Annotated in this window: 47 protein-coding genes and 3 pseudogenes (1 of these 50 running past the window's edge); 34 read left to right on the top strand and 16 right to left on the bottom strand. The window is 56.3% G+C overall.

Annotation, left to right across the window (positions count from 1 at the left end; genetic code table 11):
• The 3 genes from ACI77H_RS21740 to ACI77H_RS21730 all read right to left on the bottom strand — a co-directional run.
• Positions 1–1,994, bottom strand: partial view of a PepSY domain-containing protein gene (locus ACI77H_RS21740; RefSeq protein ID WP_407013770.1) — the 5' portion only. The gene continues 187 nt to the left of window position 1, outside the view; only the first 1,994 of its 2,181 coding nucleotides appear in the window; it begins with the start codon at positions 1,992–1,994; its stop codon lies beyond the left edge, outside the window.
• Positions 1,995–2,019: 25 nt separating this feature from the next.
• Positions 2,020–2,490, bottom strand: a complete 471-nt coding sequence (locus ACI77H_RS21735) for a DUF2271 domain-containing protein (RefSeq protein ID WP_341523514.1) — start codon at positions 2,488–2,490, stop codon at positions 2,020–2,022.
• Between the two features lie 85 nt (positions 2,491–2,575).
• Complete coding sequence (locus tag ACI77H_RS21730) at positions 2,576–2,899, bottom strand: PepSY domain-containing protein (RefSeq protein ID WP_407013769.1); 324 nt, start codon at positions 2,897–2,899, stop codon at positions 2,576–2,578.
• Between the two features lie 131 nt (positions 2,900–3,030).
• On the opposite strand from ACI77H_RS21730, the gene ACI77H_RS21725 reads away from it, so the two are divergent.
• The gene (locus ACI77H_RS21725; protein ID WP_407013768.1) at positions 3,031–3,690 is read left to right on the top strand and encodes a response regulator transcription factor; all 660 of its coding nucleotides are present in this window, start codon (positions 3,031–3,033) and stop codon (positions 3,688–3,690) included.
• Positions 3,687–5,030, top strand: a complete 1,344-nt coding sequence (locus ACI77H_RS21720) for a sensor histidine kinase (protein ID WP_407013767.1) — start codon at positions 3,687–3,689, stop codon at positions 5,028–5,030. The genes ACI77H_RS21725 and ACI77H_RS21720 overlap by 4 nt, the downstream gene beginning before the upstream one ends.
• Positions 5,031–5,136: 106 nt before the next feature.
• On the opposite strand, the gene ACI77H_RS21715 is transcribed toward ACI77H_RS21720, so the two are convergent.
• The 3 genes from ACI77H_RS21715 to ACI77H_RS21705 form a co-directional block, all read right to left on the bottom strand.
• Positions 5,137–5,571: a DUF6691 family protein gene (locus ACI77H_RS21715; RefSeq protein WP_407013766.1), complete on the bottom strand. Its 435-nt coding sequence runs from the start codon at positions 5,569–5,571 to the stop codon at positions 5,137–5,139.
• The gene (locus tag ACI77H_RS21710) at positions 5,568–6,008 is read right to left on the bottom strand and encodes a YeeE/YedE family protein (protein ID WP_407013765.1); all 441 of its coding nucleotides are present in this window, start codon (positions 6,006–6,008) and stop codon (positions 5,568–5,570) included. Before ACI77H_RS21710 ends, ACI77H_RS21715 begins: the two co-directional genes overlap by 4 nt.
• Positions 6,009–6,804: 796 nt before the next feature.
• Positions 6,805–9,156 carry a response regulator gene (locus ACI77H_RS21705; protein ID WP_407013764.1) on the bottom strand — a complete coding sequence of 784 codons (2,352 nt, stop codon included), beginning with the start codon at positions 9,154–9,156 and terminating at the stop codon, positions 6,805–6,807.
• Between the two features lie 357 nt (positions 9,157–9,513).
• On the opposite strand from ACI77H_RS21705, the gene ACI77H_RS21700 reads away from it, so the two are divergent.
• The 3 genes from ACI77H_RS21700 (at position 9,514) to ACI77H_RS21690 (ending at position 11,951) form a co-directional block, all read left to right on the top strand.
• Complete coding sequence (locus ACI77H_RS21700; protein WP_407013763.1) at positions 9,514–11,130, top strand: oleate hydratase; 1,617 nt, start codon at positions 9,514–9,516, stop codon at positions 11,128–11,130.
• A gap of 133 nt (positions 11,131–11,263) precedes the next feature.
• Positions 11,264–11,518 carry an Lpp/OprI family alanine-zipper lipoprotein gene (locus ACI77H_RS21695; protein ID WP_407013762.1) on the top strand — a complete coding sequence of 85 codons (255 nt, stop codon included), beginning with the start codon at positions 11,264–11,266 and terminating at the stop codon, positions 11,516–11,518.
• 37 nt (positions 11,519–11,555) lie between these two features.
• Positions 11,556–11,951, top strand: coding sequence for a hypothetical protein (locus tag ACI77H_RS21690; protein WP_407013761.1), 396 nt, complete (start codon positions 11,556–11,558; stop codon positions 11,949–11,951).
• A 25-nt stretch (positions 11,952–11,976) separates the two neighbouring features.
• Here the strand turns inward: ACI77H_RS21690 and ACI77H_RS21685 are convergent, their stop codons facing one another.
• The gene (locus tag ACI77H_RS21685) at positions 11,977–12,681 is read right to left on the bottom strand and encodes a VIT family protein (protein ID WP_407013760.1); all 705 of its coding nucleotides are present in this window, start codon (positions 12,679–12,681) and stop codon (positions 11,977–11,979) included.
• Between the two features lie 223 nt (positions 12,682–12,904).
• On the opposite strand from ACI77H_RS21685, the gene ACI77H_RS21680 reads away from it, so the two are divergent.
• From ACI77H_RS21680 to ACI77H_RS21620, 13 genes and pseudogenes are all read left to right on the top strand, one after another.
• A complete protein-coding gene (locus ACI77H_RS21680; protein WP_407013759.1) occupies positions 12,905–13,558 on the top strand; it encodes a BON domain-containing protein in 654 nt (217 codons plus the stop codon).
• A gap of 79 nt (positions 13,559–13,637) precedes the next feature.
• On the top strand, positions 13,638–14,120 hold the full coding sequence (locus tag ACI77H_RS21675) for a general stress protein (protein WP_407013758.1): 483 nt from the start codon (positions 13,638–13,640) through the stop codon (positions 14,118–14,120).
• Between the two features lie 130 nt (positions 14,121–14,250).
• Positions 14,251–15,633 (top strand): NAD-dependent succinate-semialdehyde dehydrogenase, encoded by a 1,383-nt coding sequence (locus ACI77H_RS21670; RefSeq protein WP_407013757.1) that lies wholly within the window; start codon positions 14,251–14,253, stop codon positions 15,631–15,633.
• Positions 15,634–15,849: 216 nt separating this feature from the next.
• Positions 15,850–16,884, top strand: coding sequence for an alcohol dehydrogenase AdhP (gene adhP, locus ACI77H_RS21665; RefSeq protein WP_407013756.1), 1,035 nt, complete (start codon positions 15,850–15,852; stop codon positions 16,882–16,884).
• Between the two features lie 14 nt (positions 16,885–16,898).
• Entirely contained in the window at positions 16,899–18,386 is a 1,488-nt protein-coding gene (locus ACI77H_RS21660) for an NAD(P)H-hydrate dehydratase (RefSeq protein ID WP_407013755.1), read from the top strand.
• Positions 18,387–18,410: 24 nt separating this feature from the next.
• Complete coding sequence (locus ACI77H_RS21655) at positions 18,411–20,777, top strand: phosphoketolase (protein ID WP_407013754.1); 2,367 nt, start codon at positions 18,411–18,413, stop codon at positions 20,775–20,777.
• Positions 20,765–21,982: an acetate/propionate family kinase gene (locus ACI77H_RS21650; protein ID WP_407013753.1), complete on the top strand. Its 1,218-nt coding sequence runs from the start codon at positions 20,765–20,767 to the stop codon at positions 21,980–21,982. Before ACI77H_RS21655 ends, ACI77H_RS21650 begins: the two co-directional genes overlap by 13 nt.
• A gap of 35 nt (positions 21,983–22,017) precedes the next feature.
• Positions 22,018–22,599, top strand: a complete 582-nt coding sequence (locus tag ACI77H_RS21645) for an N-acetyltransferase family protein (RefSeq protein ID WP_407013752.1) — start codon at positions 22,018–22,020, stop codon at positions 22,597–22,599.
• Positions 22,600–22,651: 52 nt separating this feature from the next.
• Entirely contained in the window at positions 22,652–23,410 is a 759-nt protein-coding gene (locus ACI77H_RS21640; RefSeq protein ID WP_407013751.1) for a helix-turn-helix domain-containing protein, read from the top strand.
• 648 nt (positions 23,411–24,058) lie between these two features.
• The gene (locus ACI77H_RS21635) at positions 24,059–26,413 is read left to right on the top strand and encodes an Orn/Lys/Arg decarboxylase N-terminal domain-containing protein (protein WP_407013750.1); all 2,355 of its coding nucleotides are present in this window, start codon (positions 24,059–24,061) and stop codon (positions 26,411–26,413) included.
• Positions 26,406–28,589 (top strand): ornithine decarboxylase, encoded by a 2,184-nt coding sequence (locus ACI77H_RS21630; RefSeq protein ID WP_407013749.1) that lies wholly within the window; start codon positions 26,406–26,408, stop codon positions 28,587–28,589. Before ACI77H_RS21635 ends, ACI77H_RS21630 begins: the two co-directional genes overlap by 8 nt.
• Before the next feature lie 90 nt (positions 28,590–28,679).
• Positions 28,680–30,023 (top strand): putrescine-ornithine antiporter, encoded by a 1,344-nt coding sequence (potE, locus tag ACI77H_RS21625; RefSeq protein ID WP_407013748.1) that lies wholly within the window; start codon positions 28,680–28,682, stop codon positions 30,021–30,023.
• A 78-nt stretch (positions 30,024–30,101) separates the two neighbouring features.
• Positions 30,102–30,566 (top strand): annotated as a pseudogene (locus ACI77H_RS21620) (universal stress protein); the annotation flags it as partial.
• Between the two features lie 46 nt (positions 30,567–30,612).
• Here ACI77H_RS21620 and ACI77H_RS21615 read toward each other — a convergent pair.
• The gene (locus ACI77H_RS21615) at positions 30,613–31,176 is read right to left on the bottom strand and encodes an N-acetyltransferase family protein (protein WP_407013747.1); all 564 of its coding nucleotides are present in this window, start codon (positions 31,174–31,176) and stop codon (positions 30,613–30,615) included.
• A 425-nt stretch (positions 31,177–31,601) separates the two neighbouring features.
• On the opposite strand from ACI77H_RS21615, the pseudogene istA reads away from it, so the two are divergent.
• The 3 genes and pseudogenes from istA to ACI77H_RS21600 all read left to right on the top strand — a co-directional run.
• Positions 31,602–32,698, top strand: a pseudogene (gene istA, locus ACI77H_RS21610) (IS21 family transposase); the annotation flags it as partial.
• Positions 32,699–32,807: 109 nt separating this feature from the next.
• A pseudogene (locus ACI77H_RS21605) lies at positions 32,808–33,281 on the top strand (hypothetical protein); the annotation flags it as partial.
• 227 nt (positions 33,282–33,508) lie between these two features.
• Positions 33,509–34,699, top strand: a complete 1,191-nt coding sequence (locus tag ACI77H_RS21600) for an MFS transporter (RefSeq protein ID WP_407013746.1) — start codon at positions 33,509–33,511, stop codon at positions 34,697–34,699.
• Positions 34,700–34,764: 65 nt separating this feature from the next.
• On the opposite strand, the gene ACI77H_RS21595 is transcribed toward ACI77H_RS21600, so the two are convergent.
• The 6 genes from ACI77H_RS21595 to ACI77H_RS21570 all read right to left on the bottom strand — a co-directional run bounded on the left by ACI77H_RS21595 (position 34,765) and on the right by ACI77H_RS21570 (position 40,934).
• A complete protein-coding gene (locus ACI77H_RS21595) occupies positions 34,765–36,804 on the bottom strand; it encodes a VTT domain-containing protein (RefSeq protein ID WP_407013745.1) in 2,040 nt (679 codons plus the stop codon).
• 90 nt (positions 36,805–36,894) lie between these two features.
• Positions 36,895–37,167 carry a heavy-metal-associated domain-containing protein gene (locus ACI77H_RS21590; RefSeq protein WP_407013744.1) on the bottom strand — a complete coding sequence of 91 codons (273 nt, stop codon included), beginning with the start codon at positions 37,165–37,167 and terminating at the stop codon, positions 36,895–36,897.
• Between the two features lie 114 nt (positions 37,168–37,281).
• Positions 37,282–39,552, bottom strand: a complete 2,271-nt coding sequence (locus ACI77H_RS21585; RefSeq protein ID WP_407013743.1) for a heavy metal translocating P-type ATPase — start codon at positions 39,550–39,552, stop codon at positions 37,282–37,284.
• 90 nt (positions 39,553–39,642) lie between these two features.
• Positions 39,643–39,894 (bottom strand): DUF2933 domain-containing protein, encoded by a 252-nt coding sequence (locus ACI77H_RS21580; RefSeq protein ID WP_172791742.1) that lies wholly within the window; start codon positions 39,892–39,894, stop codon positions 39,643–39,645.
• A gap of 125 nt (positions 39,895–40,019) precedes the next feature.
• The gene (locus tag ACI77H_RS21575) at positions 40,020–40,439 is read right to left on the bottom strand and encodes a hypothetical protein (protein WP_407013742.1); all 420 of its coding nucleotides are present in this window, start codon (positions 40,437–40,439) and stop codon (positions 40,020–40,022) included.
• A 99-nt stretch (positions 40,440–40,538) separates the two neighbouring features.
• Positions 40,539–40,934: a hypothetical protein gene (locus ACI77H_RS21570; RefSeq protein ID WP_407013741.1), complete on the bottom strand. Its 396-nt coding sequence runs from the start codon at positions 40,932–40,934 to the stop codon at positions 40,539–40,541.
• Between the two features lie 363 nt (positions 40,935–41,297).
• On the opposite strand from ACI77H_RS21570, the gene ACI77H_RS21565 reads away from it, so the two are divergent.
• The 4 genes from ACI77H_RS21565 to copD all read left to right on the top strand — a co-directional run bounded on the left by ACI77H_RS21565 (position 41,298) and on the right by copD (position 45,512).
• Entirely contained in the window at positions 41,298–43,121 is a 1,824-nt protein-coding gene (locus tag ACI77H_RS21565; protein ID WP_407013740.1) for a copper resistance system multicopper oxidase, read from the top strand.
• A 10-nt stretch (positions 43,122–43,131) separates the two neighbouring features.
• On the top strand, positions 43,132–44,121 hold the full coding sequence (locus ACI77H_RS21560) for a copper resistance protein B (RefSeq protein ID WP_407013739.1): 990 nt from the start codon (positions 43,132–43,134) through the stop codon (positions 44,119–44,121).
• Positions 44,122–44,190: 69 nt separating this feature from the next.
• The gene (gene copC / locus ACI77H_RS21555; protein ID WP_046482334.1) at positions 44,191–44,574 is read left to right on the top strand and encodes a copper homeostasis periplasmic binding protein CopC; all 384 of its coding nucleotides are present in this window, start codon (positions 44,191–44,193) and stop codon (positions 44,572–44,574) included.
• Positions 44,575–44,576: 2 nt separating this feature from the next.
• Positions 44,577–45,512, top strand: coding sequence for a copper homeostasis membrane protein CopD (copD, locus tag ACI77H_RS21550; RefSeq protein WP_407013738.1), 936 nt, complete (start codon positions 44,577–44,579; stop codon positions 45,510–45,512).
• A 51-nt stretch (positions 45,513–45,563) separates the two neighbouring features.
• Here the strand turns inward: copD and ACI77H_RS21545 are convergent, their stop codons facing one another.
• Positions 45,564–46,010 (bottom strand): DUF411 domain-containing protein, encoded by a 447-nt coding sequence (locus ACI77H_RS21545; protein WP_407013737.1) that lies wholly within the window; start codon positions 46,008–46,010, stop codon positions 45,564–45,566.
• Positions 46,011–46,298: 288 nt separating this feature from the next.
• Here ACI77H_RS21545 and ACI77H_RS21540 point away from each other — a divergent pair, with 288 nt between their 5' ends.
• The 9 genes from ACI77H_RS21540 (at position 46,299) to ACI77H_RS21500 (ending at position 56,855) form a co-directional block, all read left to right on the top strand.
• On the top strand, positions 46,299–46,982 hold the full coding sequence (locus ACI77H_RS21540; protein ID WP_407013736.1) for a heavy metal response regulator transcription factor: 684 nt from the start codon (positions 46,299–46,301) through the stop codon (positions 46,980–46,982).
• On the top strand, positions 46,979–48,367 hold the full coding sequence (locus tag ACI77H_RS21535) for a heavy metal sensor histidine kinase (RefSeq protein WP_407013735.1): 1,389 nt from the start codon (positions 46,979–46,981) through the stop codon (positions 48,365–48,367). The genes ACI77H_RS21540 and ACI77H_RS21535 overlap by 4 nt, the downstream gene beginning before the upstream one ends.
• A 191-nt stretch (positions 48,368–48,558) precedes the next feature.
• On the top strand, positions 48,559–48,858 hold the full coding sequence (locus ACI77H_RS21530) for a metal-sensing transcriptional repressor (RefSeq protein ID WP_407013734.1): 300 nt from the start codon (positions 48,559–48,561) through the stop codon (positions 48,856–48,858).
• A gap of 7 nt (positions 48,859–48,865) precedes the next feature.
• Positions 48,866–50,002, top strand: coding sequence for a nickel/cobalt efflux transporter (locus tag ACI77H_RS21525; RefSeq protein WP_407014052.1), 1,137 nt, complete (start codon positions 48,866–48,868; stop codon positions 50,000–50,002).
• Between the two features lie 172 nt (positions 50,003–50,174).
• Complete coding sequence (locus tag ACI77H_RS21520; protein ID WP_094468402.1) at positions 50,175–50,516, top strand: hypothetical protein; 342 nt, start codon at positions 50,175–50,177, stop codon at positions 50,514–50,516.
• Between the two features lie 99 nt (positions 50,517–50,615).
• Entirely contained in the window at positions 50,616–51,872 is a 1,257-nt protein-coding gene (locus ACI77H_RS21515) for a TolC family protein (RefSeq protein WP_247289063.1), read from the top strand.
• Complete coding sequence (locus ACI77H_RS21510) at positions 51,869–53,353, top strand: efflux RND transporter periplasmic adaptor subunit (RefSeq protein WP_407013733.1); 1,485 nt, start codon at positions 51,869–51,871, stop codon at positions 53,351–53,353. The genes ACI77H_RS21515 and ACI77H_RS21510 overlap by 4 nt, the downstream gene beginning before the upstream one ends.
• On the top strand, positions 53,350–56,508 hold the full coding sequence (locus ACI77H_RS21505; RefSeq protein WP_407013732.1) for an efflux RND transporter permease subunit: 3,159 nt from the start codon (positions 53,350–53,352) through the stop codon (positions 56,506–56,508). The genes ACI77H_RS21510 and ACI77H_RS21505 overlap by 4 nt, the downstream gene beginning before the upstream one ends.
• On the top strand, positions 56,505–56,855 hold the full coding sequence (locus tag ACI77H_RS21500) for a copper-binding protein (RefSeq protein WP_149660834.1): 351 nt from the start codon (positions 56,505–56,507) through the stop codon (positions 56,853–56,855). The genes ACI77H_RS21505 and ACI77H_RS21500 overlap by 4 nt, the downstream gene beginning before the upstream one ends.
• Before the next feature lie 271 nt (positions 56,856–57,126).
• Here ACI77H_RS21500 and ACI77H_RS21495 read toward each other — a convergent pair whose 3' ends face one another.
• A complete protein-coding gene (locus tag ACI77H_RS21495) occupies positions 57,127–57,465 on the bottom strand; it encodes a DUF5329 domain-containing protein (RefSeq protein WP_407013731.1) in 339 nt (112 codons plus the stop codon).
• Positions 57,466–57,671: the final 206 nt, after the last annotated feature.

The following is a 57,671-nucleotide window of genomic DNA, read 5'->3' as shown; positions in this document are numbered from 1 at the left end:
TGCACGTAACTGCGGTCCTGAACCTGAGAGAACGCAGCGCGCAATGCGGTCAGGCGCCGGTCGGCCAGGTAACGGTTGAGCTCCGGTTCGTAGAGGAAATCCGACGCCGGGTTGCGTCCGCCCCAATACAAATGCATCGGGTGTCGGGCCTTGTTGTTGCGGATAAAACCGGCCAAGGGACCTATCCCCGTGCCGGCGCCGATCAGGATCACCGGGTGCGCGCCCGACGCTGGCCGAAATTGCGGGTTGGGCTGGATAAAGGCTTCGATCGATGCGCCAAGGCTCAGGCCATGCAGGAACTGCGAGCACAGACCGCCTTCGTGTTTACGCACGCAGATTTCCAGCACGCCGTCGTCGGAACTGCTGGCGAGTGAGTAGAAGCGCGGGACCGGGCTGCCCGGCGGCAGAATGCCCACCAGGTCCCCGGCTTGAAAGGCCGGGAACTCGTCCGGAGTTTTGAAGCGCAGGACGTGGGTCGGCGCCTTCACGTGTTCGCCGTAGACAATGCATTCCTGCAGTTGCAGTGGGTGGGTAAGCGGTTGCGACGGACTGTGGACCAGCGTCAAGTCGTGCCCCAGTACTTCGCCGAGGGCATGACCCCAACGAGCAAACTCTTGAGAGGACTGGCGGTTGACGGTTTCCAGCCCCAGTAATGCCGAGCCGCCGGCCTGCACCAGCGCTTCCTGCACTTGATGGGCGTACTGACAGAATTGCGCAAACTGCCGATCCCCCAGACCCAGCACCGCAAACGGCAGGCCGGGTTTGAGGCCGGAGGTTGCCAGCCGAGCGAGGAATTGTGAGGCCGAGGCTGGGGCATCACCGTCGCCATGGGTCGCGGTGAGGATGAACAGCCGTTGAGCGCTGCGGTAATCGCCGCTCCATTCATTCATCGCCGCGCTGTGCACTCGGTGCCCGGCTTCGTGCAGCGCTTCATGCAAGGTGTTGGCAAAGCCCCAGGTGCTGTTGTTTTCACTGCCCACCAGAATCACGCTGTCGGCGGAGTGGGCGGGGCTGTTGTGGCGGATGTTCGGGCCGGCCTGGCGGCGGCGCCACCAGAGCAGGATGCCGGTCACGCTCATCAACGGCACGCAGAGGGCGCAGAGACCAAGCGGCAGGCCCAGCCACCAGAGGCCTTCACCGGTGTGCAATTGGTAGATCAATTCGTAAACGTTGTGCATCGAATCGTGGGCTTGCCAGGACAACAAGGTGCCGCTGACCGGGTCCACGTAGCCGTCGCCCTGGGCGGTGCGCAGGGAGAACACGTCTTGCGGGTTGCCGGGGCTCGGGTAGACCAGTTCGCGCAGGTCGTTCAGGTCGGTGGCCTGCAACGCTTGCAGGTTCGTCACCGGCAACGCCGGGCCGGCGCTGATGTGAGTGGGGAAGGCCGGCTCGTTCTGACTGCCGTCGGCGATCAAACCGAAGGTGGTGCCGGACATGTACAGCCCGCTCAGGGCCGACAGCAGCAGCCCGAGCAAGGCCAGACGCCCGACTTCGGAGTGCCAGCGCTGGCTGAACGTGCCGCGCAATGGACGCAACAGGTTGCGCCAGCCGCCCAGGCGCCGGGCCAGCAGCAATGCGCCGGAAACCGACAGGATCAACATGAACAGCGCACCAACGCCCGAAACGCCGTGGCCGGGTGTGCCCATGAACAACGAGCGGTGCAGGTCTTTCACCCAACGTGAGAAGGCGGACGGCTCGTAAGGCGTGAGGCCCTGGCCGGTCAGCGGGTCGACCTTTTCGGCTCCGCTCTGACCGTCCTGGTTGTAGTAGACGATGACCGTGCCGGATGCGGTGCGCTGGATTTGCTCCACGCCCGGAAAGTGGCTGGCAACGCGCCCGGCCAGCTGACCGACATTAAGTTGGCCGGCAGCGATGGACGTGTTGTGCAGGCGTTCCAGCGCTGGATCGACGGACAATACCGCGCCGCTGATGGCCAATAACATGACCAACAGGGCGGCGATCAGACCGGGCAGGGAATGGAACTGGCGAAGCATATTCAGCCTCCAGAAGTCGCTGTTACTACAGGTCGTAGGTAAAGGAGTCGACGTACGTGCTGCCGGTCGCCGACGTGCCCGAGCCTTTGGAGGTCAGGGGGACGCTGATGTCGGCTCGGGCTTCGCGTTTGTTTTCCACGGCGCTGTCGATGCGGATCTGATACCCGGCATCAATCAAGGTGTCTGCCAGCTCGACGCTGACTTTGAGGGTCTGCCCACTGCCAACACTGGCGCCGCTGACCCCGTCAAATTCACTCGGGTTCATGCCGCTGCCACGGGCCCAGTCGGTCAAGTGTCGGTAGTACTTGGCCTTCTTGCCGGCCACCCAGAGGGTTTTCTGGTATTGGCCATTGGCGTCGGTGACATAGATCGCCAGGTACGCATCATTGCCGCTGTAGTTCTTGAGCTGGGTGGTCAGGGTCACTTCACGGGCCTGGGCCAGCCCCGGCAGGGCAATGGCACCAATGAGGCAGCTTGCAGCGATGATCTTTTTCATGAGGGTGTCCTGTTTGAGCGTTGTGGCGAGAGCCTGGACCTGCTGGCTGACAGCAACCTGAACAGCCGGGAAAAATCCGCAATGCTCATTCCCGAGCAGGGCTGGTGAGGTAATCCCGGGCGTCGCCGTCATCGCCGAAATTGATTTGCAACGTGCGCAATCGCAGCGAGGCGGGTGCATAACGGGCGTCGATGGCGTTGCCCTTGCGGTCGGTGCCCTTGAGCTTGTAGCAACCGTCGTCGACCTTGATGCGCTGCACGCTCCAGCCCCATTGCTGCTCCACCTGTTGACGCAAGGTTTCACGAGGCTGCCAGTCGCTGACGGGGTCGCTGCAGTCGTCATCGGCCAGGACGTAACCGCTGAGCAGCACGCTCAACAGGGCGGTACTGGCAATAAAAGCTGATTTCATGATCTGTCTCCTGCCGGGTCGGCGTGTGTGGCATACCCTAAAGGTCATTCCTGACAACCCGCTGAATCTTCAGATTCACGTCAGCTAAGGCGGTTAAGGTGCTGCACGACAACCATCACAGGAGGTGCCAGATGCGGGTTTTATTGGTCGAGGACGCCCCCGGGCTGGGAGAAGCGGTGCGCGAGCAGATCGCCGATGACGGCCACGCCGTGGATTGGGTACAGCGCCTGGACCATGCGCGCAACAGCGTGCGCACCACGCCTTACGACCTGATCCTGCTGGACTTGATGCTGCCGGATGGTCGCGGGCTGGACTTCTTGCGCCAGCAGCGCTCAGCGGGCGACGTGACCCCGGTGATCATCCTCACCGCCCAGGATCAGATCTCCGATCGCATTGCCGGTCTGAATGCCGGGGCCGACGACTACCTGGTCAAACCGTTCGACCTGTTCGAGCTCTCCGCCCGGGTGGCGGCGGTGGCCCGGCGTTACAGCGGCAATCCCAATCCGCAGATCAGGCTTGGTGATTTGCAGGTCGACATGAGTGCGCGCACGGTGCAGCGCGCCGGCACCACCGTGGACCTGACGGCCCGTGAATGGGCGCTGTTCGAGGCGTTTGTCCAGCGCCCCAGCGCGTTGCTGTCGAAGTCGCAACTCGAAGAGCGCTTGTATGCCTTTGGCGCGGAAATCGAGAGCAACACCATCGAGGTCTACATCAGTCGCCTGCGCAAAAAACTCGGGCGCGAGCTGATTGAAACCGTGCGTGGCATGGGTTACCGGTTGATGAGCGCATGAAGTCGTCATCAAGTCTGCAAAAACGCCTGGGCCTGGGGTTGACCCTGGGCATGACTTTGCTCTGGCTCGGGGCGACCGTCGGCGCCTGGCTGGTGGTGCAACACGAGTTGAACGAAGCCTTCGACAGCGCTCTGGAAGAGACCGCGCAACGCATCCTGCCTCTGGCCGTGCTGGAAATCAGCAACCGTGAAGCGCCTCGCGAGGCGCAACATGTCGCCACCCTGAAAATGCACAAGGAATACCTGACGTACCTGGTGCGCGATGCCAAGGGTGAGATTCTGATGCAGTCCCACGACGCCAACCCGAAGATCTTCAACAAACAGTCGAGCGAAGGGTTTTCCGCCACTGAAAAATACCGTCTGTACGGTGCCTCGGCGCTGCGCGAGACGTTGTTTATCGAAATCGCCGAACCGCTGGGGCATCGCCGTGAAGCCGCGCGCGAAGCCCTGTTTGCCTTGTTGTTGCCGTTGTTGGCGCTGATCCCCATCAGCCTGTTGGGCACCTGGTTGTTTGTGCGCATCAGTCTGCGCAGCGTGTTGGCCTATCGTCATGCCGTGGAAGCGCGGGGCGTGGGCGATCTGTCGCCGATCAAAGTCGCGCAGCTGCCGGCAGAAATCGACCCGCTGGCTGATGCGGTCAACCATTTGCTTGAGCGCTTGCGCAAGGCGTTGGAGGCTGAGCGCAGCTTCACGGCCAACAGCGCCCATGAACTGCGCACACCGTTGGCGGCAACGTTGGCGCAGATCCAGCGCCTGCGCCACGAAGCCCCCGAAGGCCCATTGCAGGTGCGCGCGGCGAAGATCGAGAACTCGTTACGGGAATTGGCACGGCTCTCGGAAAAGCTCATGCAACTGGCCAAGGCTGAGGGCGGTGGCCTGTTGTCCGAAGCGCCGCAGGACCTGATTCCGTTGCTGGCCCATGTGGTCGACGAGTGGAACCACAGCAGCGGGCAGCGTATCAAGTTGCAGCTGCCGGGCCAGGCCAGCGTCTACTCGACGATTGATCCCGATGCGTTCGGCATCCTGTTGCGCAACCTGGTCGAGAATGCGCTGAAGTACGGTGCCGCGGATCAACCGGTCGAGGTCAGCCTCACCGATCAAGCGCTGCTGCGGGTGGTCAACGGCGGCCCGCTGGTACCGAAAGCGGTGTTGCAGTACCTGACCGAGCGCTTCGTGCGCGGCAACAGCGAAGCCAGTGGTTCAGGGTTGGGGTTGGCCATTGCCAAAACCATTGTGCAAGGCGTCGGCGCCAGCATGACCCTGACATCACCCGCGACAGGAAGGGAGGAGGGCTTTGAAGTGAGCGTCCAGTTTGTATATATGCCAAAAGATGAACGTTGATCAGGTCCCTTGTACAGGCTCAGATACGCCCGTGCCGTGACGGGACCAATGAGATGCAGACCGGCGACGATGCGCAGGCTACGGTCAATGGTTCCAATGTTCGCTTTCATGGCGATCTCCCGATCAATGGTTGCCGGGTCTCAAGCGCAGTAAACAGCAACATGCCGGCCAGCATGGCTAACATGAATACGATTATTTGCCAGCGTAGTGTCAGCAGAATTGCGACTGCGGGGCCAGGGCAGATGCCCGCTATTCCCCAGCCGATGCCGAACAACAGGCTCCCGCCAATCAAACGCGGGTCCAACTCACGTTTGATCGGTAGCTGCATTGGCCTTCCCAGCAGCGAACAGGATTGTTGTCGCGCCCAGGTTAGCGGGCCAACGGCTATGCCAATGGCCCCGACCATGACCAACGCCAAGGAAGGGTCCCAGGCACCGGTTAAATCCAGGAAAGCGAGTACTTTGCTCGGGTTGGCCATGCCTGCCAGAAGCAGGCCCAAGCCGAACAGCAGGCCCGCAATGAATGCGGTCAGTTTGATCATGTCCACCCCTCCAGCAGATGACGCAAGACAAACACTGTGACGAAACCACTGAACATGAAACATACAGTGGCGACCATCGATCGTGGCGAAAGGCGCGATAGGCCGCATACCCCATGGCCACTGGTGCAACCTGACCCGTATCGTGTGCCAATGCCCACCAATACACCGGCGACGATCAGTGCGAACCAGCCACTTTTGAACTCAATCTGTGGCAGCGTGGCGAACAAGCCCCATAGAAGCGGCGCGATGAGCAGACCCAGGAGAAAAAGTACTTTCTCACTCACCCCCTCGCTCCTACGCTGTAAAAGACTGCCGATCAGACCGCTGATGCCTGCGATACGTCCGTTGGCAACGACAAATAGACTGGCCGACAGGCCAATCAATGCGCCTCCGGCAAGGGATGACCAGGGCGTGAAGTTGAGCCAGTCGACATTCATGAGGATTCTCCGGCGCGAATTTGTTGATAGAGGGGTTGGATGACTGCCAATGCTGCGGGGCCGCTGATGCGATAGCACACCTGCTTTCCGTGATGGCGGCTTATGCACATGACGAAATCGCTTTCACCAGCAAGGCCACCGCAACCACCATGGAAACTGCGGCGAAGCCTTTTTGTAAGTGTGGACCCGCTAGCCGGGCCGCGATCAGGCGCTCGCACACCATTCCAGCCAATGTTCCGATGGAAAACGGAATGGCAACTGCCCACTGCAAATGCCCGGCTGCCGAGCAATCCAGGTAGCCCTAAGGCGGCTCACCCAGCCACGCCGGGAGCTGGCAACCCAAAGCCATGCGTTTTGTTAAAAAACCAGTGATTCCAGAATTTCGTATAGACCTTAAATGGTAAAAAATTGGTCTCTCCCCGTTCTTTGGCGATATAGAGAGCTTTATCGACTTGGGCATGTAGTACGTTAAATGAGTGCAGCGGACCAAATGCATGTACTGAAAAACCAACACTCATAGTTAAGTGCCCTGCGCGGGAAGGGGCGTGCGGTATTTTCAAGTCTCGCACTAGTTGGCACAGAGATTTTACCTACTGAGTTGATTGGTCTTTGGTCATGCCGTTGGACAGAATTACAAATTCTTCGCCACCCTACCAGGCCGCAAAATCGGAGCCTCGCGCGAAGTTGTTGCTGTATTATCCTATGCACCACACGAAGAATGGCAATATCTGCCCGGCCGCCCTGAAAGATTTCTTCAACGTTACGAGCATTCTGAGCAACCCGAGATACTGCCGGTTCAGCACGATAGGCGCTGGGCTGCAAGTGCAATACGAGCCAATGCAGGAATAGACTTGGAGTGAGTGCGAGTCATGATAGACGCGCGGTGATTTTCCACGGTGCGCTGGCTGATCCCGAGCTCGACAGCGATGTTCTTGCTCGGGTGACCTGCCAGCACCATGTCCATGATTTGGCGCTGACGGTCAGTCAGGTTGTTAATGCATTGGGTGGCTTCGTGAGTCCAGGCCAGTTTTTTGTTCACATCACGCGAATGCTCCAAAGCTCTGGCAACGCTTTGAAGGACATCACTACGACCGAATGGCTTTTCAATAAAATCCGAAGCGCCAGCCTTCATGGCATCTACAGCTATCGACACTTCACTGCTACCGCTGATCAATACGGCTGGCAGGTCGTCGCCGTTGCTTCTCAATCGATGCAGGAGTTCAAGGCCTTCCATTCCCGGTAGTTGAGCATCAACCAACAAACACGCCCGTAGCCCGGGGGAGTAGTCCTCCAGAAACGCTTCGCATGACGCATAGTCCTGGACTAGATAATCGCTTGATTCAAGGACGCCTCGGATCGTCTCGCGAAAAAGATCGTCGCGATCAACCACGAATATGATCGATGTCCTTGTATCGCAAGACTCGGTTTTATCGAGTTGCTCATCGTCGACAATCGCCAGACGTTGCTGTGCAAGCAACGAAGTAATGACAAAGATGACCTCTTTGAGCTTCGCCGGTTTGTTGAGCTGAGCACAGTGCTCGAACGCCACGTCACGGGAAGTCTGTCGTGAAATATCACCGGTCAGAATGATGGCGGGAATGCTGCGGTGGAGTCTTTTGCGCAGCTGGCTGATCAGTTGCAAGCCATTGATCGATCCTGGCAGATTGAAGTCTGCCAGGATCAGATCAGGTTGGACGCCGCGATGTGTGACGCTTTCGAGCGCTGTGACACCGTCGTTCGCCATTGCCACTTGATACCCTTCGGATTTGAGCAGGGCGCCCAGTAATTCGAGCAATTCAACGTCATCCTCGACAATCAGGATCATTTCTTTGTTCGTTACCAGGCCGTGCTCTTGTAAATCATTTTCTTGCGCCTCGCTTGGCAGGGCTGCGCTTTCACGGGATAAAGCGACATCAATAGAAAATGTAGACCCTTTTGCAAGAGTCGATTGCACACGTAAACGGTGGCCCAACACGGTGCACAAACGTTTAACAATAAGTAATCCTGTGCCATTCCCCAGACTGAAGTTTTCTACAGGCGCGTAGTCCTTGAAGATGAATTCCTGCTCCGATGACTCCATTCCTATACCGGTATCCCAGACTTCAATGCTGAGCCACCCGCCGTGGCGGCGGCAGCCCAGAAGTATCCGACCTTCATGGGTGTACTGCAGCGCATTGGATAGCAAATTGCGCAACATTTGCTCCAGTAGGCGTGGATCACTTTCCACCGAGAGATGACAAGGTACGACCTTCAGTTTCAAACCTTTAGCACCTGCCTTGTAGCTGAATTCGTCAGCGAGTCGATCCAGCAGGTCGCTCATTCGAAAGCTGACGGGGTTGGCCAGGATCGCGCCGGTTTCAATGTGGTTGATATCCAGAAGGGCATTTAGCATTCCGGACATTGCGCCCACGGTTTCGCCAATCCTGACCGTCAGCTTGCGCGGTTGCTCATCTTTGAGAATGCCCAGCAGGAGGCCTTGCAACAACTTAAGTGTTTGTAAAGGCTGGCGCAGATCATGGCTGGCGGAGGCGAGAAAGCGTGTCCGAGCGGCGTTAGCGAGTTCCGCTTTCTGCGTTGCGTTTTCAAGCGCTTGGGTGACCTGTTTTTTATCGCAGATATCGGTAAAGGTGATGACCACACCTTCAACAAAATTATCTTGTTTGTTATAGGGCGAAATCCGACGGGTAAAACTCACGCCACTACGCGATTCGACTTCTCGCTCCAGCGGAGTCCTATCACGCATGACAGTTCTGGCATCCTCCAGAAGATTGACATCAGTGGCCATAGGACGCAGGTCAGCCAGTGGTCGTCCGATGTCCTGGGTAAGAATGTTGAACAGTGACTGACTGGCAGGGGTGAACAAGCGGATATTCAGATTTTCGTCTAACAGAATGGCCGCGATGTTCATGCTGTACAGTACGTTCAGAGAAGCCAGTGAGGCGGTCCGTTGCTGTTCGAGCGAGGCACGAAGTTGATCATTCATCTCAGTCAGCTCGTTGTTCAACGAGCGTAACTGCTCAAGGGATTCGGTTGTGTTCTGAGGCGTCAACCGCTCTTTTGAGTCCAGCATTGCAGCATCGGCTAAAGGAGATGGGGTAATCACCTTGGGCGTGGCCGTTCCAGCGTCAAGTGGAAGGCGAACAGGCATTGTGATCTTCCGCAGCAATGCATTCCGAAGGAACACGTCTCCTTGGATCCTACACCCCTTTAGTCGCTACGCAACGTCCACGCTCGCAGTGCTGTGCGACTCAGTGACCTTGTAAATTGCATTCATTGTTAACCAGCTGAAAGTCATCCAGCCTTTGTTGAGTTGCGAGCCTGCCGGTAGCGACGGGTTTCGCCACAACTCTGCGACCAGCGGTCGCCACTGGATGCCTCGCTAGCAAATTCCCCCTAGGTAGATTCCGAGTCTGTCGCCACCACTGTTATCACTCTTATCCTGAATCCAGGCTGGCGCACCTGTGCGTTGGGGCTATTTTCACGACTCAGCACCAGGAAATGACCCATGACCGATAAAAATGACTGGGAAACAACTGCACCGAGTGAACCCGAGGCACGTTTCTACCTCGTGGGTGGGGGAATAGCGGCCATGGCTGCGGCCGCGTTCATGATCCGTGATGGCGATGTCATCGGGCGCAACATTACGCTCTTCGAAAAGCTTGATACGCCCGGGGGTAGTCTTGATGGTGGAGGATCCGCGCAGGATGGGTATGTGCTTCGCGGTGGACGGATGTTCGAGAGCAAGTACGTATGCACTCTGGAGTTGTTCGCGTCGATTCCGACCCTTGATGGCAAAACAACCGTCACGCTGGAAACACTCGCGTGGAATGAACGGATGCACACCTCTTCCAAGTCACGTCTGGCTCGCAATGGGCTCAGGGAAACGGCTCCAGAATTCGGGCTTACCGAGGGCGACATTCTAACCATCGAAAGGATTGCTATCGAGTCTGAAGCAGCGTTGGGACGGACCACCATTTCCGATCAATTTTCGGAGTCCTTCTTTCAGTCCCAATTCTGGCTGATGTGGTGCACCACATTTGCTTTTCAGCCCTGGCACAGCGCCGCAGAATTTCGGCGCTACATTGTACGTTTTGCACACATGGTGGCGGGATTCAATCGGCTCGAAGGCATCATGCGTACGGTCTACAACCAATACGATTCTTTGGTCAGACCGCTACACAAATGGCTGGTAGAGCGCGGCGTGGTCTTTGAACTTGGGGCATGCGTGACGGATATGCATTTGCGCGAGCAAAGCGATGGTAAAAGCGTCAAGCGCATCCTCTACGAGCGCGACGATAAGCAGTCCGTCGTGGATGTTCGAGCCTGTGATTATGTATTAGTGACGCTTGGCTCCATGACCGAAGCGTCAAGCATCGGGAGCATGGATCAGGCCCCGCAATTGAAAAGCAAAGCGATCAAAGGCGCTTGGGCCCTTTGGGAAACGTTGGCGAAAGGCAGGCCCGAGTTCGGTCAACCGCAGGTTTTTTCTAACCATATCGATGCGACCAAGTGGGTGTCATTTACGACGACCCTCAGCGATCCGGTTTTTTTGCGACGGACCGTGGAGTTTACCGGCAATGTACCGGGGGAGGGCGGTTTGATTACTTTTCCTGAATCCAACTGGTTGATGTCAATTGTGGTGCCATTCCAGCCTCACTTTATCGACCAACCCGAGGGAGTCAGTGTGTTTTGGGGCTACGGATTGCATGTCGACACCCCAGGCAATTTCGTCAACATTCCGATGTCTGCCTGCACTGGGCGCGAGATCATGACGGAGCTACTGGGACATCTGCACTTTGGTTCCGACAGCCAAGCCATCCTCAAGAGCGCAATCTGCATACCCTGCATGATGCCGTTCATCACCAGCCAGTTCATGCCGCGAGAGGAGGGCGATCGACCTCGGGTCGTGCCCGAGGGATACAAAAATATGGCCTTCATCGGCCAATACTGCGAACTGCCAAACGATGTTGTCTTCACCGTGGAGTACTCGATTCGTACTGCACAATGCGCGGTTTCCAGCCTCCTGGGGCTTAAACGCAAACCGCCAAAGGTATACAAGGGCGCGACTGATCCTCGTGTTTTGTTCAAGGCCTTCAAGGCACTGCATGACATGGACGTATAAGAGCGTGCCAGGCACCAACACTGACGAGCCTGAGTAGTTTCCGAGCCTTCTGCGTTATCCAACAACCGAATAGGGTGATCTCTCCGCATCGGCAAACCGAACTACGCCTATTCAGGCGCCAAGGAGTGACACCATGAGAAAACTCACCCTGACTACTTCATTGATCGTGGTCTTGGCGATGACTGCCGGTTGCAGTCACCGCCGACAGGAGATTGATGCCCGGATAAGCGGTGCCGAAGACATGGCAACAGCGGCCAGAGTGCACGCGGATCAGTCGGCGGCCAAAGCAGATCAGGCACTGCGTGCGGCCCTGGAGGCAAAAAAATCGGCAGACGAAGCAAATGAGCGTGCACAACTTATGCTCAAAAAGGCCGGTCGCGCCAATTAACCACAGGCGCATTTCAATTCAATTGAATGGCACCACTATGAAAATGAACATTTTGCTGGGTCTGATGTGTGCTTGCCTTGTCGGCTGCGGGCATGCTCCGACTGAAAAAACAGTGACCACGCCGGACTCGATCGACAACCTCAATCAGCCCCGCATCAAAGTGCCGGTTACAGCCAAGGACGACTACGTTACCAGGACCAAAGCACTGACCGGGCTGGAGGGTGACGGATGGGTGTTCGACCCGCTCTACGCGACCGCCGTGAATACCGACCGCCGTGACCTTGCCGTATGTGGCTTTGCTCGCCAGCGAGGCACGACAAACTCGGTTTACTTTGCCTATTACAGCGGCGAACTGATCCTTTCGGATGACAAAGCGCCTTCTGGCGTCAGTGTCGAAAATGAATTCCTGACGATGATTTGTTCCCACTCCTGAATCGTGACAACCACGTTTAATAGCGTTAGACAATCGCCCCGAATAGTCTGCCAGCCACGGCGGTAATGACCATCGCCAACGCCCCCCAAAATGTCACCCTCCAGGCCCCCGCCAGCAAGGGAGCGCCCCCGGCCTTTGCCGCGACGGCGCCCAATGTGGCGAGGAAAACCAGTGACATGATCGATATCCAGAGGATCGCGTTCTGAAGCGGCACTATCAGCGTTACGGCGACCGGTAAAATGGCGCCGACGATGAAACTCGTCGCTGACGCAAACGCTGCCGAAAGAGGCTTGGCACTCAGTTCCTCGGAAATACCCAGTTCATCTCGGGCGTGTGAACCCAGGGCATCGTGCGCCATTAACTGGATGGCCACCTGTCTGGCCAGTTCAGGCTCAACCCCACGGCCGACGTAGATACGTGCCAGCTCTCGGTGTTCAGCCGCAGGCTTTGTCTCGATCTCTTTTTTTTCTCTTGCCAGGTCAGCGTGCTCGGTATCGGCCTGGGAGTGCACGGAAACATATTCACCTGCCGCCATCGACATGGCGCCCGCGACGAGCCCCGCGACACCCGTCACGATCAGCGTGTTGTGCGTGGTATTGGCGGCTGCAACGCCGATTAACAGGCTGGCGGTTGACACAATTCCATCGTTTGCCCCCAGCACAGCCGCTCTGAGCCAGCCTATACGGCTGCTGTTATGGGTTTCGGCATGACGACGCATGAATTTGCTCATTGCAATTGGCCTGTTGCGCGATGGCGTCAGCTGAGAGTGTAGGTAGTTTCCGAGGCTACTCATGAGCAAATCAGGCGCCTAACTTGATTGACTCTGCCTCTGCCTCTGCCTCTGCCTCTGCGCAGCCGCAACGCTCGTTTTGGCGTTGAGGCCCAGGGGCTGACTGACGCACGGCCCTGTCATAAAAGCCGCACCGGCAACCACATTATTCGGGATTGAATTGATGAAAACCGATAAGGAACTAAAAAACGACATCCTTGCAGAGCTGCGTTGGGACCCCTCCGTCAATGCCGAACAGATCGGTGTTGAGGTCAAGGATGGCATCGTGACCCTCGCCGGACACGTTAACAGTTACGTCGAAAAATGGGCCGCTGAACAAGCCGTGCAGAAGGTCTCGGGTGTTCGCGCGCTGGCCATAGAGATGGACGTCAAACTGCCAGGCGCGAGTCAGCGTAACGATGCCGATATTGCGCTTTCTGCTGAAAGTGCCTTGGAGTGGACAACCAACCTGACCAAGGACTCGATCAAGGTTCAGATTGAAGGTGGTTGGGTGACACTGTCCGGCGATGTGGAATGGGAATACCAGCGCAGGGAAGCCATAGGCGCGGTCCGTAACCTGATGGGCGTCAGGGGGATCAGTAACAACATTTTGATCAAGTCCACGATATCGGCAAAAGGAGTGAAGACCGACATCACAGAAGCGCTCAAGCGTCGGGCCATTATTGATTCGCAGAAGATTACCGTCGAAGTGCACGGTGCCGATGTGACCTTGTCCGGGACAGTCGACAACTGGGCGGAGCGAGAGTTGGCGATGCATTCAGCCTGGAGTGCGGCTGGCGTCAAGAATGTGCAGAACAACATCATCGTCAGCTACTGACATTCATGCGGTGTTCGGCAGCGGAACTCGTGTGTCTTGCACCGTTTTCAGATACGACCCCACGAGCAGGCCTCAGACCATGAGCATCAACCGTTCTGATTTCTACATCTTTAAAACCCATGCCGAAGCCGAAAGTGCGATACGTGCTCTGAGCCAGGAAGACTTTGACGTAAAGAAACTCTCAATCGTGGGTAAGGGCTATCACACGGAAGAACACCCGATCGGCTTTTACCAGTTGGGAGACAAGGTGAAGTCTTGGGGCGCTATGGGAGCTCTTTGGGGCAGTGTCTGGGGGCTGCTTATTACGCCGGCATTTTTCTTTCTACCTGGCCTTGGGCTCGTTGCCTTGGCGGGTCCTTTGGTGGCCATGTTGGTGAGTGCGCTGGAGGGCGCTGTGATTGTCGGCGGTGTCACCGCACTCGGCGCAGCGCTATTAAATATGGGCTTAAGCAAAGACCAGGTCATCAAATACGAAACCGCCCTCAAGGCTGACGAGTATCTATTGATGGTGCATGGCAGCAGCCACGACATCGATGCGGTGCGAGCTGTGCTCGGGGATTGAAATCACGGCGCCTTCGTTTCGAGAGAACTGCGCATTTAGCCACTACCAGAGCACGCCCATAGGGAATAACCCTTGTGGGCTCTCAGCCGAAATCCATCGGCCTGTGTTCACTCAAGTGAAGGCATTCGTCATGGCTTATACAAGTGTTAATCCCAGTGACGGCCAGTTGCTGGAAAGCTTTGAACAAATCAGCGATCTCGAGCGGGAAGAAAAGCTTGCGGCCGCAGAACATTGTTTTCAGAGCTGGAAACACACCTCTTATGCGCAACGTGCCGCAGTGATTGGCAGGGCGGCAGAACTGATGCGTTCCAGGGTTGAAGACCTGGCTCGACTGGCAACATTGGAGATGGGGAAACGCATCAGCGAAGCCAGTGGTGAGGTGACCTTCAGTGCCGATATCCTGGATTATTACGCAAAAAATGCTGAGCGCTTTTTGGCACGCCAAAGACTCCACCCCAAACAGGGCGAAGCCCATGTGGAAAGCAGTCCTATCGGGGTGATTTTCGGCGTCGAACCCTGGAACTTTCCTTTCTACCAATTGGCACGTGTCGCAGGGCCGCATCTCATGGCGGGCAATGTGTTGGTGGTCAAGCACGCCGGTTGTGTTCCGCAATGCGCGATGGCTTTCGAGTCGCTGTTGATCGAGGCCGGAGCACCCTTGGGGCTCTACACCAACCTGATGATTTCCCATGAGCAGTCGGACCGCGTTGTGGACGACGCACGCGTCAAAGGTGTCGCCCTGACGGGTAGCGTAGCCGCCGGCCGCAGTCTCTCGGCGCGGGCCGGAGCCAACCTCAAGCCTTCATCGATGGAACTGGGCGGCAGCGACGCGTTTATCGTCCTGGAGGACGCCGACCTCGACCTCGCCGTCAACTGGGCGGTCTGGGGCCGTATGTACAACTGCGGGCAAACCTGTTGCGCCGCCAAGCGTTTTATCGTGCTTGAAGAAGTCGCAGATGTATTTATTGAGCGCTTTCAGGCAGCACTGGCCGCGCTTAAGCCAGGCAATCCGATGGACGAGAGCACAACACTGGGACCCATGTCGACCGAGTCCGCCCTGCAACAATTGTTGGCGCAGGTCGAAGACGCTGTTTTTAACGGCGCCGAGGTACTGCTTGGTGGCGAGAGAATTCGTCGTCCGGGCGCTTACATGAGTCCGACAATCCTGACCAACATTGCACCGGACAATCCGGCGTTCAGAGATGAGTTCTTTGGCCCTGTCGCGCTTTTTTTCCGGGTCAAGGATGAAGAAGAGGCGATCGCGCTAGCCAATGACTCGGATTTCGGCCTGGGCGGCTCGGTGTTCACAAGGGACGTAGGCCGTGGTCTGCGAGTCGCCAGCCGGATCGATACCGGCATGATGTTTATCAACAACATTAGCTGGTCAGATGCTGAATTGCCCTTCGGCGGGATTAAGAACTCCGGTTACGGGCGTGAGTTGGGCGATATGGGCATCCAGGCCTTCGTTAACAAAAAACTGGTGCGTTACGTCTCCGTTGACGCTCCGGTTTAAGGCTGCGTCGCGCCCACTCAAGGCGCCGAGTTCTGTGCTACTTCGTGCCTGCTCAGGTCGTCATGTCGAGCATGATTGAAGCGATCAAGGGCTTGGGTTTGTCCTCCGCCAGTTGATACGCAAGGTGCAGCGCACACCGGAACTCGGCCCACCTTCCGGACCTGCTTGTCACTTCATGTGGCCCCACGCACGGGACCGCTAAAAAAGGAAGCTCCCATGACACTCCAAATGCAGGCTGCCGTCGTTGAACAATTCGGCCAGCCGCTGGTGCTTAAACGTTGTGATAATCCAACCCCCGGCCCGGGCCAGATCCTGGTCCGCACAGAGGCCTGCGGGGTTTGTCATACCGACCTGCATGCGGCACGCGGCGACTGGCCGCTCAAACCGGGTTTGCCTTTTATTCCAGGGCACGAAGGCATCGGTATCGTCACAGCCCTCGGGGCCGGAGTAACCAGTGTCAAGGAAGGCGAGCGGGTCGGTGTACCGTGGCTGTATTCAGCCTGTGGGCATTGTGAATACTGTCTGTCGGCCTGGGAGACGGTGTGCGCTGAAGCACAATTTGGTGGCTACACAAAGAACGGCGGCTTTGCCGAATACATCCTGGCCGACCCGAACTACGTCGCCCACATTCCCTATGGCCTTGATCCGAGAGAGGCCGCGCCGATCATTTGTGCCGGCGTCACGACTTACAAAGGCATCAAGGAAACCGATACCCGGCCCGGACAGTGGATTGTGATCTCCGGTGTGGGCGGACTGGGTCACCTGGCTGTCCAGTACGCCAAGGCTATGGGGCTGCAAGTCTGCGCCGTTGATATTGATGACCGCAAACTGGCCCATGCCACCAAGCTTGGCGCCGACGCTGTGGTTAACGCCAAACAAGGCGATCCGGTCGAAGCCGTGAAAGAGGCTACGGGCGGTGGTGGTCATGGCGTACTGATCACCGCGCCATCGCTTAGCGCGTTCAATCAAGGCGTCGCCATGACGCGTAAGCACGGGACTTGCGTGCTGGTGGGGTTGCCGCCGGGTGAGTTTCCGGTGCCGTTGTTTGATGTCGTTGCCAATTGCATCACCGTTCGAGGCTCGTTTGTCGGCACTCGCCAGGACATGGCCGAGGCGCTGGATTTTGCGGCGCAAGGCAAGGTCAAGGCCGATATCGAATTGCAGCCGTTATCGGCGATTAACCAGATTTTCGAGCGTCTCGAACACGGTGATGTTCCATCCCGGGTGGTCATTGATTTCAGTGCGGTTTGAAAGAGTGGAAAAGCGTGGACATTTTGAATCTCGATTCTGTGCTGGTCAGTCCTCAGACAGCCTTGCTCACAGTCCGGCAGATGGCGGATGCAGATCGACTGTCCGTCGCTGCCGGTGTGTCGTCTTTTGAATTGATGGCCAATGCCGGTGCGGCAGTGGCACGCGAAATCGAGCGCCGCTGGACGCCAAGACCTCTGTTGGTACTGTGCGGGCCAGGCAACAACGGTGGTGATGGGTTCGTCACCGCGCACCTGCTTGCAGAAGCCGGATGGCCGGTGAGGGTGGCGATGCTGGGGAGCCGATTCAGTCTCAAAGATGAAGCACGGCAACATGCACAGCGTTGGATCGGGGAAGTCGAAGCGTTAAGCCCCTCGGTGCTCGAGGGGGCCGAATTGATCGTCGATGCTCTGTTCGGTGCGGGCCTGAGTCGTCCACTGGAAGGCCAAGCGCTGGATACGCTTGCCGCCGCGAGCCATGGCAATGTGCCGATTGTCGCAATCGATACGCCCAGCGGGGTAATGGGCGATACCGGCGAAGCGCTAGGTGCGGTTTCGGCAGTGCTGACCGTCACTTTTTTGCGCAAGAAACCAGGTCACCTGTTGCTGCCGGGGAGGGACTTGTGTGGCGAAGTCATCGTTGCGGACATTGGCACCCCCAAAGCGGTAATCGACGCCATCGCACCCCAGACGTTTGAGAATGATCCAGCGTTGTGGTTGGCCAACCTGCCGCGAGCCAAGGCGGACACCGACAAACACAGCCGCGGTCATGCCCTGATCTTTGGTGGGTATCCAATGACCGGTGCTGCTCGAATGGCTGCCAGAGGCGCAGCAAGAGCAGGGGCGGGGCTCACAACCATTGCAGTACCTGAAATAGCGCTCGCCATTTACGCCGCTGCGCTGGACAGCATCATGGTGCGTCCCTGGGTGACGCCGGAAGATTTTGGTCACTTGCTCAATGGCAGCCGTTTTTCCGCCTGGTTGATCGGCCCTGGTGCCGGCGTTGACAAGGAAACGTTTGGCCATGTGCTTGCCATGCTTGCCACTGGACGTCCAACCGTTATCGACGCTGACGCAATTACAGCCTTCCAGGATGACCCCGGCGCCCTGGATCGAGCGATCAAAGGTCCCTGCGTACTGACGCCCCATGAAAGCGAATTCCGCCGGGTATTTGATGCTGCTGGCGACAAGCTGAGCCGTACCCTCGCCGCCGCCCGGCGATGCGGGGCGGTAGTCGTCCTCAAAGGCAGTGACACCGTGATTGCAGCCCCGGATGGCAGAGCAATCATCAACACCAATGCACCGTCAACATTGGCCACCGCAGGCACGGGCGACGTTTTGAGTGGAATTATCCTGGGCCTGCTCGCGCAAGGAATGTCGGCTTTCGACAGTGCCGCGGCGGGAGTCTGGTTGCACGGCGCGGCGGCTGCCGAATTCGGCCCTGGATTAATGGCAGAAGATCTGCCGGATCTGTTGCCCGCGGTATTCCGTCGGCTGTACAGCTGAGAGCCATCCGCTAAGGAGAAAGCAATGCGCCAAGGACTTACTACACAACAGTTGCAGGACATGGATGCCTATTGGCGGGCAGCCAACTATCTGTCCGTCGGGCAGATTTACCTGCAAGACAACCCCCTGCTTGAAGTGCCCTTGTTACTTAAACACCTAAAGCCACGACTGCTGGGCCATTGGGGGACAACGCCGGGTTTGAATTTGCTTTATGTGCACCTCAATCGGGTGATCAAAGCTTTTGACCTCGACATGATTTTCATTGCGGGGCCTGGCCATGGCGGCCCCGGTATTGTTGCGCAGACCTACCTTGAGGGCTCGTATACCGAGCGTTATCCAGCCATCGAGCGCAATCGCAACGGGCTGTGCAGGCTCTTCCGTCAATTTTCCTGGCCAAACCGGATTTCCAGTCACGTCTCGGCGCAAGTACCCGGATCCATCCATGAAGGAGGTGAGCTGGGTTACTCCTTGGTGCATGCCTTCGGGGCGGCTTTCGACAATCCACAGTTGATTGTTGCCTGCGTGATTGGTGATGGTGAAGCCGAAACTGGCGCGCTGGCGGCCAGTTGGCACTCGAACAAATTCCTCAATCCGATTCGCGATGGAGCCGTACTCCCCATTCTGCATCTCAACGGTTTCAAGATTGCCAACCCAAGTGTGTTGGCACGTATCCCTCATGAGGAATTGATCGCGCTCCTGCGGGGTTATGGCTATGAGCCTTATCTCGTCGAGGGCGATGATCCGTTGCTGGTGCATCAAGCACTGGCGGCCACGCTCGATATCGTTATGCAGAGCATTCGCGACATTCAGGCGGCTTCCCGCCAGGCACCCAAAGGTGAAAAACCGCAACGGCCGACGTGGCCGATGATTATCTTGCGCACCCCCAAAGGCTGGACCGGGCCCAAGTGTGTCGACGGGCTGCCAGTCGAAGGCACCTGGCGTGCACACCAGGTGCCGATTGCCGACTTCAGCAAACCTGAACATCTGCAACAGCTTGAGTCGTGGCTACGCAGCTATCGGCCACAAGAGCTGTTCGACAAAAACGGCCAGCTTCGTGCCGAGCTGGCTGAACTGGCCCCGACCGGTCATCAGCGGATGGGTTCCAACCCTCACGCCAACGGGGGAGAGTTGCTGCGTCCATTGTCGCTGCCACACTTTCACGATTATGCCGTCCCCGTTAACCGACCCGGTGCGTTCAGGGCTGAAGCGACTCGCGTACTGGGTAACTATTTGCGTGATGTTATGCAACGCAATCTTGAGTTCGGCAATTTTCGGCTGTTCGCGCCTGACGAGACAGCATCGAATCGTCTGGACGCGGTCTATCAAGTGACCGGCAAAGCCTGGATGGCTGAGATTGAAGAGGTCGATCTCAACCTCAGCGCCGATGGACGAGTGATGGAGGTCTTGAGCGAACACCTGTGCCAAGGGTGGCTTGAGGGCTATTTGTTGACCGGGCGCCACGGCCTGTTTTCCTGCTATGAAGCGTTCATCCACATCATCGACTCAATGTTCAACCAATACGCGAAGTGGCTCAAAGAATCCAAGGCCATTGCGTGGCGTAAGCCGGTCGCGTCGCTTAACTACCTACTGACTTCACACACCTGGCGTCAAGACCACAACGGCTCTTCGCATCAAGACCCCGGCTTCATCGATCACGTGGCCAACAAGAAGGCCGACACGGTGCGCATCTACCTGCCGCCGGATGCCAATTGCTTGCTGTCAGTCACCGATCATTGCTTGCGCAGCCACGACTACATCAACCTGATCATTGCCGGCAAACAACCGGAGTGGCAGTGGCTGGACATGCCCTCCGCCGTTCGCCATTGCACTGCCGGGGTGGGAATATGGAGTTGGGCGGGGACTGAGGGGCCGGACGGTCCGGATGTTGTCATGGCTTGCGCCGGTGACGTCCCGACCCTCGAAACACTCGCCAGCGTGACGCTGTTGCGCGAGTACATCCCCGATATACGAATTCGGGTGGTCAACGTGGTTGATCTTATGGTTTTGCAGCCCAATAGCGAGCATCCCCATGGCCTGCAGGACAATGATTTCGACGAATTATTTACCAACGACAGGCCGGTGATTTTCGCCTTTCACGGATACCCCGCACTGATTCACAAGTTGACGTACAAACGTTCCAATCATGACAATTTTCATGTACGTGGTTTCTGTGACGAAGGCACGACTACGACACCATTCGACATGGTGGTGCTCAACAACCTGGACCGTTATCAGTTGGCTCTGGACGCTATTGAACGGATCCCGCGACTGCGTAATGAAGTTGATCGTGCGCGAGAGCGCTACTGGACGATGATCGAGTGGCACAAGCGTTACATCAGTGAGCATGGCGAAGACCTGCCGCATGTGCGGGATTGGCAATGGACAGTCTGAACCGGCCGAATATCGAAACGGATGGTGAGCGAACAACCGGCCGCAAGCGACTGATTCTGGTGTTGAACATTGGTTCGTCCTCACTCAAGTTCGGTGTTTATCGAATCACGTTTGATCAAGTACAGCGACTGATGTCAGGTGAGGCACAGGCGCTCGGTACACCGGCCTCAACCTTTAACGCGATCGACGCACACCAGCAACCGTTAGTTGGACACCCTATGCCCATGCTCACAACGGAGCATGCGTTGCATGAGATTGAACGCTTGCTGGAGCAGCTGCGATTAGGTCCATTGGATGGCATCGGGCATCGCATCGTGCATGGTGGCCCGGCGTTACGACAACCCTGCGTTATCAACCAGCAGGTACTCGAGCAACTGCAACAGGTGACCGACTTTGCGCCATTACACCTTCCATTGGCACTGTCGGTCATTGATGAAACCATCAGGCATTTTGCGCAAGTTGCGCAGGTGGTGTGTTTTGACACGGGATTTCACGCACAAATGCCCGCGGTAGCCCATGTCCTGGCATTGCCCAAACAACTTTTTAGGCAGGGGATCCAGCGCTATGGCTTTCACGGGTTGTCTTGCGAGTCCATTGTCCGGCGGTTCGGGTCCAGGCTGCCCGAGCGTCTGATCATCGCCCACTTGGGTAACGGGGCGAGCATCACCGCGGTACGTGCAGGTCAGTCAGTAGACACCAGCATGGGATTGACCCCCAGCGGTGGAATGATCATGAGCACCCGCAGCGGCGACCTGGACCCCGGGGTTCTCATTTACCTGATACGCCAGAAAGGACTTGATGCGGCGGCGGTCGAGGAGTTGGTTGATCGACAATCCGGTTTGCTGGGTATTTCTGGACTTAGCGCTGACATGCGCACACTTAAGATTGCGTCCCCAACTCAGGCAGACGCCCGCCTGGCGATCGAGATGTTCTGTTATTCGGCCTACAAGCAGATCGCTGCAATGATCGCGGTGCTTGGCGGTATCGACGCGCTGGTCTTCACCGGCGGGATTGGCGAAAACGATGCCCAGGTACGCGCGCAGATTTGTGAAGGGCTGGCCTGGACCGGCCTGTCCCTGGACAGCGCGCTGAATCAGTTGGGCAGTGACCTGATAAGTACCTCTGAATCCATTTGTGCGGTGCGAGTTTTTGCTTCTCAGGAAGACGAAGAAATTGCCCGCCATACCTGGCAACTCATCACCTGACGCTATTTTTTCATTCCTTGATACAGGCACTCATTATGTTGACTGACTATGCAGTAGAAAAAATTCTTGCGGCGCTGGGTCACGAGTCACCCGATGAGCATTGGATTGAAGCTTTGGACAATGGCTCCCACGTACTCATCCGTCCGCTGCATGAGCAAGATCGCCAACTCGAGTTCGAGTTCATTAACCAAATGTCTGCCGAGTCGTTTCGCACCCGTTTTTTCGGGGCGATGGGGCACGAGAACGTGTCGCTTCTGGACCAGATGATGGACGTGGATTATCGCAATCGAATGGCTTACATCGCGATGGTTCACGAAAATGGGCATCTTACTGAAATCGGGATCAGCCGTTATGCCGACTCTGCCGATGTCCAGCAATGTGAGTGTGCAGTCGTTGTCGCGGATCGCTGGCAACGTCAAGGCATTGGGACGCTATTGATGGAACACTTGATCGTTGCGGCGCAACGCAATGGCTTCAAAAAAATGATGTCGATTCATCAGACAAACAACTTCGGCATGCATCGCCTCGCGCGCAGCCTTGGGTTTCATAGCCGCTACCCGGCTACTGGCGATAACGAAATCATTCATGAACTCAACCTGACGCCGGCCTTCGGGTAACGCCGCTGCTGATGGGTTGCCTGATTGCCGCGCGATAAATGCTGGAGTGTGAATGATGCTGATCAATACCGAACAAACGAGGCCGTTGACGCCATTTTTTTCGCGTCCTTACCCTTCGATAAAAGCCCTTGATCAAAGCGCAATTCATGACCTTTTTTTGTCGTCAAAATGCTCCGATGAGGACCGTGAGCGGTTTGACGAATTAATCATTCACAAAGTGCGTATTGCCAAAGGCGCTGACCTATACCAAGCAGGCGGTTCTTCGCAGTATTTGTATTTTGTCCGGGTCGGAAGTTTTAAAACCATTCTTGTCAGCGAGCAAGGACATAGCCTTGTTACGGGTTTCGCAATGTCCGGCGAACCGATCGGGTTAGAAGCAATCACTGGAGAGCGTCATGTATGCACAGCCTCGGCACTCGAAGACAGTGAAGTCAACCTGATTTCCTATCATCGGTTGGAACGTCTCGCTCGGGATTTACCCCTGTTGCAGTTGAGCTTGAACAGAATGCTGAGCCGGGAAATTATCCGCAGCCAGAACATGTTGATCACTCTGGGGCATTGCAATGCGGAAAAACGCTTGGCAATCTTCGTGCTCGGTCTCTCCAGGCGTTTTGCACTGAGGGGTTATTCCGCGCACTGCTTCCACCTGCGTATGTCGCGCGAGGATATTGCATCCTCCATTGGCGTCAGATCCGAAACGATATGCCGAGCCATTGCGCGGCTGCGCGATCTACGGCTTATGACTTTTGAAGGCCGTAACGTCGAAATCATGGATTTACCGCTGCTTGAAACGTTTTGTCAGCGAGGCTGATACCAACAAGGTTTAGCAATGAAAGAAGGGTTCGATGAATGATCTGAGTATATTTACTCATGACGGTGCCAGCTCTAAAGATTAAGCGCTGTTTTCTTATGGTCGAACCTTGGTTTTAAATGGTATTGCGTGAGTAAATTCCGATGCTTTCCTGAGTTAAACGCGCACATTATGATTGCGGGGAAGGAAAAGAGTTATGGGGAAAAAGCAGTATTGGCTGTCAATGTGATTTTCGGCGCGAATTTCTGAAAAGTGGGCGTTCAAGCCCAACAGTCAAATATTTTTTCATACCGTTTCGCAATTAATGTAATGTTTTCTGAGTTGGCTGTTGCGGGATAAAAAGCATCTACCGACAAGCTTTGCTCTTTTTATTTTTCCTCTGGTCGAAGTCAAGCGGTAAACGGTAAACGGTAAATGACAGGGGGTTTGCGATAACGCTCACCTAATAGCTGTAACCACGGTTTATCCCGGACACACCGTACGGAAAACAATTAAATAAATTCCAGCGGTATTTCGCAGTGCAATATTCCGAAGTATGGCGCTGTCGTTGATTATAGTTCGCCGTCGATTACATACACCTGCGCAATTGACTACGAAATTAGAATCTTGACTCGCTCCCGGCTTCATCTATCCAATCTGGAGGTTGCGATGCCCCTTGAGCAGCAACGACGTCTCGGAATGAAAGCCTTACTCATACATGAAGAACTTTCGAATAAAACGGCGGCAGGCCGCGCGGTGAGAGAGTTAGCCCAAGTATTGGAAGGGCGTCAGGTGGAAGTCATATTGGCGCAATCGGCGCTGGATGCGATTGCCATCATCCACTCCGATCCGATGGTGCAATGTGTGCTGCTCGATTGGGACCTGAGTCTGGACGACAGCCATGAGATCGCCATGAGCGTGCTGGATGCCGTGCGCGAACGCAGTGAAGCGGTGCCGATTTTTCTCCTGGCCGACCGCAGCAGTGCAGCCACCATTGCGCTGGATGCCATGCAGAAATCGGATGATTTCATTTGGCTGCTGGAAGACACCAGCGTCTTTATCGGTGGGCGAATCATCGCAGCCATCCAGCGCTATCGAGACGAGTTATTGCCGCCGATGTTCGGTGCGTTGGTACGTTTTTCTCAAGTCTATGAATACTCTTGGCACACCCCGGGGCATACCGGTGGCACCGCCTTTTTGAAATCGACAGTGGGACGCGCGTTCTTCGATTTTTTTGGTGAAAACCTGTTCCGTTCTGACTTGTCGATTTCCGTCGCTGAACTCGGTTCGTTGCTCGACCACTCCGGGCCCATTGGCGCCAGCGAAGTGTATGCGGCCAGGGTCTTCGGCGCCCATCGCACCTACCATGTCACCAACGGCTCTTCGACCTCCAATCGGGTGATCCTGATGGCCAGCGTGACCCGTGGCCAGGTCACCCTGTGTGACCGCAACTGCCATAAGTCGGTCGAGCACGCCATGACGATGTCTGGGGCGATACCGACTTATCTGGTGCCGTTGCGTAACCATTACGGTTTGATCGGGCCAATACCCCCGCAGCACCTGACCGTTGAGGCGATCGGCGAGAGCATCGCCAACAACCCGCTGGTGAGTGATGGGATCGACCCGACGCCGATGCACGCGATCATCACCAACTCTACCTATGACGGCCTCTGCTACAACGTGTCGCGAGTCGAAGAGCTACTGGGCGCAAGCGTCGACCGCCTGCATTTCGACGAAGCCTGGTTCGGCTATGCGCGCTTCAATCCGATTTATCGCGAACGCTTCGCCATGCATGGCGAGCCAGCCGATCACAGTCCGGACCGGCCGACGGTGTTCGCCACCCAGTCCACTCACAAATTACTGGCAGCGTTGTCCCAGGCCTCAATGATTCACGTTCGAGACGGCCGGCGTCCTATCGATCATGCGCGATTCAACGAGTCGTTCATGATGCATGCTTCGACTTCGCCAAATTACGCCATCATCGCCTCCAACGATGTCAGCGCCGCGATGATGGACGGCCCGGGCGGCAAGGCCCTGACAGGCGATGCCATCCGCGAGGCGATTGCCTTTCGGCGCATGCTCGCCCGGCTCAATGGCGAATTTCAAGGCCGCAGCGAGTGGTTTTTCAATGTCTGGCAACCGGATACGGTGACTTTGCCCGAGACAGGCCAGACCCTATCTTTTCATCTCGCCGACGAGGCCTTGCTGGCGAGCGACCCGGCTTGCTGGATCCTCAAGCCCAATGCCGCCTGGCATGGCTTTGGCGATATAGAGGATGGCTATTGCCTGCTCGACCCGATCAAGGTCTCGATTACCACGCCGGGCATTCTGCCTGGCGGCGGCATGAGCGAGCGGGGTATACCTGCCCAAGTGGTCACGGCCTACCTGGACCGGCAGGGCATCGTTGTCGAGAAAACCACCGATTTCACCATTCTGGTGCTGTTCTCCATCGGCGTCACCAAGGGCAAGTGGGGGACGCTGGTCAACGCATTGCTCGACTTCAAGCGCGATTACGACGCCAACGCTCCTATAGATCGAGTACTGCCGGGGCTGTTAGCCGCATATCCGCAACGTTATCAGAGCATGGGGCTACGTGACCTCTGTGAAACCATGTTTGTGGCGATGGTCGAGTTGCGCACCACCGAAACGATGTCTCACGCATTTTCGATGCTACCGGTACCGGATCTGAGCCCGGTGATGGCCTATGAACAACTGGTACGCGGCAACGTGGAAATTGTGTCCCTCGACAATATGGCGGGCCGTACCGTGGCGACTGCCGTCGTGCCTTATCCGCCGGGTATTCCATTGTTGATGCCGGGTGAGAACGCTGGCGCCGCCGATGGTGTGGTACTTGGCTACCTCAAGGCGCTGGAAAGCTTTGACCGGCATTTCCCCGGGTTCACTCATGACACCCATGGCGTTGAAGTGGAGGAGGGGCGTTATCTGGTCCGCTGCATAACAACCCAGGTGCAGGTTCCGGCACTGGGCGCTCAGGCTTTCCACAGAGATAAAATCGGTGAATAAACTAAAAGTGGTCGCTAACGCAGCCTCACGCAGCAGTTTTTTAACCTCGCGCGAGGTCGTGGACTTTTCTCAAACCGACCTGACGGATGTTGCCGCCGCAGTGATTACCGGCGCGGATGTTCAAAACGGTTTGCTCGATGTCATCAGTCGATCCGGATTCGATATCCCGATCTTCTTTGCCGTTAGCGCCAAGGACGAACTGTCTCGGGAAAACCTGCCAAGCATTGAACATGTCCTGCTGCAAATCAGCGGAGTGTTCGACTTGGGCACCGGGAAGGCCGAGTACTACGGCGACAAACTGGAAACGGCGGCCAGTCAATATGAGGAAGCATTGCTGCCACCGTTTTTCGGTGCGCTAAAGCACTATGTCGAGCGCGGTAATTCGACGTTTGCTTGCCCGGGGCATCAGGGTGGACAGTTCTTTCGCAAGCACCCGGCGGGTCGCCAATTCTTCGACTTCTTTGGCGAGAAACTGTTTCGTGCCGACCGCTGTAACGCCGACGTGGAAATGGGCGATTTACTCATCCATGAAGGGGCGCCGCTGGAAGCGCAAAAGCGTGCCGCGAAAGTCTACAACGCGGACAAGACCTATTTTGTCTTGAATGGCACTTCAGCGTCGAACAAGGTCGTGACCAACGCCTTGCTGACGCCGGGCGATGTCGTGCTGTTTGATCGCAACAATCACAAATCAATCCATCAGGGCGCCTTGTTTCAAGCCGGTGCTACACCGCTGTACCTGGAAACCGCGCGTAACCCCTATGGCTTCATCGGCGGTATCGATGCGCACTGTTTTGACGAAACCTACCTGCGCGACGAATTGCGCCGGGTTGCGCCAGGCAAGGCCGACGATCCCCGACCATTCCGGCTGGCCGTGATTCAGTTGGGCACCTACGACGGCACCATCTACAACGCCCGGCAGGTAGTCGATAGCATCGGCCATCTGTGCGACTACATCCTCTTCGACTCGGCGTGGGTCGGCTATGAGCAGTTCATTCCGATGATGAAGGACTGCTCGCCGATGCTGCTCGAACTTGGGCCAGGCGATCCCGGCATCTTCGTCACTCAGTCAATTCACAAGCAGCAGGCGGGTTTCTCCCAGGCGTCGCAGATCCATAAAAAGGATCGCCACATCAAAGGCCAGGAGCGCTACTGCAATCATCATCGGCTGAACAACGCGTTCATGGCCCAGGCCTCCACCAGCCCGTTTTACCCACTGTTTGCCTCACTCGATGTCAATGCGCGGATGCACAGCGGTCGCAGTGGTCACCGGCTTTGGGACGAATGCGTTCGCGCCGGCATTGAAGCCCGAAAACTGGTGATGGACAACTGCACCTTGATCCGGCCGTTCGTGCCACCGACCATCGACGGGCGTTACTGGCAGGATTATCCAACCGATGAAATAGCCACTAACCGGCGGTTCTTCATGTTTCATCCCGAGGAGCGCTGGCACGCCTTTGAGGGCTATACCGAGAATCAATACTTCATCGATCCGTGCAAATTACTGTTCACCACCCCGGGCATTGATGCGACGACGGGCGAATACACGGAGTTCGGCATCCATGCCGGAGTCCTCGCCACGTTCTTGCGCCAGTACGGGATGGTCCCGGAAAAAAGCGACCTGAACTCCATTCTGTTCTTGCTCACGCCAGCTGAAAGCCAGGCCAAGATGCAGCACCTGGTTGCGCAGATCGCGCGCTTCGAGCGTTTTATCCACGACGACGCGCCACTGGCCGAGGTATTGCCGGGGATCTATCGCGCCCACGAAGCCCGCTACAAGGACTACAGCATCCGCCAGTTGTGCCTGGAAATGCACCAGCTCTACGCAGGACATAACGTCAAACAATTGCAAAAGGACATGTTCCGCAAAGCTCACATGCCCACAGTGGTAATGGACCCCCGCGAGGCGAATCTCGAGTTCGTGCGCGGCAAAGTGGAACTGATCGCACTCGAAGACGCCAAGGGACGAATCGCCGCCGAGGGTGCTCTACCGTATCCGCCGGGAGTGCTGTGCGTGGTCCCGGGTGAAGTGTGGTCGGGTGCGGCGCTGAGCTATTTCCTGGCGCTACAGGATGCAATCAATTGCTTGCCTGGCTTCAATCCCGAATTACAGGGTGTTTACCTCAAGACCGAAGAGAGTGGTCGCATTCGAGCGTATGGATACGTCATCAAGCAGTAAAACTGCTCCTGAGAGGGCACTGGAAAATCATCCCGGTATTCGTCTATCCGCAATGCAGCGTTCCGCGAAGGGGCGTTTTTGGAGTCAAATATGGGAACTATTGTGAAGAAGATGAGCGTGGTGCAACTCACCGTGCTGACGGCCATCAACATGCTGGGGTCGGGCATCGTCCTGCTGCCGTCCAAGCTAGCGCAGGTGGGCACGATATCTATTTTCTCGTGGATCGTGACGGCACTCGGTTCGCTGGCCCTGGCCTATGCCTTCGCCAAGTGCGGGCGTTTCAGCCGCAAGCCTGGAGGTATGGGAGGGTATGCCGAATACGCCTTTGGTCGCTCCGGCAACTTCATGTCCAACTACACCTATGGCGTGTCGCTGCTGATCGCCAACGTTGCCATCGCGATTACCGCGGTAGGGTATGCGACGGAGTTGTTCCATGTGACGTTGACGCCGATCGGCGTTGCGGTAGCTACCGTGGTGCTGCTGTGGTTGACCACTATCGCCAACTTCGGCGGCCCGCACATTACCGGCCAGATCGGCAATGTCACCATCATGGGCGTCATCATTCCGGTGCTGGGGGTTTCGATACTGGGCTGGTTCTGGTTCGACTCATCGCTGTACGTCGCCGCCTGGAACCCACACGACATGCCGATTTTCCATGCAGTTGGCGCATCGATCTCGATAACCCTGTGGGCCTTTCTCGGCCTCGAATCGGCGTGTGCGAACACCGACGCCGTGGAAAACCCGGAGCGCAATGTGCCGATCGCGGTACTGGGCGGGACCATCGGTGCGGCGGTCATCTATATCGCGTCGACGAACGTAATCGCCGGGATTGTACCGAACATGGACCTAGCGGCCTCCACCGCGCCATTCGGGCTGGCGTTCGCCACCATGTTCACGCCACTGATAGGCAACATTGTCATGGGGCTGATGATCATTGCCTGTATCGGTTCGCTGCTCGGTTGGCAGTTCACCATTGCCCAGGTGTTCAAAAGCTCGGCCGATGTCGGCTATTTCCTGAAGATTTTCGCCAAGACGACCAAGTCCGGCACACCTATCGTCGGCATGCTGGTGCTGGTGGTCTGTCAGAGTGTGTTGACGCTGATGACCATCAGCCCGGACCTGAGCAAACAGTTCGACATGATCGTCAACCTGGCGGTCGTGACCAACCTGGTTCCGTATTTGATGTCGATGGCCGCCCTGATGACCATTCAGAAGGCTGCTGGTGTCACTCCTCGCAAGGCCATGCTTACCAATAGCATTGCCTATATCGCGGCTGCCTATAGCTACTACGCGCTCTATAGCTCCGGTGCCGATGCAATGATGTTGGGCGGTATTGTCACCATGCTCGGATGGACCCTGTATGGGACTGTCAGCCGTCGATTCATGACGGTCGACACCCCAGTCGTCGAAGCTCAGTGGCCTCAGAAGGTGTAGTCAGTAAATTCGACTTGTCGTTGGTACGTCACCCAAGGGAGGTCCGCCGAACAGACCTTGCCAGGTAAAACAGGCCCCGTGCTGGCGATTGTCGATGTGCTGCGCAGCGAAGAACAGGATTCGGTGTTCAACGACCAGATCATCGACACCGCGTTGAAGCTGGCCGAACAATGTGACGCCAGGCTTGAACTGGTGCATGTGTATGCCTGGACGGCCGTGTACACCCGGGACATGGGCATGGGCGCGCTGCCGCTGGCCACTGGAATCTATCAAGCGCTGGGTGCCGCACAACACGAGACGTTTGCCGCGCTTGCCGAACGGCATAGCGTACCGCCGGATCGTCGTCATTTCATCGAGGGCGCGCCGCTGTCGGAGATCTGTGATTTTGCGGCTGAGCACCGGGCTGAAGTGATCGTGTTCGTGATCGGGACGGTACAGCACAAGGGGTTGAACAAGCTCCTGGGCACCACAGCTGAACAACTCTTGCATCGCGCGCCGTGCAGTGTGTTGGCGATCAAGCCGGGCAGGGGGCTCCAATCCTGAATTGCCCCGTGATGGACCGTTGGCCGGAATATCACAGGGCGATTTTTTACAGGTAAAGCCGGTGAATGACCTGACGGGTGTCGTCAGGATCGCTGTGCGTCTCGAAACCCAGTGCTTTGGCCAGATCGCGCATCGGAGTATTGCTGGAGGCGTCCACAGAATACATCTGGCGAAAACCGTTCTTGCGAGCGGATTTGATCAAATGCTCCATCAACGCCGAGCCCAGGCCCAGGTGGTTCCATTCATCGGCGACCGTCACCGCGCATTCGCACTCACTTTCCCGGACGGCAGCGTAGCGAGCTACGCCGATCTCGATCAGCTGACCATTTTCATGGACCAGCGCGACGTAGGCCGTGCGTTGTTTGTTATCGGTGTCCATCAATTGGTTGAGCAGGGCGGCTCCGGGTGCGCTGATCTGCGCGAGAAAGCGCATGTGCCGGGATTCGGGAGACAGGCGCTTGATGAAAGCGTATTCGCGGTCGCGGTCCTGTTCCGCCAGGGGACGGATCAACACGTGGCGACCGTCTTTGAGCGCTTCGATCCAGTATTTACCGGTGACCGCGGCATAGGCTGCGACGGCTCGATCATTGTGGTCTTTAACGGTGAGCATGGGGTGTTCCTCCATTCGGTCCAAAAGGTCGGTGCGTGGTGATGAACCACACAGTTCATTCCTTTGTACGCCACTGACGGCGTTTGAATCTGATCTGGATCAGGCCCCCGTGACTTGGCTTGCTCATACTCCCTATCCTGGAAAATGTATTGCCCAAGGATGGCGTGCAGTACTCCCCGAAAATTGAGAGAACCGCCCCTTGAGTGAAACAGCGACCGTTGCAAACGAAGACTCCACATCTAAAACGTCAAGTGTGGGCATGCTCGTCGCCGCTGTCGGCGTGGTTTATGGGGACATCGGCACCAGCCCCTGTCGCCGCTGACCGAAAACTGACCCAGTAAAGACTGTTCTGCCGACCGAAAACTGACCCAGGTGTTCAACTGCTTCTGCTCACTTTCAGAGCAGGAGAACACAGGGTGATCAGCATTGAAATGTTGGGGAAAATCCGGCGGATGTACTTCCGCGTCCAGCTCTCGCTGCACCAGATAGCCAAGCGTAAAGGGCTGTCGAGAAACACCATCCGAAAATGGGTCAGAGCGCCCGAAGCCACTCAGCCGGCGTACCAGTGGTACGCGACCTTCAACAATCTCAGCCCTTTCCACGACACGCTGGAACAGGCGCTGAAAGTCGATTCGTTCCGGGCAAAGCACAATCGCAGAAGCGCCAAAGCACTTTTCTTGCAGATCAAGGCCGAGAGTTATGAAGGCGGCTACAGCCAGCTCACGGCGTTTGTGAGCTCGTGGCGAGGTGAGCAAGGCAAGTCTTTACGCGCTTTTGTACCGCTGACGTTTGCGCTCGGTGAAGCTTTTGAATTTGACTGGAGCGAAGAAGGGCTGCTAATCAGAGGCCTGTTTCGACGCATCCAGGTCTCCCACATGAAGCTGTGCGCCAGTCGCGCGTTGTGGTTGGTTGCGTATCCCAGCCAAGGCCACGAGATGCTGTTCGATGCCCATACGCGCTCGTTCGGTGCATTAGGTGGGGTGCCACGTCGCGGCATCTACGACAACATGAAAACGGCTGTCGACAAGGTTAACAAGGGCAAAGGCCGCACGGTCAATGCTCGGTTTTCCGTGATGTGAGCACGCTACCTGTACGATCCGGACGTCTGCAATGTCGCCTCGGGCTGGGAAAAAGGCATCGTTGAAAAGAACGTGCAAGACAGCAGACGACGCATTTGGCTTGACGCTCAAAACTGCATGTTCCACACCTTCGAGGAACTGAATGCCTGGCTCGGCCAACGCTGTCGTGCGCTCTGGTGCGAGCTGCTGCATCCGCAGTACAACGGACTAACAGTGGCGGAAGTTTTGGAGCTGGAACGGGTCGAAATGATGCCGATGCCTTCAGCCTTTGATGGCTACGTCGAGCGCACCGTAAGGGTTTCCAGCACCTGCCTGATAGCGTGGCGCGAAATCGCTATTCGGTGCCTTGTGAGCGAGTCGGCCAGTGGGTCAGCAGCCGTCTGTATCGTTTTCGGATCGTGGACATCGACGATGAAACGCTGATCGCCAGCCACGAGCGCCTCTCCTAATCAGGCCGAGTATTTGACCGATCCGCAGGCTCGCAATAATGAAGGCGAGCTGCCGCCGGGGCCGGTATCGGCCTGCAAGTCGGCGTTGTCCGAGCCCAGCGCCGTGCGGCTGGAAGAGAAAATCGCCAAGCTCAAAACTCAAATCAAGGAGCTTCAAGCGATCGAAATCCAGCTCAATGAATCGCCGGATAAACAGGTCAGCGAACTGCCCAGCTATGGATACCGTCGCGTCTGGGGACTGCTGCGTCGTGCACGTGAAAAGCGGTCGCTGCGCGCGATCAACGTGAAACGGGTTTACCGGGTCATGCGTGATCACAATCTGCTGCTTGAACGCCGGATCAAACAGCCCGGCGTGCCGCGTCGGCACGAAGGCCGTATTGCCGTGAAAACCAGCGATACGCGTTGGTGCTCGGACGGCTTTGAGTTCCGCTGCGAGGACGGCGCCAAACTGAGCGTCACCTCCGCCCTGGACTGCTGTGATCGCGAGGCCATCGGCTGGGTCGCGAGCCCGACTGGGTACAGCGGTGATGATATCCGCGACTTGATGCTGGAAAGCGTGGAAAAGCGTTTTGGTGACCAGCTACCTACTGCCTGTCGTGGTCACTACGCTAAATCAAGTTAGTGATGCAGTGGAAAGCCTAGAATGCTTGCGTTGGATCTTGAATCGCCCAGTGTGCAACGTGGGGAGCGGTGTTCATCTTCCTGATTTCGGAAGCAATCCTGGCGGGCGTTTGGTTCGTCTACATGCACTGCTAAATAGCGTCCTCAGTCTCCTCTCGGTGCCGATGATTACAGGATGAAAATATGAGTAGCGGATGTTCAAGTACCAAAGCTGAGCCTCCTCCTATTCCGCGCACGATCTGGGCGTTGGGCTTTGTCAGCCTGTTTATGGATCTATCGTCTGAGTTGGTACACAGCTTACTTCCCGTGTTTTTGGTCACCACATTAGGTGCGAGTGCATTGACTGTTGGGGTAATCGAGGGGATCGCCGAGTCGACCGCCATGCTCGTCAAGATATTCTCTGGCGCCATCAGCGACTTTATTGGTCGGCGCAAAGGGCTTCTGTTGCTTGGGTATGGTTTGGCTGCCCTGACCAAGCCGCTTTTTCCTCTGGCCCACTCAGTTGAAGTGGTCTTCACAGCACGCTTTCTGGATCGTATCGGCAAAGGCATTCGTGGTGCACCGCGAGATGCCCTCGTCGCAGATGTTTCGCCACCAGAGATCCGTGGGGCCTGCTTTGGGTTGCGTCAATCGATGGATACCGTCGGGGCCGTTCTTGGCCCTGCTCTGGCCATCTTGCTGATGTTGTGGCTCGCAGATATACAGCTTGTACTGTGGGTTGCAGTGATTCCGGCAGCTATAGCGGTGGCTCTCATTGTCACCGGAGTAAAAGAGCCCATACACGACTCCGGAGAACACAAATTTCGATCTCCAATTCATTGGAGAGTCCTTCACGACTTCTCCGTTGGGTATTGGTGGGTTGTTGTCGTGGGCGGGGTGTTTACGCTTGCCCGGTTTAGTGAAGCGTTTCTGGTATTACGGGCGCAACAGTTAGGCTTGTCAGTTACCTGGATTCCGTTGGTGATGGTAGTAATGGCACTTTTCTATACGTTGTCCGCTTACCCTGCCGGTTGGCTATCTGATCGTATCAGTCGCACGAAACTGCTCTGTGTGGGTATGGGATTACTCGTCTTAGCGGATCTGGTGCTTGCTCAGTCCAGTTCTATCATCACGATGCTGCTGGGCGTTGCGTTGTGGGGGCTTCATATGGGATTCAGCCAAGGCATTCTTGCTTCGCTGGTGGCCGATAAAGCGCCTGGAAAACTCAAGGGCACCGCCTTCGGTATTTTCAATTTGGTCAGTGGTGTATGCATGTTAATCGCCAGCGTTCTTGCGGGCTGGCTATGGCAAAGCATTGGATCAGACAGTACGTTCCTCATGGGGGCATTTCTTGCCGCAACAGCTTTGCTCTTACTGTTACTTAAGAAACAATAATTCCTTAGGCAAAGAGCTGAAGAATTTCGATCTGATTGAGCAGCTCACTTGTTGAACAGCGTGTGTCAGTAGTAAGTAGGCTCAGCATGGTGAGCTAACAGGACTTTGCCATCCCAATCCCCATCTGCCGTCCCAAGGGTTCGAGGTAGGAGCCGTCCATCGTCAAAAACGGCAGCTAGCTTGCTCCGTGGCGCATTCATACCATGCTGTGTCGACGTCAACGTGACGAGGGATAGGGGATGATAGAAACGCTCCTCCACAACTGATCCCATCCACAGCGGTGAAGTACGCCCGTTCGTGAGCTCGATATCGACGACCCACACTCGAAGCACGAGGCGTGAGCGGGTAAGTGCGTCTGCACCACTCGGTCGAACAAACGTCAGACTGGGGAGGCGACCACCGGCGAAAAATGGAATAACTGGAAGAAATGCCGGGTCGGTTTGGACAGAAAGCCAATTCAGGGTATTCAATAGCGTCCAGTCCGCTGAGTCACGCCACTCATTTTTCTGCAGGACATCTTGCAAGTCTTTCAGATCACCGGCCCACTGGAACGTCAGCGGCTCATTCGTCTCGCCCATCAGATCAATACGCCGTACCGGCAGTTGCTGCCAACCCGCCTCCCACCAATCGGTGGTGGCCATGGACGGAGTTCTTTCGTTGACGGCATATCGGTCACTGTCGGTCGCATGGCTACGATAGATATTGAGTCCTCCGACAAGAATCAGTGCTGAACATCCGGCGGTGAATAGGCCCATTGGATCAATGCGTCCGGCTTGGCGCCTCAGAAAGGACTGGCCGAGCAGGGCCAGCCACGCCGCTCCGAATGCCAGCCCCCCGAGTACGTCGGAAAACCAATGCGCACCGAGGTAGAGGCGCGAGAATGCAATCAGAAATATCAGGGTTGCTGCGCCGAGAACGACCGCAAGGCGCCATGCCGCATGGATCTCACGCGCGATGAGAAAAGTGAGGAAACCGTAGAGCACGACATTGACCGTGCTATGCCCGCTAGGGAAGGAGAACGCGCTCCACCCTGAGTAGAGAAGTTCACCGGGGCGAACTCGATGCAACGCTACTTTGATGACGGTGTTGAGCGCCGAAGCGCCGGCAATCGCAACCAGCCAATAGGTAGCTGTACGCCAGGCGCGTTTCCATATCAGCCACACCAGGACAACGATCGTGACCGCCGCCACAACCTTGGTGTCGCCGAGTTCTGTAATAGCGATCATCACCGCATCGCTTGGTGCTGTACGAAGATCCTGAAGCGCGTGGTATATCGAGCTGTCTGCGAGCAGCAATGGGTCGCCGGTGACGACATCTTCGAGGATGCCAAAGAAGAGCCAGGCTGCACCGACGAGAAGCACACCCGACAATGCGAGAGTCCGTACTTCAGGCTGCGAAGGATTGAGTAAATGGGTGAGACTGCGGCTCAGCAAGGTGTCGTGGGTGCCGGCCCAGTACCTCAGCCGCCCCAGTGCGTCGATGAAGTAAGGGACACCGCGACGCAACGTCAAACGCACGATATGCAGGAGCGCCCAGCCCGCCGCCATGAGAACCACCAGCAAAATTGCGAGCGGCTTTGCGGCCGCTCCGAGAATGCTGAACGTCGCACCTACGAGTACGCCAGACAGGATATGCGACAGGGCCCAAGCAAACGCCGAGGCAATATTGACGACATAAAACCGATTGACGGCCATTCCCATCATGCCGGCGAGGAGCGGGATGAAGGCCCGGACGCCTGGTACGAAGCGCGCGAGAAATACACTCTTGGCGCCGTGACGCTCGAAAAAGGCCTCGCTGCTCTGAGTCAGTTCCGGGTGGCGGCTAAAAGGCCAGATATCAAGAATCTCGCGGTGGTATCGATGCCCGAGCCAAAACGAAAGACCATCACCCGCGATGGCACCTAACGTGGCGGCGACCAGCAACGGCCAGAGCAATAATACGCCGCTCGGCACCAAGGCACTGAGTGCGAGGATTACGGCTGTGCCGGGAACGACGGCACCGATAATCGGGATTGACTCGGAAAGTGCCAGAAGAAACACCGCCAGATAGGCGACCTGTGGATGCGCCGTCAGAAACTCGATGACCAATGTGACCAAGGACGTCATCCTTCGCTGACCCCGTTCATAAGCAGGGTCGTGAGCACAGCGATAAGCAGTCTGGTACTCATGGGCGTTCTCCAGTTTTAAACAGAGCGTTTATCGACAGCAGCAACCACCGCCGTTCCCGCCACAGCCCGAGGTTTTCTTACTCGCTACGCTTTCCACTGTCGCTAGCTGTGCTGGATAGCCCGCGTCCTGCAGGGCTGCAAGCAGCGCATGGCTGTGCGAATCGCCGCTGACCTTCACCCGTCCGGCTTGTAGATCCACTGTTACGTCACTGACTCCTTCAAGGGGGCGCAGCGCTTCGGTGACATGTTTGACACACGAACCACAACTCATGCCCTGGACTTGCAGTTCAACAGTTTTCATTGGTGACTCCTCACAACAAAATTGATCATGGAAAGACTGACGCATGAGGCTTTTCTGCGGCCTTGGCTTATCCTCAACCTTGCTGCCATGGCAAGGTCAAGCGGTCGTTTTCACTCAATCAATGGAAGCCTGGCGCAGACGCAAGGCGTTGAATACTACCGACGCCGAGCTCACGCTCATGGCCAGTGCGGCAATGAGCGGTGACAGAAGGTGACCGGTAAGTGGAAAGAACAAGCCGGCAGCCAGTGGGATACCCATGGCGTTGTAAAGAAAGGCGAAGGTCAGGTTCTGGTGCATATTTCTCACCGTTGCGACTGACAGGCTGCGAGCACGCAGGATACCGAGCAGATCCCCCTTGACCAGGGTGACCTGAGCGCTGTTCATCGCCACGTCAGTGCCAGTGCCCATGGCGATACCTACATCTGCGCGAGCCAGTGCGGGGGCATCATTAATGCCGTCGCCGGCCATCGCCACCCGGTGTCCGGCTTGTTGCAGAGATGCCACCAGACGTTCTTTATCTTGCGGTTTGACCTCGCCGTGCACCTCCTCGATGCCCAACTGGCGAGCTACCGAACGAGCAGTCGTAAGACCATCGCCAGTGGCCATTATGACCTTGACGCCATCCGCCTGGAGACGCTCGACGGCCAGCTTCGAGGTTGGTTTGATGGGGTCGGCAACAGCCAGCAAACCCGCCAGAGCGCCATCGACTGCCAGGTACATGATGCTCGTACCGTCGCCGCGTAGCTTTTCGGCATGTTCTTGCAAGCTCTCGGTGGAAACGCCGGCCTCCTGCATCAACGCGGTATTGCCTAGCATCAGGCGGCGACCCTCCACCTGACCGCTTACGCCGATACCTGAGGCTGACTCGAAGGTTTCAGGCGTGACCAGTTTTAGCCCTGCGGCACGAGCCTGCTCGACGATGGCGTGGGCCAATGGATGCTCACTGCCCTGATCGAGACTTGCGGCCAGGCGCAACACTTCATCCTGAGTAAATCCGGGTACGGCCTCGACGCTATGGAACGCTGGTCGACCTTCAGTGAGGGTGCCAGTTTTGTCGACTATCAAGATGTCTATCTTGCGCAGGTTTTCGATGGCGGCGGCATCGCGAAACAATACGCCGCAGCCCGCAGCCTTCCCGGTGGCGACCATGACTGACATCGGTGTCGCTAGGCCAAGGGCACAGGGACAGGCGATGATCATGACCGCGACAGCGTTGATCAGTCCGAACACCCAACTTGGCTCGGGCCCCCACAGCCCCCAGCCGAGTAGGGTCAGCGCGGCGATAGTTATCACCACAATCACGAAGTAACTGGCAATCACGTCTGCCAGCCGTTGCATCGGCGCTTTTGAGCGTTGTGCCTGCACAACCATCTGCACAATCTGTGCGAGCAAGGTCGCCGACCCTATCTTCTGCGCCTGCATCACCAGACTGCCGTGGATGTTGAGAGTCGCGCCGATCAGCGCATCGCCGGCCCTCTTCATAATCGGTATCGGTTCGCCGGTGAGCATCGACTCATCTACAGCGCTTTCGCCTTGCAACACCTGACCGTCGACAGGCACTTTTTCGCCCGGTCGCACACGTAACGTGTCGCCGCTGTGTACGTGTGTCAGAGGGATGTCTTCTTCCGTGCCATCGGCATTGATCCGTCGGGCAGCTTTGGGTGCCAGTCCAAGCAGCGACTTGATGGCAGCCGAGGTTTGCGAGCGAGCCTTGAGTTCAAGCATCTGGCCGAGAAGGGTCAGTGAGATGATCACAGCCGCCGCTTCGAAGTACACACCGATGCGGCCCTCCATCATGAAGTTGCTGGGGAATACATCGGGGGTCAGGGTGGCCACGACGCTGTAAAGGAAGGCCGCCGCCGTGCCGAGGCCGATTAGCGTCCACATGTTCGGACTTCGCTGAATCACCGAACGCACACCACGCACATAAAACGGCCAGCCAGCCCACAGCACGACGGGTGTAGCCAATCCCAGCTCGACCCAATTTTGCGTGGTGCCATGGAACAGCATCAGGGCATGGCCACCCATAGCCAGCACGGTTACGATCACTGTCAGTGGCAATGTCCACCAGAAGCGCCGGGTGAAGTCCTTGAGTTCTAAGTTCTCTTCTTCCTCCAATTCGGGAATCACCGGCTCTAAGGTCATGCCGCACTTAGGGCAGACTCCGGGGCCGATCTGGCGAATTTCCGGATGCATGGGACATGTGTATTCAGCGGCACCCGTTAACGGTTCTGCTGTTGTCTGAGGGGTTTGTTCAATTTTCAGTTGGGATATTCGATAACGCTCGGGCGCTGCCCTGAAGGTCGTTTGGCATTTCTGGCTGCAGAACCGGTAGTTTTGCCCCTCATATTCCGTGCTGAACTGGCTGTCGTTACTGACGGTCATGCCACATACCGGGTCATGGGATCCGGTGGGTTGGGGTTCAGAGTTCTGTATTGGGCCGTGCTCTTGACGAACCTCAGGGGTGTGCATGAGCTAACTCCTGTTCGCATCCTTGGTTGAGACTGAGGTTTCGCCGTGATGACTGTGACCACCGTGGTGGTGCCCGAAAAAATGCATCAGCGGGCACAACAGCAAAATCATATAAGGCAGTAAACCCAGCATATGGCCGTAGTGTTCTCTTGCCAGATAGAACAGCACGATCACCAGCAGCATGCCCAGCGCTATACCGGGTTTACTCCTCCAAAATGTTGGAGAGGTGTTAGCGGAATGTGGTGAATTCATCATGGTTTTGTACTCCTGAGGGAGTGCTGTTTAGTGAGACGTCGTATAGGTTTAACGGGCGGCAGTTTTACCCTTGGCATATTGGTTAAGGTAAAACCGTCGCTGTATTGCCTACAGGCTTGTGCGCGTCACTTGCTCATCGGCATGTTCATCATGCTCGATTGCTGATCCATCATTTTCATCATCATGTTCATCATTCCCATCTCCATGCCGTCTTTGTTGCCGTCCATGCCCATGCCCATGCCCATGCCCATGCCCATGCCATGACAGTTCTTCTGCATCATGCCCATGCTGTCCTTCATCGTCTTCATGCTCTCCTGCATGGCAGCGTGTCGCTCGGCAGGGGTCTTGGCGGCGGCTGCTTTGTCGTGTGCAGCCTGCATTTTTTTCATTTGCTCGGTCATGACATTGTTTTGCATCGGCGTAGCTGCTTCGCTTGTCTTGGCGGGCGCGGTCTGCCCCTCCGGGTGGTGCTCATCGACTGCCGAAGCGATGACTGGGCTGCTCATGAGCAGGGCTGCGAGGATAAGTTTCAATGAAATATTCATGGCAATCTCCAAAGGGTGAGGACAACTCAGGTAATACCAAGCCGCGCCAGGTTGGCGCAGTCAGGCAGTGCGCCGAAGATCGGCGCGCAGAAGGTCGGATTAATCGTTGAAACGGACGAAAATCAGACGTACAGGCAGTCTGGCGGGAGCCGGGCGCCGTAACGCAAGAAAGGCAAAAGCGAAGGGGTTGGCGGGATATAAAATTAGCAACGCAGGGATCAGGAGCAGAAACGTCCAACTGGACAGGTCAAATATTTTAAGATGGAGCGACGGACTTATAGCTATCGCCGCATCAGCGCAATGCTGAAGGCAATCGAGAGCATGAGCGTCGTGGCTATCGTGATCTTGCGCGGTGTTCAGCGAGACATGAGTTGTAGCCGGATTGAGACTGGGCTGTGCCAGACATCCCTGGGTCGCTGCCAGACCAAACGCTAACACCCACAGCACGAATGCGAGGCGTATGAACGTTAGCAGGTGATGGCGAAACCAGAACATGGAGAATCTCCGGTACTGATTAGCGGGTTTTGATTTTTCAACATACAGCACATCGAATTGCCAAGGTTGATCTACATCAGTTTATGCAAACGGGTGTCGGCTCTTGTGGTGTGGTCAAAATTATATGGTCTACGTCGACCTTTCAGATGTTTACCCCTCTTTGTCGTCCTTTACTAGCATCTTGTGGTGCACAGCCCCTTTCACGATTGCTGAACCGCCCAGCTTACGGAAATGTAATCACCCCGTTTGCTGGCTTATGGCATCTTCCAATGTATCAAGCGCACTAGCTATCCAAAGCGTGAACCCTCGGGAACACGCCAGCGTGCGTGCACCTGACATCCGACTGACGGGACATGAATCGGTATGCATTCCAAAACTTCTCGGCGCACCTTTGTGAAAGGTCTCACCGCAGGCGGGATTCTCGGTGGCTTAGGCCTCTGGAATACCCCTATTTGGGCGGCCCGTAGCTTGGGCGAGACTAATGTCCTGTCAGGTACAGAGTTCGACCTCTTTATTGGAGAGACACCGGTAAATATCACTGGGAATGCCCGGACTGCCATGACGATCAATGGTGGGATTCCGGGGCCTCAGCTGCGCTGGCGTGAGGGCGATACCGTGACCTTGCGGGTCAAGAACCGCCTCAAGGATATGACATCAATCCACTGGCACGGGATTATCCTCCCCGCGAATATGGACGGTGTGCCGGGCCTTAGCTTCCATGGGATCGAGCCTGACGGCACGTATGTCTATCAATTCAAGGTCAAGCAAAACGGAACGTACTGGTATCACAGCCACTCCGGCTTCCAGGAACAAGTAGGTGTGTACGGCCCACTGGTAATCGACGCGAAAGAGCCCGAGCCGTTTGAGTATGATCGTGAATACGTGGTGATGCTTACCGACTGGACGGATGAAGATCCGGCTTCGATGATGAAAACACTGAAGAAGCAGTCTGACTACTACAACACCCACAAGCGCACAGTCAGTGATTTCATCCATGACGTAGTTGACAAAGGTTGGTCAGCCACCGTCGCTGACCGCAAGATGTGGGCCGAAATGAAGATGAATCCCACTGACATTGCAGACGTCAGTGGCGCGACATACACCTACTTGATGAACGGCCACGCGCCGAACTCCAACTGGACGGGCACCTTCAAACCTGGCGAAAAGCTTAGGTTGAGGTTCATCAATGGTTCGGCCATGAGCTACTTTGATGTCCGTATTCCGGGATTGAAGATGACTGTCGTGGCTGCCGATGGCCAGTATGTCAAACCTGTGAGCGTGGATGAGTTCAGGATCGCCACTGCCGAGACTTTCGATGTGATCGTCGAACCAACTCAGGACGCCTACACACTGTTTGCGCAGTCGATGGATCGGTCGGGGTTCGCAAGAGGCACCTTGGCCGTCCGGTCTGGCTTGGCCGCTCCAGTACCTGAGCTTGACCCTCGTCCTCTCGTCACCATGGCCGACATGGGTATGGCCGGTATGGATCATGGCGCGATGGCCGGTATAGGGGACAGTTCAATGGAGGGCATGTCAGGTATGGACGGCGGTGCCATGAAAGGTATGAACCATGGCGCTACGCAAGACATGTCCGGCATGGACAGCATGGCGGGGATGGATCACAGCAAAATGTCTATGGGCGGCATGAGTGGTATGGGAGAAATGCAGTCGCACCCAGCCACAGAATCCAACAATCCTCTCGTCGACATGCAGGCAATGTCGACGTCACCAAAGCTTGATGATCCTGGCATGGGCCTTCGCGAAAATGGTCGAAAGGTGCTGACTTATTCTGATCTAAAGAGCACGTTTGATGATCCAGATGGCCGTGAGCCAAGCCGAACCATCGAACTGCACTTGACCGGTCATATGGAGAAATTTTCCTGGTCTTTCAACGGCGTGAAGTTTTCGGACGCCGAGCCATTAAAACTGAAATACGGCGAGCGAGTCCGGATCGTTCTGGTCAACGACACCATGATGACTCATCCCATCCACTTGCATGGCATGTGGAGCGACCTTGAAGATGAAAACGGGCAATTCCTTGTACGCAAACACACCATTGATATGCCGCCAGGGTCGAAGCGCAGCTACCGAGTGACAGCCGATGCGCTGGGACGCTGGGCCTATCACTGTCATCTCCTGTACCACATGGAAATGGGGATGTTCCGCGAAGTGCGTGTAGAGGAATAAGGAGTCGACTATGAGCAATTATTTTTGCGGGACTCGCATGCACTCTGCTGTATTTACCGTCGCTCTAGCCGCTGGTTTTGTCTTGCCGGCAGCCGCTGAAACAAGCCAGGGTACCGAAGACGGGCAGATGCAGACCATGGATCACAGCCAGATGCCGGGCATGGATCACGGCAAGATGGAAGGCATGGATCATAGCCAGATGCAGGGTATGGATCACAGCCAGATGCAAGGTATGGATCACAGCAAAATGGAGGGTATGCAGCCCGCCAAGCAACAACCGCAGACCCAAAGCCGGACGCCGATACCGCAATTGACTGATGCCGACAGAGCCGCTGTCTATAAGTCCCCTGGTGGTCACGCGGTTCATGACACAGCCCTCAACTCATTTTTTATATTTGAGAAATTGGAATGGCAGGATGCTGACGACGGAAGCGCATTGAACTGGGAAGCCCAAGGTTGGATTGGGGGAGATGTTGATCGTCTATGGTTGCGTTCCGAAGGCGAGCGCACCAATGGGAAGACTGAAAAAGCTGAGGTTCAAGCTTTGTGGGGGCATTCCATTAGCCCTTGGTGGGATCTAGTCGGCGGGGTTCGTCAAGACTTCAAACCAGAAGACCCTCAAACGTGGGCGGCTTTCGGTATCCAGGGCTTGGCGCTTTACAATTTCGAGGCTCAGGCTACTGCTTATCTGGGTGAAGGGGGCCAGACCGCAGCGCGTTTAGAAGGGAACTACGACATTCTTCTAACCAATAAGCTGATTTTGCAGCCAACGGCAGAATTTAATTTCTATGGCAAAAACGATCCCAAACGTGGAGTGGGTTCGGGGCTGTCCGAGAGTGAGATGGGTTTGCGGCTTCGGTACGAAATCCGTCCAGAGTTCGCACCTTACGTAGGTGTGACTTGGAATCGCTCTTATGGAAAAACCGCTGACTATGCCAGCGAGGAAGGCGAAGACCGCAGCGAAGCACGTCTAGTGCTTGGCGTCCGGGTGTGGTTCTAAATCCCAGTAAGCGGCACCAAATAATTAATTAACCTCATTACAACAGCTACGCGCTGTGAGGAGCCTTGCATGTCTGTATTTAAATCCTGTGTTGTGGCCGTCGCTCTTTCATCCAGCCTTCTGCTCAGTGCAGTTGCCCAGGCTCACCCTAAGCTGGTGTCTTCAACTCCAGCTGAAGGCGGGAACGGCCCAGCCCCCGCGAAGATTGAGCTGCACTTTTCTGAAAACCTGGTTACCCAGTTTTCCGGAGCCAAGTTGATCATGACCGACATGCCCGGCATGCCAAACTCTCCTATGGGTGTGAAAGCCAGCGTGGCCGGCAGTAACGACCCTAAAACCATGGTCTTGACCCCGGCCTCTCCTCTCACAACTGGCACCTACAAAGTGGAATGGCGAGCGGTTTCGTCCGATACCCATCCGATTACTGGCAGCGTCACCTTCAAAGTGAAATAAGTATGAGCGACCCAATTAACGTGGCGCTGCGCCTCGCGCTGTATTTGGATCTGATGCTCCTCTTCGGTCTTGCCGTCTTTGGGCTATACAGCTTTCGGGGAAAAGAGCGTGTATCGGGAACGCTGTTGCATTTTGGGTCGCTACTACCTGGCACCGCTGTTGTAGGTATGCTTTTGTCCATAGCAGCTTTTGTAGTTATGACAAAAAATATGAGCGGCGCATCCGACTGGGCGGAGCTGCGAGCTCACATGGAAATGATGCTGTACGAGACTGAGGTGGGTTACAGCTGGGTGACACGCATGATCTCGCTAGCAGTGGTGATTTTTGCTGGAAGCCAGAACAGGCGATGGCCGACGGGCAGTCTCTGGGTCGCTACCATTGCGGGCAGCATTGCCTTAGCGACAATCCCATGGACAGGTCACGGGGCGATGGATGAAGGCGCCCTGCGATTCTGGCACTTTGCCGCTGATATTCTGCACCTACTTGCGGCTGGCGGATGGATCGGAGCTCTCGCGGCGTTTGGTCTGATGCTGAGTATTAGGGGGGCTAATTCGGAGCAACTGGTACGAGTGCTAACGCGAGCGCTCAGGGGATTCGAAACAGCGGGCGCATTCATTGTTGGTACGATCATAGTTACTGGTGTCGCTAATTATCTCTTCATTGTAGGGCCGACAGTAATCGAAGTCGTAACCAGTACCTATGGCATTCTCCTACTCGTGAAGATCCTACTTTTCGTGGGCATGATCGGGCTAGCTACCCTCAATCGTTTCTACCTGAGCCCTTCACTAGAGCGATCTGTGGTGGCCGGTGATTTTTCTCTAGCGGCAACTGCTTTGAGAAAAAGTGTGGTGATCGAATCGACCTGTGCTGTCGTCATCGTTTGCTTGGTGGCTTGGCTAGGAACATTGAGCCCCTCAATCGAGATGGCTCAAGGGTGATCCAGGAGCTAGATCCGAGCGGCCCCAACGGCGCTCAGATCTGAGCAACGACTATCGGCTGATGGGGTAGTCAGCGACCACTTCTTGCGCACCTGCCTTGGTAAGCCCCAGGACTTGGTAAGGTTGATGATTCTGGCCGTAGTCCATACCAGGAGAACCTGCGGGCATGCCTGGCACTGCAATTCCTGCGAGGTCTGAATGACCATTCAGCTTCTTGATTTCATCGGCGGGGACATGACCCTCTACGAATTTGCCGTCAATTACACCCGTATGGCATGAAGCGAGTCCCTGTGGCACGCCCAGGTTCTGCTTGATAGCGCTCATATCACTTTCCACGTGGTCGACTACCTTGAATCCATTCAATTCAAGATGCTTGACCCACTCCTTGCAGCACCCGCAGTTCGCGTCACGATGTACGTCAATTGTGAGTGGCTCAGCTGCCTGCACAACCCCACAAATCATCAATCCCACAGCAAGCGATAGCTTTAGTTTGAACATTCTATGCACCTCGTCACGTGTCATTGCGCGGTTGCTCTGCATGCCCTTGGCGTGCACCACGAGTAGCGCTTCCGCACCGCCAGCAAGGTAGGTTAAGCGCAAAAAGCTCAGATTGCCGGTTACATTTTTGTAAGCTGCTGACTAGCTTCTCTCCCTCAATCCACCACACCCGGCCCCGTTGTGACTGGGCGCTTTCCGTTTGCTGTTGGGACAATTACATTTGCGTAAGCTTGCGCACAGTCGTCAGTTTGGTTGCACACTTGAACGCCGTACAACCGGAGCCCAAGCATGAAACTGTTGGTAGCAGAAGACGAACCTAAAACCGGAATTTACCTCCAACAAGGCTTGGTGGAAGCCGGCTTCAGTGTCGACAGGGTTGTGACCGGGACGGAGGCGTTGCATCAGGCGTTGAACGAGACCTACGATCTCTTAATTCTGGACGTAATGATGCCGGGCATTGATGGCTGGGAAGTTATCCGAAATGTCCGCACAGCCGGGAACTCTGTTCCTGTGCTGTTTCTGACGGCCAGGGACGGAGTTGATGACCGGGTAAAAGGGCTGGAATTAGGTGCGGACGACTATCTAGTCAAACCCTTCGCATTTTCTGAATTGCTTGCCCGCGTCAGAAGCTTGCTTCGCCGTGGCGCCGCCGTACCCAATCAGACATCTATCAAGATCGGGGATCTGGAGGTCGATCTTCTAAAGCGACGGGCCTCGCGCTCAGGTCGACGCATTGACCTTACCGCCAAGGAATTTTCGCTGCTAGAGCTGCTGATGCGTCGTCGGGGAGAAGTCTTGCCGAAATCACTGATCGCATCGCAGGTTTGGGACATGAACTTCGACAGTGATACCAACGTGATCGAAGTCGCGATTCGTCGGCTCCGGGCCAAAATCGATGACGATTTCGACACCAAGATGATTCAGACCGCGAGGGGAATGGGGTACATGCTAGATGCTCCGGATACAGAATGAAGCGCGCATCTCTTACCCTCCGTTTAAGCATGATGTTTGTCTGTGCCGTGGTGGCCGTGTTGGTAGTAGCAGGCTTTACCTTTGATGGGTTCAGTCAGCATCACTTTAAGGCCATCGACCGTCAAGCGATGACGGAAAAGCTCGAATCCATTCGGCAAATAATGGATGGCGAAGCTGGCTCCGCAGACCCTTCAGAAGTTGTGTTGCAACTACAAGCACTCCTTGGTGCTCACCAGGAACTCTCAGCCTCAATTATCGCGATGGGCGGGAAGACGTTCTTCGCGACTTCAAATGCAGTTGGACATCCTTCTTCCTCCTCTGGTGACCCGAGGGAAGATATGTGGGAGTGGACAGCTGGAGGCCATATGTACCGAGGCATGAAAGCCCAAGTTCATTTGGCGAATGAAGCTGAGCCACTGACCGCGTGGCTGAGTCTAGACATTACAAGCCATATGCATTTCGTTGAAACTCTGCGCTGGTGGTTAGTGATCGGGCTGGCGATTAGCGCCTTGGTCAGCGCAGGTTTAGGGTGGTTGGTCGCGCTCAGCGGGCTGAAGCCGGTCGCACAAGTAACGAAAGTCGCGGCCTCGATGTCAGCCGGATCGCTGAAAGAGCGGATTCCCATGGACTCTGTGCCTCGCGAGCTAGAGCTCCTCGTCACTTCGTTCAACGCTATGCTGGCTCGCCTTGAAGAATCATTTGCTCGGTTGTCTAACTTTTCAGCCGATATCGCGCACGAGCTACGTACTCCTATCAGCAATCTGCGCACACATACCGAAGTCATCCTCACAAAGAAACGTGCACCAGAGGATTATGAAGAGAATCTTTATTCCAACCTGGAAGATCTGAACCGACTCTCCAGCATTATTGACGGCATGCTTTTTTTAGCAAAGTCGGACAACGGCCTGGTTCTACCTGCCAAAGAGAAAATCGAGTTGCGTTCGGTCGTCGAGAAATTGTTCGAGTATTACCAGCTTCTGGCAGACGACACAGGGGTAAAGCTGCAGGTAGTCGGGCACGGCGCGGTGAATGGTGACAGGACGATGCTGGATCGGACGATCTCAAATTTGCTGTCCAATGCGCTCAGGTATACCCCACCTGACTGTACGATCTCCGTGAAAATCGAGCCCCTTGGCGACATGATCAGCTTGTCAGTGGAAAACCCCGGCGAGGAGATAGCGGTAGAGCATCTGCCCCGGCTGTTTGACCGTTTTTACCGAGTCGATCCCGCACGGAGAGAGAGCGCTACGAACCATGCGGGGTTAGGGCTGGCAATCGTCAAATCACTGGTCGACGCCCATGACGGCACCGTTGGATGTGTCTCCAGAGATGGCCATACGACCTTTATGATCAGCCTACCCGCGTGGCCTGCTGACCACGAGTGAAAGCAAAGGGATCGCCCGGCCCTGTCCACAAACATGGCAAGAACAAACGCGAGTACCACCGTCAATGTGAGTGTTCTGCTGAACATGGCGTTCGGGTTTCAACTCTTCTTATCGGGTTCTGATACGTTTGACCTATCCCCCTAGGGGGGATAGGATGCCGGCGTAATTCATTGAGGCCTGAGGCTCAAGCCATGAGTGAGCAAGAACACCAACATAGCCATCCGCACACCCACCAAAGTCACGATGCGATCATCAAGCGCCTCAAGCGGGCTGATGGCCATTTACGCGGCATCATCACCATGATCGAAGAGGGTCGTGAATGCGTGGACATTGCTCAGCAGTTGCACGCTGTTGAAAAAGCGGTGTGCCAAGCCAAGCGCACGCTCATTCAGGATCACATCGATCACTGCCTGGAGGACACCGTCTCGGCTTTGAATAATGGCGAGCGCGCACCGCTGGAAGCCTTCAAGCAAATCACCAAATACCTCTAGGTCTGACATGCCCAACTTCGCTGAATTGCTACAACAGGGCGGGGCTCACGCCTGGCTGTATTTCCCTAGCGCCATTCTGCTCGGTGCCTTGCATGGCTTGGAGCCCGGCCATTCAAAGACCATGATGGCAGCGTTCATCGTGGCCATTCGTGGCTCGGTTAAACAGGCCGTGTTGCTGGGCTTGGCCGCTACGCTTTCGCACACTGCCGTAGTGTGGCTAGTCGCTATCGGCGGGATGTATCTGGGCAAAGGCTTGGACGCACAAACCACTGAGCCATACTTCCAGCTCGCGTCCTCTGCACTGATCATCGCAATTGCGCTTTGGATGCTGTGGCGTACCTGGCGCGGTGAGCAGATGTTCAAGTTCGAGCAAGGTGATGACCACCATCACGGCGAGCATGACCATGGACATCATGATGAAACCCACCGAATCGATACCGGCCACGGGCGCATCGAACTGTCGATTTTTGAAGTAGGTATGCCACCGCATTGGCGCCTAAAGACATTGACCGGACGTGCCTGGGCTGCCTCAGATGTTCGCCTGATGATTACCCGTCCAGACGGCAGCACCCAATCGTTCGCTTTCGTCGAGCGCGAAGGCTTCCTGGAGTCGACGCTCGATATTCCCGAGCCACATGAGTTCAGTGCCCGCCTGAGTCTGGGCCATGCCGGCCATTCCCATGATTACGACCTGGAATACCAAGAACATGAACACCATCACGCGCATTCCGAACTGGAAGGGTTGGAATTGTCGATTGACGGTTATCAGGATGCGCATGAGCGTGCCCATGCCAACGATATCCGCAAGCGATTCACCAACCGTGAAGTCACCACGGGCCAGATCATCATATTCGGTTTGACGGGTGGGCTCATTCCTTGCCCAGCGGCTATCACCGTCCTGCTGCTCTGCCTTCAGGTCAAAGAAGTCGCCTTGGGTGGTGTGCTCGTCCTGTGCTTCAGCATTGGTTTGGCACTCACATTGGTAACAGTAGGTGCCGCCGCCGCTATTGGCGCGAAACAGGCTTCCAACCGCTGGCCATGGCTGGGCACCGTTGCTCGTCGTGCGCCGTACCTGTCCAGCGTACTGATCGTCGGTGTTGGTCTGTACGTGGGCTTCCATGGCTGGATGGGCCTGACCGCATAAGGCGACGTCCGAGTGTTCGAGCTCACCAGCAACACTGGTCTGTTACCTATTTTCGATGCGTAATGCTGGCTTAACTCCTATCTGGCGTCATAGCTTTCGAGAAACTTTGACTACAGGTCGATGGTGACGTGTTCAATTGTAAGAGCCATTTGCAGCGACTAGACTCCAGACCATGAAACGCTATCTGCGGTTTTGCATCATCTTCATGATCAGCTTGGCGCTTCCCCTCAGTGGGATGGCGGGCGTTCAGGCACCGACAGAACCGTGCCCAATGAAGACGATGGGCATGGCGATGATGGACGACATGGGGATGGACTGCTGCAACGATATGAAAAGCCCTTCCGAGCACGGCAAACCTTGTAAGCCGGGCCAGGAATGCAAGACAGGCGGCATGCTGCAAGTCTCGATCTTCAAGCCTCCTGTAACCGTATTCAGCCCTGTAGTGCTTTCATTCTTAAGCGATTCCTTACCTGTAAAGACCTCGTCCGGGGTTTGGCGACCGCCTCGCGTTTGATTCCTGTCCCACATTGAGCGTCATTCCGCATTAGCGGGATGGACTAGCTGCGCGCATGTCTTTTTTCGTGTGCAGTGGACGATCACAGGAATCGTAAACATGAACCCTAAGTGCTATTGCACAGGTTGGTCACTCGTGGCCGGCCTGGCGGCATGCATGCTGGCATTGCCGAGCCTCGCTGCCGGCTTAACGCTCGATGAAGCGTTGCGGCTGGCAGAAAACAATGCGCCGTCGCTGACCGCACAAGACGCGAAAATTCAGGCTGCCAGCAATGCAGCCATCCCTGCTGGTGAATTACCTGATCCCAAGCTCCTGGTGGGCGTGCAGAACTACCCCATCGGCGGCCCGGATCGTTGGAGTATCGACCAAGACTTCATGACTATGCGGATGGTCGGGGTCAGGCAGGAGATGCCCAATAGCGACAAGCGCAAAGCGCGTATCGAAGTCGCCGATGCAGCTATTGATCGTGCCTCTGCGGAGCGTCGAGTCGAACGTCTGAAAGTGCGCCAGTCCACGGCGTTGGCCTGGATCAGCAGCTACTCGGTTGAGCGCAAAGATGTGCTGTTCCAGGACTTCTACAAAGAAAACCGCCTGCTGAGCGATACCGTCCGGGCCCAAATTGCCGGTGGCCGCGCTCAACCCGCCGATGCGGTGACACCCAAGCAGGAAGCAGCTCAACTGGCGGAGCAGCAGGACGATCTGATTCTCCAGAGAGCACAGGCTCGAGCGGCCCTCAAACGCTGGATTGGCTCCGCCGCCAACGACAAGCCTGTGGGCAGCTTGCCTGAATGGCCCGTCGACACCTCAAGTTACTCTCATAAACTGCAACACCATCCCGAGTTGGCAGCGTTTGCACCGATGACCCGCGAAGCGCAAGCCAAGGTTCGTGAAGCTGTGTCGGAGAAGCAGTCAGACTGGAGCTGGGAACTGGATTACCAGCGCCGTGGCCGTGAGTTCGGCGATATGGTCAGCGTGCAATTTTCCTGGGATCTACCGCTGTTTCCTGACTCTCGCCAAAACCCCAAAATCGCAGCCAAACAGGCGGAACTCAGTCAGCTTGAGGCCGAGCGCGAAGCCCTGTCACGCGAGCATACCCAGCAACTGGAAAACGAACTGGCTGACTATGAGCGCCTGAATCGTGCGGTACGCCGTAACCAGGAAAGCCTGTTGCCGCTGGCTAAGGAAAAGGTCGAACTCAGCATGGCCAGTTATCGCTCGGGAAAAGGCGATTTAAACGCCGTTGTTGCCGCCCGTCGTGAACTCATCGAGGCCCGCCTCAAACAGATCGACGTGGAAGAGCAGCGAGCGCTGACCAGTGCGCGGTTGTATTTTGCTTATGGGGAGTCCAGCCAATGATCCTTAAAAAAGGGAACGGGGCATTGCTGGTAGGCATCTCGCTGGCATTGGGTGTTGCCGGTGGTTTTTGGTTGGCACATCAGCGCATGAGTGGACTACCAAATACCACACAGGAGCAGAGTCTCAATTCACAGGGCGAACGCAAAGCACTGTATTGGTATGACCCCATGTACCCGCAGCAAAAGTTCGATAAGCCGGGTAAATCCCCCTTCATGGACATGCAACTGGTTCCTCAGTACGCCGGTGGCGCAGGGGATCGTGCGACCGTCAGTATCGATCCGAGTCTGACGCAGAATCTCGGTCTGCGTTTTGCAACAGTCACCCGTGGAATCTTTGACTCCAGCCTCGATGTGACGGGAGTCTTGGGATTCAACGAACGTGATGTCGCTGTGATTCAGGCTCGCACCACTGGCTTTGTGGAGCGGGTATATGCCCACGCTCCCGGTGATGTGCTCAAAGCCAACGCGGCGTTGGCGGATATCCTGGTGCCGGAATGGGCGGCTGCCCAGACAGAGCTTCTTGCCCTGAAGCGCAGCGGGGATGCTGACCTGTTGGCTGCGGCTCGCCAGCGACTGCGGCTCACAGGGATGCCGGCAGCACTGATTACTCAAGTAGAGCGTGGCGGTAAGGTTCAGCCGTACCTGACCCTCACCAGCCCTATTGGTGGTGTGCTGCAAGAATTGAATGTACGTGCGGGGATGACCGTGGCGACTGGAGATACTCTGGCACGCGTCAATGGCTTGAGCAGTGTCTGGCTCGCCGTGGCCGTTCCAGAATCGGATGCCGGATCGATCACCGTGGGGCAGGCGGTCGAAGCGCGTCTGCCAGCCTTCCCTGGGACAATGCTCAGTGGCAAGGTCAGTGCGATTTTACCCGAGACCAACCCGGACAGCCGCACTCTTCGCGTGCGTGTGGAACTACCCAATCCCGACGGGCGCCTCATACCGGGTTTGACGGCGCAGGTACGCCTGAATCGCTCGACCGGGCAAAGTGTGTTGTGGGTGCCGAGCGAGGCCGTCATTCGCACTGGCCGACGTGCCTTGGTGATGCTCGCCGAAGACGCGGGCCGCTACCGTCCAGTGGAAGTGCACCTCGGGCAGGAAAGCGATGGCAAGACGGCGATAGTGAAAGGTCTGGAAGAAGGCCAGAAGGTGGTTACGTCTGGCCAGTTCCTGCTCGACTCGGAGGCCAGTCTTAAGGGAATCGTTGCAAGCTCGGAGGAAGAGTCACTGCCCAGCGCAGCAACCTCCAGTTTTCATGAGGCGGATGGGCAGATCGTTGAGATCAACGACAAAGAAGTCACGCTCGCCCATGGCCCCTTCAAGACGCTGGGCATGCCTGGCATGACGATGACTTTCCCACTCGCCAGTCCGGCTCTGATACAGGGCCTCAAAGCGGGCGACAAGGTTCGTATCGCGGTCAGCCAGACCGATGATGGTTTGCGTGTTGAGCGCCTGGATAAATCGGGGAGCCAGCCATGATCGCGGCCCTAATTCGTTGGTCAGTGGCCAACCGATTCCTGGTGCTACTGGCGACACTTTTTGTCACGGCGTGGGGCATTTGGTCGGTGCAGAGCACGCCCATTGATGCGCTGCCAGACCTCTCCGATGTGCAGGTGATCATCCGTACACCTTACGCAGGCCAGGCGCCGCAGATTGTCGAAAACCAGGTGACCTATCCGTTGGCGACCACCATGCTCTCGGTGCCAGGCGCAAAGACGGTGCGCGGTTATTCCTTCTTCGGTGACAGCTTCGTCTACGTGCTGTTCGAGGACGGTACTGACCTGTACTGGGCCCGCTCACGGGTGTTGGAGTATCTGAGTCAGATACAAAGTCGGTTGCCAGCCAGCGCAAAGCCAGCGTTGGGGCCGGATGCGACGGGAGTGGGTTGGATCTATCAGTACGCCTTGGTGGATCGCAGTGGCGGACATGATCTTGCACAGCTTCGTGCACTTCAGGACTGGTTTCTCAAGTTCGAACTCAAGACCCTGCCGAACGTTGCGGAGGTGGCCACTGTGGGGGGTATGGTCAAGCAGTACCAGGTGCAGCTTGATCCCCTCAAACTAGCCAGCCTCGGTATCACTCAAGCTGAGGTAACCGAGGCTATCGGCAAGGCCAATCAGGAAACCGGTGGTGCCGTGCTGGAGATGGCAGAGACCGAGTTCATTGTGCGGGCCTCAGGCTACCTAAAAACGCTCAATGACTTTCGTGCTATTCCGTTGAAGCTCGGTGCTGGAGGTGTACCGGTGAGTCTTGGCGATGTCGCCACGATCCAGTTGGGGCCGGAAATGCGGCGTGGCATTACTGAACTCGACGGCGAAGGCGAGACCGTCGGCGGCGTGGTGATTTTGCGCAGCGGAAAGAATGCTCGCGAGACCATTGCGGCGGTCAAGACCAAACTCGACGAGCTGAAAAAAAGTTTGCCAGTCAGGGTGGAAATCGTCACCACCTATGACCGGAGCAAGCTGATCGACCGTGCCGTGGAAAACCTCAGCCACAAGCTAATCGAAGAGTTCATCGTCGTCGCGTTGGTCTGCGGGATCTTTCTCTGGCACTTGCGCTCATCGCTGGTAGCGATCATTTCGCTGCCGGTGGGGGTGTTGATTGCTTTCATCGTCATGCGTTACCAAGGGATCAACGCCAACATCATGTCCTTGGGTGGGATTGCCATCGCCATCGGCGCCATGGTCGATGCTGCCGTGGTGATGATCGAGAACGCCCATAAGAAGATCGAGGCCTGGCACGCGGCCAATCCTGGGGAGGAACTGAAGGGTGAGCGTCATTGGCATGTAATGACCGAAGCGGCGGCAGAAGTAGGCCCAGCACTGTTCTTCTGTTTGTTAATCATCACCCTGTCGTTCATTCCGGTTTTTACCCTGGAAGCACAGGAAGGGCGATTGTTCGGCCCATTAGCTTTCACCAAGACCTACGCCATGGCCGCAGCGGCGGGATTGTCAGTGACTTTGGTACCAGTGCTGATGGGCTATTGGATTCGGGGTCGAATCCCCACTGAGCAGCACAACCCGCTAAACCGTTGGCTGATCCGGATCTACCAGCCCGCTCTGGACGCGGTGCTGCGTCGACCAAAGATCACGCTGCTGGTGGCGCTATTGGTTTTTGTCAGCGCGTTATGGCCATTGTCACGCCTAGGTGGCGAGTTTCTTCCACCGTTGGACGAGGGTGATCTGCTGTATATGCCTTCGGCTCTGCCGGGGTTGTCGGCACAGAAAGCGGCGCAACTACTGCAACAGACCGACCGCCTGATCAAAACCGTGCCAGAGGTCGAACATGTCTTCGGTAAAGCTGGTCGTGCCGAAACCGCCACTGACCCCGCACCGCTGGAAATGTTCGAAACCACGATCCAGTTCAAGCCGCATGACCAATGGCGTTCAGGGATGACCCAGGAAAAACTGGTGGAAGAACTGGATCGAGTGGTACGAGTCCCAGGGTTGACCAATATCTGGATACCGCCGATTCGTAACCGCATCGACATGCTGGCCACCGGGATCAAGAGTCCCATCGGAGTGAAAGTTGCCGGCAGCAACCTGACGGAAATCGATGCGGCGACTCAGGCCGTCGAGCGGGTGGCAAAGGACGTGCCCGGTGTCAGTTCGGCTCTGGCCGAGCGACTGACCGGTGGCCGTTATATCGACGTGGATATCGACCGCAAGGCCGCCGCCCGCTACGGACTAAATATCGCTGATGTGCAGTCCATCGTTGCCGGCGCTATCGGCGGCGAAAACGTCGGGGAGACCATTGAAGGCCTCGCACGCTTTCCGATTAACGTGCGTTACCCACGTGAGTGGCGTGACTCGCTAGGCGCTTTGGCGCAGTTGCCAATCTACACACCGCTAGGTAGCCAGATCACCCTCGGCACGGTAGCGAAGGTCACGGTCACGGACGGCCCGCCTATGCTCAAGAGCGAGAACGCACGGCCTTCAGGCTGGGTTTATATAGATGTGCGTGGTCGGGACATTGCTTCTGTGGTCGCCGATCTACGCCAGGTCGTCAATGAGCAGGTCAAGTTGCAGCCCGGCATGAGTCTGAGCTACTCAGGACAGTTCGAGTTTCTCGAAAGGGCCAACGCACGCCTCAAACTGGTGGTACCTGCCACGCTGTTGATCATCTTCGTGCTGCTCTACCTGACTTTCGCCCGCTTCGATGAGGCCTTGCTGATCATGGCCACTCTGCCATTCGCACTGACCGGTGGAGCATGGTTCCTCTATCTGTTGGGATTCAACCTGTCGGTCGCCACCGGAGTCGGCTTTATCGCATTGGCCGGGGTGTCTGCCGAGTTCGGCGTGATCATGCTGCTCTACCTGAAGAACGCTTGGGCTGAACGTGAAGACCTCGGCGATAGCACTGAGCGCGGGCTGGTTGCGGCGATTCGTGAAGGAGCTGTGCAGAGAGTTCGGCCCAAGGCCATGACAGTGGCCGTCATTATCGCTGGGCTATTACCCATCTTGTTAGGCAGCGGGACTGGTAGCGAAGTGATGAGCCGCATTGCCGCGCCCATGATCGGCGGTATGGTCACGGCACCTTTGCTTTCCCTGTTTGTCATTCCGGCAGCCTATCGTCTGATGCGTCGTCGGCACCTCTCAGTTGCACCCATCAAGCCTCAAGGAAAAGTCGTATGAAACTGACCATGATTGCAGTTGCAAGCACCGTATTTGCGCTTTCACTTTCTGTCCATGCAGAGGACATGCCGGGCATGAAAATGGACGGTATGGAGGGCATGCAGATGGAACAAGATTCAAAACAGGCTCAAGTTGCCAATGCCGAGGGAACGATCAAGGCTATAGATACTACGAAGCATACGTTGACCATCTCCCACGGAGCTGTTCCAGCCGTACAGTGGCCTCCAATGACAATGGCCTTTTCAGTGACGGAAGATCAGCTGACAGGGCTGACGGCTGGAGACCGTGTAACGTTTTCCTTTCGGCTAGAGGGCGGCAAAGCCGCAATTGTTTCCATTAAAAAATAAGAATGTAACGATGAGAATCACCGGCACGCTCTGTCGTGCCGATTTTTTTGGTGTGCCTAGCGCCCGCCAAAAATAGCTCTCCCTCCCGTTACACGTCTGGTCAAACCAGATTGACCGGGGGATTGCGCTGGCGTCGCAGCGAAATAAGTTCCCGCCAGAATAGCCCCTCAAACCACAACAATGATCACCGACGCCATTTTGCTTACCAAACGCGCCACAGATGGGAGTGAAAAGCTATGCCACCTAGGGTGTTGTTCGACTTTGGACTAAATCAATGAAGCTGCCGTTGCCTCTGTAGCTCCTTTTTCAGCCACTTGTTTGCCGGCTGCGCGCCTTCTGGACATCGCACCTCATAGGCGCGGCCACTTGAACTGCTTTTAGTGGCAGCAAGATCAATGAAGTCTTCTGCACTGTTCACCATGTTCTTACCTTCGAGATAACTAAGCTTCTTCTCCAGATGCCCTCGAGCCAGGGTTCCTGGGTACTCACTCCCGTTACGCACAAACTGACATTGACTGTGTTCGACAAAGTCCAGCAAGCCTTTAATCTCTTGAGTGGATTGAGGAGTGGCCTGAGCCTGCGCATCAGTTACGATTGCGATAAGGCTCATACTCGCAACCATCATCAATAGGCTGATAGGCCCTGCCGCCGCGCCTCTCCAAATTCTCACGGTTCATCCTCTTACTAAAACTTGCACTAATGTCCCAGCCTTTAACTGATACCAAGAATACTGCAGGACTCGCACGGACTTAAAAGAGCCGGCGCAGCAATATACGCAGACTACGGATAGTTCAAGGCTTGCGATAGGCGCAAAGG

The organism is Pseudomonas sp. O230 (assembly GCF_045447035.1).
GTDB lineage: Bacteria > Pseudomonadota > Gammaproteobacteria > Pseudomonadales > Pseudomonadaceae > Aquipseudomonas.
The sequence above is the reverse complement of the archived record's forward strand: the minus strand, read 5'-3'. Positions and strand labels throughout refer to the sequence as shown.

Coding starts and splice junctions, on each gene's coding strand:
- ACI77H_RS21735 (WP_341523514.1), bottom strand. CDS start 2,490: ATGAAAAAGATCATCGCTGCAAGCTGCCTCATTGGTGCCATTGCCCTG.
- ACI77H_RS21730 (WP_407013769.1), bottom strand. CDS start 2,899: ATGAAATCAGCTTTTATTGCCAGTACCGCCCTGTTGAGCGTGCTGCTC.
- ACI77H_RS21725 (WP_407013768.1), top strand. CDS start 3,031: ATGCGGGTTTTATTGGTCGAGGACGCCCCCGGGCTGGGAGAAGCGGTG.
- ACI77H_RS21720 (WP_407013767.1), top strand. CDS start 3,687: ATGAAGTCGTCATCAAGTCTGCAAAAACGCCTGGGCCTGGGGTTGACC.
- ACI77H_RS21715 (WP_407013766.1), bottom strand. CDS start 5,571: ATGATCAAACTGACCGCATTCATTGCGGGCCTGCTGTTCGGCTTGGGC.
- ACI77H_RS21710 (WP_407013765.1), bottom strand. CDS start 6,008: ATGAATGTCGACTGGCTCAACTTCACGCCCTGGTCATCCCTTGCCGGA.
- ACI77H_RS21705 (WP_407013764.1), bottom strand. CDS start 9,156: ATGCCTGTTCGCCTTCCACTTGACGCTGGAACGGCCACGCCCAAGGTG.
- ACI77H_RS21700 (WP_407013763.1), top strand. CDS start 9,514: ATGACCGATAAAAATGACTGGGAAACAACTGCACCGAGTGAACCCGAG.
- ACI77H_RS21695 (WP_407013762.1), top strand. CDS start 11,264: ATGAGAAAACTCACCCTGACTACTTCATTGATCGTGGTCTTGGCGATG.
- ACI77H_RS21690 (WP_407013761.1), top strand. CDS start 11,556: ATGAAAATGAACATTTTGCTGGGTCTGATGTGTGCTTGCCTTGTCGGC.
- ACI77H_RS21685 (WP_407013760.1), bottom strand. CDS start 12,681: ATGAGCAAATTCATGCGTCGTCATGCCGAAACCCATAACAGCAGCCGT.
- ACI77H_RS21680 (WP_407013759.1), top strand. CDS start 12,905: ATGAAAACCGATAAGGAACTAAAAAACGACATCCTTGCAGAGCTGCGT.
- ACI77H_RS21675 (WP_407013758.1), top strand. CDS start 13,638: ATGAGCATCAACCGTTCTGATTTCTACATCTTTAAAACCCATGCCGAA.
- ACI77H_RS21670 (WP_407013757.1), top strand. CDS start 14,251: ATGGCTTATACAAGTGTTAATCCCAGTGACGGCCAGTTGCTGGAAAGC.
- adhP (WP_407013756.1), top strand. CDS start 15,850: ATGACACTCCAAATGCAGGCTGCCGTCGTTGAACAATTCGGCCAGCCG.
- ACI77H_RS21655 (WP_407013754.1), top strand. CDS start 18,411: ATGCGCCAAGGACTTACTACACAACAGTTGCAGGACATGGATGCCTAT.
- ACI77H_RS21650 (WP_407013753.1), top strand. CDS start 20,765: ATGGACAGTCTGAACCGGCCGAATATCGAAACGGATGGTGAGCGAACA.
- ACI77H_RS21645 (WP_407013752.1), top strand. CDS start 22,018: ATGTTGACTGACTATGCAGTAGAAAAAATTCTTGCGGCGCTGGGTCAC.
- ACI77H_RS21640 (WP_407013751.1), top strand. CDS start 22,652: ATGATGCTGATCAATACCGAACAAACGAGGCCGTTGACGCCATTTTTT.
- ACI77H_RS21635 (WP_407013750.1), top strand. CDS start 24,059: ATGCCCCTTGAGCAGCAACGACGTCTCGGAATGAAAGCCTTACTCATA.
- potE (WP_407013748.1), top strand. CDS start 28,680: ATGGGAACTATTGTGAAGAAGATGAGCGTGGTGCAACTCACCGTGCTG.
- ACI77H_RS21615 (WP_407013747.1), bottom strand. CDS start 31,176: ATGCTCACCGTTAAAGACCACAATGATCGAGCCGTCGCAGCCTATGCC.
- ACI77H_RS21600 (WP_407013746.1), top strand. CDS start 33,509: ATGAGTAGCGGATGTTCAAGTACCAAAGCTGAGCCTCCTCCTATTCCG.
- ACI77H_RS21595 (WP_407013745.1), bottom strand. CDS start 36,804: ATGACGTCCTTGGTCACATTGGTCATCGAGTTTCTGACGGCGCATCCA.
- ACI77H_RS21590 (WP_407013744.1), bottom strand. CDS start 37,167: ATGAAAACTGTTGAACTGCAAGTCCAGGGCATGAGTTGTGGTTCGTGT.
- ACI77H_RS21585 (WP_407013743.1), bottom strand. CDS start 39,552: ATGACCGTCAGTAACGACAGCCAGTTCAGCACGGAATATGAGGGGCAA.
- ACI77H_RS21580 (WP_172791742.1), bottom strand. CDS start 39,894: ATGATGAATTCACCACATTCCGCTAACACCTCTCCAACATTTTGGAGG.
- ACI77H_RS21575 (WP_407013742.1), bottom strand. CDS start 40,439: ATGAATATTTCATTGAAACTTATCCTCGCAGCCCTGCTCATGAGCAGC.
- ACI77H_RS21570 (WP_407013741.1), bottom strand. CDS start 40,934: ATGTTCTGGTTTCGCCATCACCTGCTAACGTTCATACGCCTCGCATTC.
- ACI77H_RS21565 (WP_407013740.1), top strand. CDS start 41,298: ATGCATTCCAAAACTTCTCGGCGCACCTTTGTGAAAGGTCTCACCGCA.
- ACI77H_RS21560 (WP_407013739.1), top strand. CDS start 43,132: ATGAGCAATTATTTTTGCGGGACTCGCATGCACTCTGCTGTATTTACC.
- copC (WP_046482334.1), top strand. CDS start 44,191: ATGTCTGTATTTAAATCCTGTGTTGTGGCCGTCGCTCTTTCATCCAGC.
- copD (WP_407013738.1), top strand. CDS start 44,577: ATGAGCGACCCAATTAACGTGGCGCTGCGCCTCGCGCTGTATTTGGAT.
- ACI77H_RS21545 (WP_407013737.1), bottom strand. CDS start 46,010: ATGTTCAAACTAAAGCTATCGCTTGCTGTGGGATTGATGATTTGTGGG.
- ACI77H_RS21540 (WP_407013736.1), top strand. CDS start 46,299: ATGAAACTGTTGGTAGCAGAAGACGAACCTAAAACCGGAATTTACCTC.
- ACI77H_RS21535 (WP_407013735.1), top strand. CDS start 46,979: ATGAAGCGCGCATCTCTTACCCTCCGTTTAAGCATGATGTTTGTCTGT.
- ACI77H_RS21530 (WP_407013734.1), top strand. CDS start 48,559: ATGAGTGAGCAAGAACACCAACATAGCCATCCGCACACCCACCAAAGT.
- ACI77H_RS21525 (WP_407014052.1), top strand. CDS start 48,866: ATGCCCAACTTCGCTGAATTGCTACAACAGGGCGGGGCTCACGCCTGG.
- ACI77H_RS21520 (WP_094468402.1), top strand. CDS start 50,175: ATGAAACGCTATCTGCGGTTTTGCATCATCTTCATGATCAGCTTGGCG.
- ACI77H_RS21515 (WP_247289063.1), top strand. CDS start 50,616: ATGAACCCTAAGTGCTATTGCACAGGTTGGTCACTCGTGGCCGGCCTG.
- ACI77H_RS21510 (WP_407013733.1), top strand. CDS start 51,869: ATGATCCTTAAAAAAGGGAACGGGGCATTGCTGGTAGGCATCTCGCTG.
- ACI77H_RS21505 (WP_407013732.1), top strand. CDS start 53,350: ATGATCGCGGCCCTAATTCGTTGGTCAGTGGCCAACCGATTCCTGGTG.
- ACI77H_RS21500 (WP_149660834.1), top strand. CDS start 56,505: ATGAAACTGACCATGATTGCAGTTGCAAGCACCGTATTTGCGCTTTCA.
- ACI77H_RS21495 (WP_407013731.1), bottom strand. CDS start 57,465: ATGAGCCTTATCGCAATCGTAACTGATGCGCAGGCTCAGGCCACTCCT.